The 50114-nt window shown below is 75.4% G+C and carries 46 protein-coding genes and 2 tRNA genes; 29 read left to right on the top strand and 19 right to left on the bottom strand.

All coding sequences use genetic code 11. From position 1 onward, the window contains the following. Positions 1 to 476: IMP dehydrogenase (locus tag ACRYR8_RS10345; RefSeq protein WP_432484396.1), on the bottom strand; the 476-nt coding region annotated here is incomplete at its 3' end. A gap of 108 nt (positions 477 to 584) precedes the next feature. On the opposite strand from ACRYR8_RS10345, the gene ACRYR8_RS10340 reads away from it, so the two are divergent. From ACRYR8_RS10340 to ACRYR8_RS10325, 4 genes are all read left to right on the top strand, one after another. Further along, positions 585 to 1358, top strand: a complete 774-nt coding sequence (locus ACRYR8_RS10340) for a response regulator transcription factor (protein WP_432484078.1) — start codon at positions 585 to 587, stop codon at positions 1356 to 1358. After that, on the top strand, positions 1355 to 2533 hold the full coding sequence (locus ACRYR8_RS10335; RefSeq protein ID WP_432484080.1) for a sensor histidine kinase: 1179 nt from the start codon (positions 1355 to 1357) through the stop codon (positions 2531 to 2533). Before ACRYR8_RS10340 ends, ACRYR8_RS10335 begins: the two co-directional genes overlap by 4 nt. Positions 2534 to 2689: 156 nt before the next feature. Continuing rightward, positions 2690 to 6568, top strand: coding sequence for a multifunctional oxoglutarate decarboxylase/oxoglutarate dehydrogenase thiamine pyrophosphate-binding subunit/dihydrolipoyllysine-residue succinyltransferase subunit (locus ACRYR8_RS10330; protein ID WP_432484082.1), 3879 nt, complete (start codon positions 2690 to 2692; stop codon positions 6566 to 6568). A 178-nt stretch (positions 6569 to 6746) separates the two neighbouring features. Beyond that, complete coding sequence (locus ACRYR8_RS10325; protein ID WP_432484084.1) at positions 6747 to 7349, top strand: GDSL-type esterase/lipase family protein; 603 nt, start codon at positions 6747 to 6749, stop codon at positions 7347 to 7349. A gap of 42 nt (positions 7350 to 7391) precedes the next feature. On the opposite strand, the gene ACRYR8_RS10320 is transcribed toward ACRYR8_RS10325, so the two are convergent. Beyond that, entirely contained in the window at positions 7392 to 8156 is a 765-nt protein-coding gene (locus ACRYR8_RS10320) for an AAA family ATPase (RefSeq protein WP_432484086.1), read from the bottom strand. 182 nt (positions 8157 to 8338) lie between these two features. Here ACRYR8_RS10320 and ACRYR8_RS10315 point away from each other — a divergent pair, with 182 nt between their 5' ends. The 3 genes from ACRYR8_RS10315 to ACRYR8_RS10305 are packed head-to-tail and all read left to right on the top strand — an operon-like array spanning position 8339 to position 11006. Next, on the top strand, positions 8339 to 9256 hold the full coding sequence (locus ACRYR8_RS10315) for an ABC transporter substrate-binding protein (RefSeq protein ID WP_432484088.1): 918 nt from the start codon (positions 8339 to 8341) through the stop codon (positions 9254 to 9256). Further along, positions 9253 to 10221, top strand: a complete 969-nt coding sequence (locus tag ACRYR8_RS10310) for an amino acid ABC transporter permease (protein WP_432484090.1) — start codon at positions 9253 to 9255, stop codon at positions 10219 to 10221. The genes ACRYR8_RS10315 and ACRYR8_RS10310 overlap by 4 nt, the downstream gene beginning before the upstream one ends. Then, positions 10218 to 11006, top strand: coding sequence for an amino acid ABC transporter ATP-binding protein (locus ACRYR8_RS10305; protein ID WP_432484092.1), 789 nt, complete (start codon positions 10218 to 10220; stop codon positions 11004 to 11006). Before ACRYR8_RS10310 ends, ACRYR8_RS10305 begins: the two co-directional genes overlap by 4 nt. A 19-nt stretch (positions 11007 to 11025) precedes the next feature. Here ACRYR8_RS10305 and ACRYR8_RS10300 read toward each other — a convergent pair whose 3' ends face one another. From ACRYR8_RS10300 to ACRYR8_RS10290, 3 genes are read right to left on the bottom strand one after another with little or no spacing between them, the layout of a single operon-like run. Then, positions 11026 to 11784, bottom strand: coding sequence for a GAF and ANTAR domain-containing protein (locus ACRYR8_RS10300; RefSeq protein WP_432484094.1), 759 nt, complete (start codon positions 11782 to 11784; stop codon positions 11026 to 11028). A gap of 59 nt (positions 11785 to 11843) precedes the next feature. After that, on the bottom strand, positions 11844 to 12842 hold the full coding sequence (locus ACRYR8_RS10295) for a PDR/VanB family oxidoreductase (protein WP_432484096.1): 999 nt from the start codon (positions 12840 to 12842) through the stop codon (positions 11844 to 11846). After that, positions 12835 to 13629: an MOSC domain-containing protein gene (locus ACRYR8_RS10290; protein ID WP_432484098.1), complete on the bottom strand. Its 795-nt coding sequence runs from the start codon at positions 13627 to 13629 to the stop codon at positions 12835 to 12837. Before ACRYR8_RS10290 ends, ACRYR8_RS10295 begins: the two co-directional genes overlap by 8 nt. A 106-nt stretch (positions 13630 to 13735) precedes the next feature. Here ACRYR8_RS10290 and ACRYR8_RS10285 point away from each other — a divergent pair, with 106 nt between their 5' ends. Both ACRYR8_RS10285 and ACRYR8_RS10280 read left to right on the top strand, forming a co-directional pair. After that, a complete protein-coding gene (locus ACRYR8_RS10285) occupies positions 13736 to 14239 on the top strand; it encodes a DinB family protein (RefSeq protein ID WP_432484100.1) in 504 nt (167 codons plus the stop codon). 79 nt (positions 14240 to 14318) lie between these two features. Next, a complete protein-coding gene (locus ACRYR8_RS10280) occupies positions 14319 to 16418 on the top strand; it encodes a methyl-accepting chemotaxis protein (RefSeq protein WP_432484102.1) in 2100 nt (699 codons plus the stop codon). 34 nt (positions 16419 to 16452) lie between these two features. Here ACRYR8_RS10280 and ACRYR8_RS10275 read toward each other — a convergent pair whose 3' ends face one another. From ACRYR8_RS10275 to ACRYR8_RS10265, 3 genes are all read right to left on the bottom strand, one after another. After that, entirely contained in the window at positions 16453 to 17358 is a 906-nt protein-coding gene (locus ACRYR8_RS10275) for a YihY/virulence factor BrkB family protein (protein ID WP_432484104.1), read from the bottom strand. Continuing rightward, positions 17355 to 18413: a GlxA family transcriptional regulator gene (locus ACRYR8_RS10270; protein ID WP_432484106.1), complete on the bottom strand. Its 1059-nt coding sequence runs from the start codon at positions 18411 to 18413 to the stop codon at positions 17355 to 17357. Before ACRYR8_RS10270 ends, ACRYR8_RS10275 begins: the two co-directional genes overlap by 4 nt. A 209-nt stretch (positions 18414 to 18622) precedes the next feature. Next, positions 18623 to 19720, bottom strand: a complete 1098-nt coding sequence (locus tag ACRYR8_RS10265) for a type IV pilus twitching motility protein PilT (protein WP_432484398.1) — start codon at positions 19718 to 19720, stop codon at positions 18623 to 18625. 133 nt (positions 19721 to 19853) lie between these two features. On the opposite strand from ACRYR8_RS10265, the gene ACRYR8_RS10260 reads away from it, so the two are divergent. Further along, entirely contained in the window at positions 19854 to 19928 is a 75-nt protein-coding gene (locus tag ACRYR8_RS10260; RefSeq protein WP_099052597.1) for a 50S ribosomal protein bL37, read from the top strand. 78 nt (positions 19929 to 20006) lie between these two features. On the opposite strand, the gene rsrA is transcribed toward ACRYR8_RS10260, so the two are convergent. The 3 genes from rsrA to ACRYR8_RS10245 all read right to left on the bottom strand — a co-directional run bounded on the left by rsrA (position 20007) and on the right by ACRYR8_RS10245 (position 21956). Beyond that, the gene (gene rsrA, locus ACRYR8_RS10255) at positions 20007 to 20297 is read right to left on the bottom strand and encodes a mycothiol system anti-sigma-R factor (RefSeq protein WP_432484108.1); all 291 of its coding nucleotides are present in this window, start codon (positions 20295 to 20297) and stop codon (positions 20007 to 20009) included. Beyond that, entirely contained in the window at positions 20294 to 21073 is a 780-nt protein-coding gene (locus ACRYR8_RS10250) for a sigma-70 family RNA polymerase sigma factor (RefSeq protein WP_432484110.1), read from the bottom strand. The genes rsrA and ACRYR8_RS10250 overlap by 4 nt, the downstream gene beginning before the upstream one ends. 73 nt (positions 21074 to 21146) lie before the next feature. Continuing rightward, positions 21147 to 21956, bottom strand: coding sequence for an SOS response-associated peptidase (locus ACRYR8_RS10245; RefSeq protein ID WP_432484112.1), 810 nt, complete (start codon positions 21954 to 21956; stop codon positions 21147 to 21149). Positions 21957 to 22085: 129 nt separating this feature from the next. Between ACRYR8_RS10245 and ACRYR8_RS10240 the strand changes: the two genes are divergently transcribed. The 3 genes from ACRYR8_RS10240 to rsgA all read left to right on the top strand — a co-directional run bounded on the left by ACRYR8_RS10240 (position 22086) and on the right by rsgA (position 25128). Further along, a complete protein-coding gene (locus ACRYR8_RS10240; RefSeq protein ID WP_432484114.1) occupies positions 22086 to 22598 on the top strand; it encodes a DoxX family membrane protein in 513 nt (170 codons plus the stop codon). Positions 22599 to 22683: 85 nt separating this feature from the next. Further along, the gene (aroA, locus tag ACRYR8_RS10235; protein WP_432484116.1) at positions 22684 to 24033 is read left to right on the top strand and encodes a 3-phosphoshikimate 1-carboxyvinyltransferase; all 1350 of its coding nucleotides are present in this window, start codon (positions 22684 to 22686) and stop codon (positions 24031 to 24033) included. 15 nt (positions 24034 to 24048) lie between these two features. Next, entirely contained in the window at positions 24049 to 25128 is a 1080-nt protein-coding gene (rsgA, locus tag ACRYR8_RS10230; RefSeq protein ID WP_432484118.1) for a ribosome small subunit-dependent GTPase A, read from the top strand. Between the two features lie 51 nt (positions 25129 to 25179). Here rsgA and ACRYR8_RS10225 read toward each other — a convergent pair whose 3' ends face one another. Beyond that, positions 25180 to 25836: a vitamin K epoxide reductase family protein gene (locus tag ACRYR8_RS10225; protein ID WP_432484120.1), complete on the bottom strand. Its 657-nt coding sequence runs from the start codon at positions 25834 to 25836 to the stop codon at positions 25180 to 25182. 132 nt (positions 25837 to 25968) lie between these two features. Here ACRYR8_RS10225 and hisN point away from each other — a divergent pair, with 132 nt between their 5' ends. The 4 genes from hisN (at position 25969) to ACRYR8_RS10205 (ending at position 29777) form a co-directional block, all read left to right on the top strand. After that, positions 25969 to 26823 (top strand): histidinol-phosphatase, encoded by an 855-nt coding sequence (gene hisN, locus ACRYR8_RS10220; protein WP_432484122.1) that lies wholly within the window; start codon positions 25969 to 25971, stop codon positions 26821 to 26823. Beyond that, positions 26820 to 27599 (top strand): CPBP family intramembrane glutamic endopeptidase, encoded by a 780-nt coding sequence (locus ACRYR8_RS10215; RefSeq protein WP_432484124.1) that lies wholly within the window; start codon positions 26820 to 26822, stop codon positions 27597 to 27599. Before hisN ends, ACRYR8_RS10215 begins: the two co-directional genes overlap by 4 nt. A 177-nt stretch (positions 27600 to 27776) precedes the next feature. Further along, a complete protein-coding gene (locus ACRYR8_RS10210; protein WP_432484126.1) occupies positions 27777 to 28946 on the top strand; it encodes a mechanosensitive ion channel family protein in 1170 nt (389 codons plus the stop codon). Positions 28947 to 29090: 144 nt separating this feature from the next. After that, positions 29091 to 29777, top strand: a complete 687-nt coding sequence (locus tag ACRYR8_RS10205; protein ID WP_432484128.1) for a SemiSWEET family transporter — start codon at positions 29091 to 29093, stop codon at positions 29775 to 29777. Here ACRYR8_RS10205 and ACRYR8_RS10200 read toward each other — a convergent pair. Beyond that, entirely contained in the window at positions 29717 to 30127 is a 411-nt protein-coding gene (locus ACRYR8_RS10200) for a MarR family winged helix-turn-helix transcriptional regulator (RefSeq protein ID WP_432484130.1), read from the bottom strand. The two genes, ACRYR8_RS10205 and ACRYR8_RS10200, sit on opposite strands and share 61 nt — an antisense overlap. 56 nt (positions 30128 to 30183) lie before the next feature. Here ACRYR8_RS10200 and ACRYR8_RS10195 point away from each other — a divergent pair, with 56 nt between their 5' ends. The 7 genes from ACRYR8_RS10195 to ACRYR8_RS10165 all read left to right on the top strand — a co-directional run bounded on the left by ACRYR8_RS10195 (position 30184) and on the right by ACRYR8_RS10165 (position 37777). Further along, entirely contained in the window at positions 30184 to 31311 is a 1128-nt protein-coding gene (locus ACRYR8_RS10195; protein ID WP_432484132.1) for an ABC transporter substrate-binding protein, read from the top strand. A 161-nt stretch (positions 31312 to 31472) separates the two neighbouring features. Beyond that, positions 31473 to 33152, top strand: a complete 1680-nt coding sequence (locus ACRYR8_RS10190) for a purine-cytosine permease family protein (RefSeq protein ID WP_432484134.1) — start codon at positions 31473 to 31475, stop codon at positions 33150 to 33152. A gap of 28 nt (positions 33153 to 33180) precedes the next feature. Next, the gene (locus ACRYR8_RS10185; protein WP_432484136.1) at positions 33181 to 33873 is read left to right on the top strand and encodes an urease subunit gamma; all 693 of its coding nucleotides are present in this window, start codon (positions 33181 to 33183) and stop codon (positions 33871 to 33873) included. Continuing rightward, a complete protein-coding gene (locus ACRYR8_RS10180; RefSeq protein ID WP_432484138.1) occupies positions 33866 to 35569 on the top strand; it encodes an urease subunit alpha in 1704 nt (567 codons plus the stop codon). Before ACRYR8_RS10185 ends, ACRYR8_RS10180 begins: the two co-directional genes overlap by 8 nt. After that, positions 35569 to 36237, top strand: coding sequence for an urease accessory protein UreF (locus ACRYR8_RS10175; protein WP_432484140.1), 669 nt, complete (start codon positions 35569 to 35571; stop codon positions 36235 to 36237). Before ACRYR8_RS10180 ends, ACRYR8_RS10175 begins: the two co-directional genes overlap by 1 nt. Before the next feature lie 44 nt (positions 36238 to 36281). Then, positions 36282 to 37028 carry an urease accessory protein UreG gene (ureG, locus tag ACRYR8_RS10170; protein WP_432484142.1) on the top strand — a complete coding sequence of 249 codons (747 nt, stop codon included), beginning with the start codon at positions 36282 to 36284 and terminating at the stop codon, positions 37026 to 37028. Further along, complete coding sequence (locus ACRYR8_RS10165) at positions 37025 to 37777, top strand: urease accessory protein UreD (protein ID WP_432484144.1); 753 nt, start codon at positions 37025 to 37027, stop codon at positions 37775 to 37777. Before ureG ends, ACRYR8_RS10165 begins: the two co-directional genes overlap by 4 nt. Before the next feature lie 16 nt (positions 37778 to 37793). Here ACRYR8_RS10165 and ACRYR8_RS10160 read toward each other — a convergent pair whose 3' ends face one another. Both ACRYR8_RS10160 and ACRYR8_RS10155 read right to left on the bottom strand, forming a co-directional pair. After that, positions 37794 to 39038 (bottom strand): family 1 glycosylhydrolase, encoded by a 1245-nt coding sequence (locus ACRYR8_RS10160; protein WP_432484146.1) that lies wholly within the window; start codon positions 39036 to 39038, stop codon positions 37794 to 37796. A gap of 39 nt (positions 39039 to 39077) precedes the next feature. Then, positions 39078 to 40400, bottom strand: a complete 1323-nt coding sequence (locus ACRYR8_RS10155; RefSeq protein ID WP_432484148.1) for an MFS transporter — start codon at positions 40398 to 40400, stop codon at positions 39078 to 39080. A gap of 136 nt (positions 40401 to 40536) precedes the next feature. Between ACRYR8_RS10155 and ACRYR8_RS10150 the strand changes: the two genes are divergently transcribed. The 3 genes from ACRYR8_RS10150 (at position 40537) to ACRYR8_RS10140 (ending at position 44349) form a co-directional block, all read left to right on the top strand. Beyond that, positions 40537 to 41127: a TetR/AcrR family transcriptional regulator gene (locus tag ACRYR8_RS10150; protein ID WP_432484150.1), complete on the top strand. Its 591-nt coding sequence runs from the start codon at positions 40537 to 40539 to the stop codon at positions 41125 to 41127. A gap of 54 nt (positions 41128 to 41181) precedes the next feature. Continuing rightward, positions 41182 to 43857 carry an alpha-L-rhamnosidase gene (locus tag ACRYR8_RS10145; protein ID WP_432484152.1) on the top strand — a complete coding sequence of 892 codons (2676 nt, stop codon included), beginning with the start codon at positions 41182 to 41184 and terminating at the stop codon, positions 43855 to 43857. Between the two features lie 90 nt (positions 43858 to 43947). Beyond that, a complete protein-coding gene (locus ACRYR8_RS10140) occupies positions 43948 to 44349 on the top strand; it encodes an HNH endonuclease (protein WP_432484154.1) in 402 nt (133 codons plus the stop codon). A 28-nt stretch (positions 44350 to 44377) separates the two neighbouring features. On the opposite strand, the gene ACRYR8_RS10135 is transcribed toward ACRYR8_RS10140, so the two are convergent. After that, positions 44378 to 45835, bottom strand: coding sequence for a glucose-6-phosphate dehydrogenase (locus tag ACRYR8_RS10135; RefSeq protein WP_432484156.1), 1458 nt, complete (start codon positions 45833 to 45835; stop codon positions 44378 to 44380). Between the two features lie 240 nt (positions 45836 to 46075). Here ACRYR8_RS10135 and ACRYR8_RS10130 point away from each other — a divergent pair, with 240 nt between their 5' ends. Beyond that, positions 46076 to 48040: an anthranilate synthase family protein gene (locus ACRYR8_RS10130; protein ID WP_432484158.1), complete on the top strand. Its 1965-nt coding sequence runs from the start codon at positions 46076 to 46078 to the stop codon at positions 48038 to 48040. A 119-nt stretch (positions 48041 to 48159) separates the two neighbouring features. Continuing rightward, positions 48160 to 48345 (top strand): hypothetical protein, encoded by a 186-nt coding sequence (locus ACRYR8_RS10125; RefSeq protein ID WP_432484160.1) that lies wholly within the window; start codon positions 48160 to 48162, stop codon positions 48343 to 48345. Between the two features lie 72 nt (positions 48346 to 48417). Here ACRYR8_RS10125 and ACRYR8_RS10120 read toward each other — a convergent pair whose 3' ends face one another. The 3 genes from ACRYR8_RS10120 to ACRYR8_RS10110 form a co-directional block, all read right to left on the bottom strand. Continuing rightward, positions 48418 to 49533: a glycosyltransferase family 2 protein gene (locus ACRYR8_RS10120; protein ID WP_432484162.1), complete on the bottom strand. Its 1116-nt coding sequence runs from the start codon at positions 49531 to 49533 to the stop codon at positions 48418 to 48420. A gap of 300 nt (positions 49534 to 49833) precedes the next feature. Beyond that, positions 49834 to 49907 (bottom strand) — tRNA-Met (locus ACRYR8_RS10115). Between the two features lie 125 nt (positions 49908 to 50032). After that, positions 50033 to 50106 (bottom strand) — tRNA-Met (locus ACRYR8_RS10110). Positions 50107 to 50114: the final 8 nt, after the last annotated feature.

Raw genomic sequence — 50114 nt, 5'->3', positions numbered from 1 at the left:
CCCCGCCCCCCCCCCCCCCCCCCCCCCCCCCCCCCCCCCCCCCCCCCCCCCCCCCCCCCCCCCCCCCCCCCCCCCCCCCCCCCCCCCCCCCCCCCCCCCCCCCCCCCCGCGGCGCCGTGGGCGCGCTTGGGCAGCAGGTTCAGGGCGTCGTGCACCGTGTCGGTGGTGTGCAGCACGACGGGCGTCTCGAAGACGGGGTGGCGCTGCTTGACCCAGGCCACGACCTCGGCGACGACGTCGAGGGGCACGTCCTGCGGCAGCACGGCCACCCCGCCGCGACGGGCGACGGTCTCGGCCATGCGCCGGCCGGAGACGGCGGTCATGTTCGCCACGACGAGCGGCACGGTGGTGCCGGTGCCGTCGGCGGTGGCGAGGTCCACGTCCAGGCGGGAGACGACCGAGGACCGTTCCGGCGCCAGGAAGACGTCGTTGTAGGTCAGGTCGTGGGCGGGCCGCTGCCCGTCGAGGAAACGCACCCCTCCAGGGTAGGTGCGCGGCGGGGCCGGTCGGATCGGGTGGAGGGCTCGTGCACGTGGGGCCCGCGCCCGGCCGCACCGGCGCGCCACGGCCTACCCTCGGGGTCCATGAGCACGGGCACCTCCCCCGCCGGCGGCGCCGCGGGCGCACCCACCCCCTCCCGCACGGCCGTGGTCGTCGAGGACGAGCCGACCATCGCCGACGCCGTGGCGCGGCGCCTGCGCGCCGAGGGCTACGACGTCCAGACGGCCGGTGACGGCCCCGGCGGCGTGGAGCTGTGCGAGCGGGTGGACCCCGACGTCGTGGTCCTGGACGTCATGCTCCCGGGCTTCGACGGCCTGGAGGTGTGCCGGCGGGTGCAGGCGTCGCGGCCGGTGCCGGTCCTCATGCTCACCGCGCGCGACGACGAGACCGACAAGCTCGTCGGCCTGGGCGTGGGCGCGGACGACTACATGACCAAGCCGTTCTCCATGCGCGAGCTCGTGGCCCGCGTCAACGCCCTGGTGCGCCGGGTGGAGCGGGCCCGGCAGCTGGTGGGCACCCCCGCGGCGGCCGGCACGCTGACCTTCCCCGTCGACGGCGGTGAGCTGGTGGTCGACCGCGACCAGCGCCGGGTGCGCCGCTCGGGCGCCGAGGTGCACCTGACGCCCACGGAGTTCGACCTGCTGGTGTGCCTGGCGGCGTCGCCGCGCACCGTCCTGACGCGCGAGAAGCTGCTGGAGGAGGTGTGGGACTGGGCCGACGCGTCCGGCACCCGCACCGTCGACAGCCACGTCAAGGCGCTGCGGCGCAAGCTGGGGGCGGACCTGGTGCGCACGGTGCACGGCGTGGGCTACGCCTTCGAGCCCGCCGGGCCCGCTCCCGCGGAGGGCGCGCCGTGAGCGGCGGCGAGCGCGGTGCGGGCCCGCCGCCGCACGCGGGCACGGGGCTCACGGGGCCGATCCCGCTGACCGGAGCGGCCCGCGACGCGCGCGTGCGGGCCCGGGAGGGCGTGCGCGGCGACGCCGGGCCGGCCCGCCCGTCCCGGCGCAGCTGGCCGGACGTGCGCCCGCTGGACCCGGTGCACTCGCTGAAGACGAAGCTGGCGCTGCTGGTCGCGGCGTCGGTGACGGTGGCCTCCCTGCTGGTGTGGGCGGGGCTGCGGCTGGACCAGCTGCGCATCGGGCCCCGCTACACGCTGCCGCTGGCGATCGTCATCACGCTGGTCTTCACGCAGCTGCTGGCGCGAGGCATGACCTCGCCGCTGCGGGAGATGACCGCGGCCGCGCGCGCCATGGCCACCGGGGACTACTCCCGGCGGGTGCGTTCCACGAGCAGCGACGAGGTGGGCGAGCTGGCCGACGCCTTCAACCGGATGGCGCAGGACCTGGAGGCCGTGGACCGCGAGCGCCGCGAGCTGGTCGCGAACGTGAGCCACGAGCTGCGCACCCCCGTCTCGGCGCTGCACGCGGTGATGGAGAACCTCGTGGACGGGGTCACCGAGCCGGACCGCGAGACCCTCGGCACGGCGCTGGCGCAGACGGAGCGGCTGGGCCGGCTGGTGGAGCAGCTGCTCGACCTGTCCCGGCTGGACGCGGGCGCCGTGTCGCTGGACCGCGAGGAGCTGGCGCTGGAGCCGTTCCTGCAGCAGGCGACGCGGGCGATGTCGATGACGGGCCGGGACGTGCGGTACGTCGTGGACGTGGACCCGCCGGGGCTGAGCGTGGAGGTGGACTCCGCACGCCTGCACCAGGTGGTGGCGAACCTGCTGGACAACGCCTCGCGGCACTCCCCGGCGGGCGGCACGGTGGTGGTCTCGGCGCACGCCGCCGGGCCGGTGGTGCGCATCAGCGTGCAGGACGAGGGCCCGGGCATCGCCGACGCCGATCGCGAGCGGGTGTTCGAGCGCTTCCAGCGCGGCAGCGCCCGCACCGACGGCGGCACGGGGCTGGGCCTGGCCATCGCGCGCTGGGCGGTGCAGCTGCACGGCGGCACGATCCGGGTGGGGCCGACTCCTCCGGACGGCGGGTGCCGCATCGACGTGAACCTGCCGCGCGAGGTGGCACCGGGTCGCTGACCCCGCGCACGGGTGGCCGGTCCCTGCACGGACCGTCACCAATGTCACGCTCCGTGCTTACGCGGCAGCGTGGAGTCGTTCCGCGACGGCCGGAAGCGCGAGATAGGGTGGTGGGGCGCCCGCGTAGCCCGACCCGAGGAAGAAGGCGACAACGCCGTGCCTCAGCAGCCCTCGCCCCACGAGGACAAGCTCGCCACGTTCGGTCCGAACGAGTGGCTCGTCGACGAGCTGTACGAGCAGTACCTGCAGGACAAGCACTCCGTCGACGAGGCCTGGTGGGACTTCTTCGCCGACTACAACCCGGCGGAGAACCCCGCCGGGTCCACCACGGCGGCACCGCCGGCGAACGGCGCCGGATCCGCGCACGGCGCCGGCGGCGGCACCACCGAGGGCGCCGGCACCAGCAACGGCACCGGCAGCAGCGCCGCGCACGGTCCGGGCGACGGCTCCCGGAACGGCTCGCCCGACGCTCACCGCCGGCCCGCCGCGGCGAGCGCCCCGGCGGACGCGTCGACGGGCGGCACCACCGGCGCAGCACCCGCACCCGCGAAGACCGCTCCCCCCGCACCGCGGCCCGCTCCCGCCGGGACGGCTCCGGCGAGGACCACCCCCGTGAAGGCGGCACCGGCCGCCCCGGCGCGGTCGGCGTTCCCCGGGAGCGACACGGTGGAGAAGCTGCGCGGCCCCGCCGCGCGCGTGGTGACGAACATGGAGGAGTCGCTCGAGGTCCCCACGGCCACGAGCGTGCGGGCGGTCCCGGCGAAGCTGCTGGTCGACAACCGCATCGTCATCAACAACCACCTCAAGCGGGCCCGCGGCGGCAAGGTCTCCTTCACGCACCTCATCGGGTACGCGCTCGTCGAGGCCCTGGGGCAGATGCCCTCGATGAACGCGGCGTACGCGCTGGACGAGAAGGGCAAGCCCGCCGTCCTGCACCCCGCGCACGTCAACCTCGGCATCGCGATCGACCTGCCGAAGCCGGACGGCTCGCGCCAGTTGATGGTGCCGGCGGTCAAGGAGTGCGAGACCAAGGACTTCGCGGAGTTCTGGGCCGCCTACGAGGACGTGGTGCGCCGTGCCCGCGCGGGCAAGCTCACCGCGGACGACTTCTCCGGCACCACGATCAGCCTGACCAACCCCGGCACGATCGGCACGGTCCACTCGGTGCCCCGGCTGGTCAAGGGCCAGGGCGCGATCATCGGCGTCGGCGCGATGGAGTACCCGGCCGAGTACCAGGGCGCCAGCGAGGAGACCCTGACCCGCCTGGCCGTCAGCAAGGTCATCACGCTGACCTCCACCTACGACCACCGGATCATCCAGGGCGCGGGCTCCGGCGAGTTCCTGCGGATCGTGCACGCCAAGCTGCTCGGCGAGGACGGCTTCTACGACCGCGTCTTCCGGGCGCTGCACATCCCGTACCAGCCGATCCGCTGGACCGCGGACATCTCGGTCTCGCACGACGACCAGATCAACAAGACCGCCCGGGTGGTCGAGCTGATCCACGCCTACCGGGTGCGCGGCCACCTCATGGCCGACACCGACCCGCTGGAGTACCGCCAGCGCGTCCACCCGGACCTGGAGATCGAGTCGCACGGCCTGACGCTGTGGGACCTGGACCGCGAGTTCCCCACGGGCGGCTTCGGCGGCAAGGCGCACATGAAGCTGCGCGACGTGCTCGGCGTGCTGCGCGACTCCTACTGCCGCACCGTCGGCATCGAGTACATGCACATCCAGGACCCCGAGCAGCGCCGCTGGATCCAGGACCGCGTGGAGCGCCCGTACGCCAAGCCGAGCGTGCGCGAGCAGCTGCGGATCCTGCGCCGCCTGAACGCCGCGGAGGCGTTCGAGACGTTCCTGCAGACCAAGTACGTCGGGCAGAAGCGCTTCTCCCTGGAGGGCGGGGAGTCCGTGATCCCGCTGCTGGACGCGCTGCTGTCGCGCGCGGCCACCGCCGGGCTGGACGAGGTGTGCCTGGGCATGGCGCACCGCGGTCGGCTGAACGTCCTGACGAACATCGCCGGCAAGAGCTACAGCCAGGTGTTCCGCGAGTTCGAGGGCGTGCAGGACCCCCGCACCGTCCAGGGCTCCGGGGACGTGAAGTACCACCTGGGCACCGAGGGCACCTTCACCGGCGAGGACGGCGAGCAGACGAAGGTCTACGTCGCGGCGAACCCCTCGCACCTGGAGGCCGTGGACCCGGTGCTGGAGGGCGTGGCGCGCGCCAAGCAGGACCGCCTGAACAAGGCGGGCGCCTCCTTCCCGGTGCTGCCGGTCCTGCTGCACGGCGACGCCGCGTTCGCCGGCCAGGGCGTGGTGGCCGAGACGCTGAACCTGTCGCAGCTGCGCGGGTACCGCACCGGCGGCACCGTGCACGTGGTCATCAACAACCAGGTCGGGTTCACCACCGCCCCGGCGTCGGCCCGCTCGTCGGTGTACGCCACCGACGTCGGCCGCATGATCCAGGCACCGATCTTCCACGTGAACGGGGACGACCCCGAGGCGTGCGTGCGGGTGGCGCAGCTGGCGTTCGAGTTCCGGCAGGAGTTCGACAAGGACGTCGTCATCGACATGGTCTGCTACCGCCGGCGCGGCCACAACGAGGGCGACGACCCGTCGATGACGCAGCCGCTGATGTACAACCTCATCGAGAAGAAGCGCAGCGTCCGCAAGAGCTACACCGAGCAGCTCATCGGCCGCGGCGACATCACGGTGGAGGACGCCGAGGAGGCGCTGCGCGACTACTCCGCGCAGCTGGAGCGCGCCTTCGCCGAGACGAGGAACGGCGGGGCCGCCGCGGGCGACGGCGACAGCCGCGGCGGTCTGGAACGCCCGAGCGCGCAGGAGGCCGACGACCAGGCCCCGCACACCACCCGGCCCACCGCCGTGGACGCCTCGGTGCTCGAGCACATCGGGGAGGTCCAGGCGAACCCGCCGGAGGGCTTCACCGTCCACCCCAAGCTGCGCCAGCTGCTGGACAAGCGCCTGCAGATGGTGCGCGAGGGCGGCATCGACTGGGGCTGGGGCGAGCTGCTGGCGTTCGGCTCGCTCCTGATGGAGGGCACCCCGGTGCGCCTGGCCGGGCAGGACTCCCGGCGCGGCACGTTCGTCTCGCGCCACGCGGTGCTCACCGACCGGGTGACCGGTGACGAGTGGACGCCCCTGCTGTACCTGGGCCGCGAGGGCGCCGAGCAGGCGAAGTTCTGGATCTACGACTCGCTGCTGAGCGAGTACGCGGCCATGGGCTTCGAGTACGGCTACTCCGTGGAGCGTCCCGACGCGCTGGTGCTGTGGGAGGCGCAGTTCGGCGACTTCTTCAACGGCGCGCAGACCGTCATCGACGAGTTCATCGCGGCCGGCGAGCAGAAGTGGGGCCAGCGCTCCTCGGTGGTGCTGCTGCTGCCGCACGGCTACGAGGGCCAGGGCCCGGACCACTCCTCCGGCCGCATCGAGCGGTTCCTGCAGCTGTGCGCCGAGGACAACATGACGGTCGCCGTGCCCTCGACGCCCGCCAGCTACTTCCACCTGCTGCGCCGCCAGGCGTACGCCCGCCCGCGCCGCCCGCTGATCGTCTTCACCCCGAAGTCGATGCTGCGGCTGAAGGCGGCGCAGTCGGCGGTGGAGGACTTCACCTCCGGCACCTTCCGCGAGGTGATCGGCGACGAGAGCGGCCTGGACCCGCAGGCGGTCGACCGCGTGCTGCTGTGCAGCGGCAAGGTGTACTGGGACCTGCTCGCCGAGCGCACCAAGCGCGGCGACGAGCGCACCGCGATCGTGCGGGTGGAGCAGCTGGCTCCCCTGCCGGTGGACGCGCTGCTGGAGGTCGCGGGCGCCCACCCCGACGCCGAGCTCGTGTGGGTCCAGGAGGAGCCGGCGAACCAGGGCGGCTGGCAGCACGTGGCGATGAACCTGTACAGCCACGTCGGCCCCCGCCTGCGCCGCGTCTCGCGCCCGGCGTCGGCCTCGCCGGCGGCCGGGTCGGCCAAGCGTCACCAGGCCGAGCAGCAGCAGCTCGTGGCGGACGCCTTCGACCGCTGAGCCGCAGCACGACGACGCCCCCGCCGCACCGCTCGGGCGGCGGGGGCGTCGTCGTCGGCCGGACCGGGGCCCGGGAGGTGGACCGCGTGGCGGTGCCGGCGCCACGGGAGCACTACCCTGGCTCGCGCACTCCCCCGACCGACGACAGGAGCACCACACCCGTGCGCGAGGACCAGCTGTGAACGGCCGCTACGACGTGCGGGTGTGCCTGGTGGGCGACGAGTTCGTGACCGGCGTGGGCGATCCGCGGGCGCTGGGCTGGGTGGGCCGCGTGTCGGCCCGCACGCCCCGCGACGACCGCGACATCACCCTGTACCCGCTGGGCGTGCCGGGCGAGACCACCACCGACCTCAACGCGCGCTGGCGCGACGAGACGACCCGCCGCTTCACCGGCGGTGACGAGCACCGCCTCGTCGTGGGGCTCGGCCACGCCGACCTGGACGCCGGCACCACGCTGGCGCGCAGCCGCCTGAACCTGGCCAACATCCTCGACGAGTGCGAGGCGCGGGGGCTGCCGACCCTCGTGGTGGGCCCCACCCCCGTCGCCGACGAGGACCGCAACGACCGCATCGGCGACCTCGCCGACGCGTTCGCCGACGTGTGCGCGCGCCGGCGGGTCGTCTACGTCGACACGTTCTCCCCGCTGGCCGCCCACGAGGACTGGTACGCCGACCTGGCCGCCAGTGACGGTGTGCACCCCGGCCAGGCCGGGTACGGGCTGCTGGCGTGGCTGGTGCTGCACAGCGGCTGGTACGACTGGCTGGGTGTCCCGCAGCCCTGAGGCGCCCGGCCGGGCGGTGCGGGCCGCGCTCCGGCCCCCGCGTCAGAGCACGCCCCGCCAGTAGCGCTCGGGGGCGTCGAGGAAGAAGCGCCACTCGCGCACCACCTCCAGCTCCTCCCACGCCACCGGCGCCAGGCCGTGCCCGTCGAGCTGGAGCACGTGGGCACCCGGCAGCGCGGTCAGCAGCGGCGAGTGGGTGGCGCACAGCACCTGTCGCCCCTCGGCGGCCGCGCCGGCCAGCGCGGCACCCAGCAGCAGCTGGTTCTCGAACGACAGCGCCGACTCGGGCTCGTCGAGCAGCAGGACCGGCGCCTCGCGCACCCACCGGCTGCGCAGGAGCACCTCGGTGAACCCCTCCCCGTGGCTGAGGCGGTGCAGCGGGTGGGGCGGCGGTGGCCCCTCGCCCGGGTGCGCGGCCTCCTCGAGGTAGGTGTAGAAGCGGTGCGCGGTCTCGGCGCGCAGGAAGAACGCCGGTCCGCGCCGCCCGGGCGAGCGCACCGCGCGCAGCCGGTCGGCGAGCCCGGAGCGGTCGGCGCCGCGGCCGCGGTCCGCGCCGGCCAGGTGGGCGGCCGAACCGCCCTCGGGGTGCACGCCCAGCACCTCCGCGACCGCCTCGACGACGGTGGACTTGCCCGTGCCGTTGGCGCCGACGAGGAACGTCACCCCGGCGGGCAGCTCCAGCCCCTCGCGCAGCAGCTGCGCCACGGCCGGCACCGAATCTGGCCAGGCGCCGGGGTCGACCGGGGCGCCCGGGACGCGCTCGACGCGGCGCACGGGCCGGGCGGGGGGCGGTTCCTGGGTCGGCACGCGGACCACCCTGCCGCAGCCCACCGACACCCGCCGGGCACGCTGCGCGAGCGCGCGGGTGGACCGTGCTGCACCCGTGTGACATCCGCGTAACGAACCCCTCGCGAGAGGGCCGCCGTGCGTCGGCGGTCCCCGCGGTGGTCCACACTGTCCTGGCTCACCACGACTCCGGAGGTACGTCCGTGCTCCTCAGCACTCCCCGCAGGTCGATCCTCGGTGCCGCAGGCACCGTCGCGCTCGGCGCCCTGGCGCTGGCCGGGTGCGGGTCCGACTCGCTGTCCGGGGGCTCGTCCGCGTCCTCGGCGCCGGCCGCGGCCCCCGAGGTCGCCGCCGACCCGGCGCTGACCGCGATGCTGCCGCAGTCCGTGCAGGACTCGGGCGTGCTGCGCGTGGGCACCAACGCCGAGTACGCGCCCAACGAGTTCCTGCGCGGCGGGGAGGTCGTCGGCATGGACATCGACCTGATGGACGCCGTGGCCGCCAAGCTGGGGGTCGAGGCCGAGTACCAGAACGCCGGGTTCGACACCCTCATCACCGGCGTGCAGGGCAACCGCTACGACGCGGCGATCTCCTCGTTCACCGTCAACGCCGAGCGGCTGCAGCAGGTGAACATGGTCCAGTACTTCAACGCCGGCACCCAGTGGGCGGTGCGCGAGGGCAACCCCGACGGGATCGACCCGGAGTCCCCCTGCGGCGCGACCGTCGCCGTCCAGAACGGCACCGTGCAGGCCGACGTGGACCTGCCCGCCCGCCAGCAGGCGTGCGCCGACGCGGGCCGACCCGCCCTCGACGTGGTCCCCTTCGACTCCCAGCAGGACGCCACCGCGGCGCTCGCGCAGGGTCGGGTGCAGGCCGTGCTGGCCGACTCCCCCGTCCTGGGGTACGCCGTGCAGCAGACCGAGGGCATCGAGCTGGTCGGCGACGTGTACGACGCCGCCCCCTACGGCGTCGTCGTGCCGAAGGAGCAGACGCAGACCGCCGAGGCGATCTCGCAGGCGTTCCAGGCCCTCGCCGAGGAGGGCGCCTACGACGCCGCGATCGAGGCGTGGGGCGCGCAGGACGGCGCCGTGGACGAGTTCCCGGTGAACCCGGCGCAGTGAGCGAGCACGGCTCCGTCGAGGACGCCCGTCCCGGGCGGATCGACGCGGTGGAGGTGCGCCACCCGTGGCGGTGGGTGGCGCTGGCGGTCATCGCGGTGCTCGTCGCGATGCTCGCGCACCTGCTGGTGACCAGCCCGGCGTTCGACTGGGCGTTCACCCTGGAGGTGATGAACCAGACGGCGGTCATCCGCGGGCTGCTGCTGGGCACCCTGCTCATGACGGTGCTGGCCATGGTCGTCGCCGTCGTCGTCGGTGTCCTCCTGGCGATCGCCCGGCTGTCGGACAACCCGCTCCTGTCGGGCGCTGCGTGGGTGTACACGTGGTTCTTCCGCTCGATCCCCCGCTACGTGCTGCTGTTCCTCACCGGAACCCTCGGGGCCCTGTTCGCGGACGGGCTCTCGCTCGGCGTGCCGTTCGACTTCCTGCTCACCGACGCCCTCGGCACGCCGGAGCTGCGGTTCTTCTCCGTGGACCAGGCGACGGTTTACGCATGGCTCGGCGGGTACGCCGGCGGCGTGCTGGCGCTGGGGTTGTCCGAGGCCGCGTACATGGCGGAGATCGCGCGCGCCGGCCTGCTCAGCGTCGACCGGGGCCAGCACGAGGCCGCCGCCGCGCTGGGCATGACCCGGCGGCAGGTGATGCGCCGGGTCGTCCTGCCGCAGGCGATGCGCGTCATCGTGCCGCCGACGGGCAACGAGGTCATCGCGATGGTGAAGGACACCTCGCTGCTCAGCGCGCTGCCGGTGACCGTGGAGCTCTTCTACCAGGTCACGCTGATCAGCGGCCGCACGTACCAGGTGCTGCCCGCGCTGGCTTCGGCGGTGATCTACTACCTCGTCCTGACCAGCGTGCTGATGGTCGGGCAGCACTTCCTGGAACGGCGCTTCGGGCGCGGGTTCGGCGGGGGGCCGGCCGCGCGCCCCGCAGCGGCCGGCGTCGCCGTCGGACCGGGGGCGCAGAAGTGAGCGCCCCCGGCGCCCCGGCGCCCCTCGTGCAGGCGGTGAACGTCCACAAGTCGTTCGGGCACGTGGAGGTGCTGCGCGGCGTGGACCTCGATGTGCACGCCGGCGAGGTCGTGTGCCTGCTGGGCCCCTCCGGGTCGGGCAAGACGACCTTCCTGCGGTGCATCAACGCCCTGGAACGCATCGACGGCGGGCGCATCCGGGTCGACGGCGAGCTCATCGGCCTGGAGGAGCGCGGCGGGCGTCTGCACCGCCTGACCGACGAGCGCACCGCCCGCCAGCGGCGCGACATCGGCATGGTGTTCCAGCGCTTCAACCTCTTCCCGCACATGACGGCGCTGGAGAACGTCGTCGAGGCGCCCGTGCACGTGCGCGGCGTCGGCAGGGCCGAGGCCCGGGAGCAGGCGCTGGCCCTGCTGGAGCGCGTCGGACTGGGCGACCGGGTGGGCAACTACCCCGCGCAGCTGTCCGGTGGGCAGCAGCAGCGGGTGGCGATCGCCCGGGCGCTGGCGATGCAGCCCAAGCTCATGCTCTTCGACGAGCCGACCTCCGCGCTGGACCCCGAGCTCGTCGGGGAGGTGCTGGCGGTGATGCGCGAGCTGGCCGCGGAGGGCACCACGATGATCGTGGTGACCCACGAGGTGGCGTTCGCCCGCGAGGTCGCCGACCAGGTGGTGTTCATGGACGGCGGCATCGTCGTCGAGCACGGCTCGCCCGCGGACGTCATCGGCGCCCCGCGCCACGAGCGCACCCGCACGTTCCTGGCGCGGGTGCGCGAGGAGGGCTGAGCCGCCGGGGGGGCCGGCCTCAGTGCGAGGCCGGCCGCCTGGTGGTCGCCGGCTCCGGCAGCGTCCCCGTCCGCAGCACGTCGTCGGCGACGTCGCGCAGCTTCCGGTTGGCGTGCTGCGACACCCTGCGCAGCTCGCCCAGCGCCTGGTCGCGGGTCAGCTTGCCCAGCGCCATGAGGATGCCGACGGCGGCGCCGATGTCGCGGTTGGAGGCGACGGCCTCCTGCAGGTTCGACGCGCGCTCGCGGTGGCCGTGGGCGGCGGTGCTCGCCGCGGCCAGCGCGGCGACGACGTCGATCCGGGCACGCCGGGCGGCGTCGAAGCCGCGCGGGTGGTCGGCGTACAGGTTCACGCCGGCGGCCCACTCCAGCTCGTCCTCGGCGACCAGCGGCACGGACAGCACGCTGGCGGCCCCGGCCTCGCTCATCCCCACCGCGGCCCGCGGCCACCGGGCGTCGCGCCGCAGGTCCGGGACGTCGACGACGTGCCCGGAGGCGATCGCCTCCAGGCAGGGCCCCTCACCCGCGCCGTACTGCACCTCGTCGGCCCGCAGGGCGAGGGGGTGGGAACTCACGGTCGTCGACGCCCGCGAGCCGCGGCGCACGGTCACGCTGACCCCCGCCAGGCCGGGCGCGGCCGTCAGGCACGCGGCGACGACCGCCTCGTGCGCCTGCTCCGAGGTCTGCGCGCGGCGGACGTCCGCGAGCAGCTGCTGGGCGATGACCGCGAGGGCGACCACTGGTTCTTCGGGGGTCGTCGGGTCGGTCACCGACGTCACGCCTGGCCTCCACCGGCTGTGGTTACGAGGCTCTCGCTTGAACCGTGTGGTCCACCACCCTAGTGGACCGCCGCCCCGCCGCCGAACGCGGGCCGCGGCGGCCCCGCGGCGTCCACGGGGCCCGCGGGCCCCACGACGAGCTCCTCCGACACCGCCCGCGACACGCACGGCATGACGAACGCGGAGCGCTCCTGCTCGGTCAGGACGAGGTCGCGGTGCTCGGCCTCGCCGGACAGCAGCCGCAGCCGGCAGGTCCCGCAGGTCCCCGAGGCGCACGAGGCGTCCACCGCGATCCCGGCGCCGGCCAGCGCCGCCAGCAGCGTCGCGTCCGCGCCCACCGGGACGCGCGCGCCCGTGGGCGCCCACACCGCGGTGAAGGGGGTGCGGCGCCCGCCCAGGGCGTCCACACCGGCGAAGTCCTCCACGTGCACGCGGCTGGGCCGCCAGTGCACCGTCAGGGCCAGGACCTCCTGGACGAGCTCGGTGGGCCCGCAGCAGTACACGCGGGCGTCGTCGTCCGGCTCGGCCAGGTACGGCCACAGGTCCAGCCGGCCGTGCAGGGAGCTGTGGTGCAGCACCGCGCCGTCGGTGGCGAACTCGTCGAGGAACGCGGTCTCCCCCGGGCTGCGCGTCAGGTACAGGACGGTGACCTGCGCACCGCCGCGGGCGCGCAGCTCGCCCACCATCGAGCGGACCGGGGTGATGCCGATGCCGCCGGCGATGAACAGGTACCGCCGCGCGCGGCGCAGCGGAAAGGCGTTGGCGGGCTCGGAGACGGCCAGCTCGTCACCGACGGCGACGTCGTCGTGCATGCTCACCGACCCGCCGCGGCCCGCCACGTCGCGGCGCACGCACAGCACGTACCGCTGCGGGGCGCGCGACCCGGGCTCGACGAGGCTGTAGCTGCGGCGGTGCCCCGCCGGGGTGCTCACGGCGACGTGCGCGCCGCTGCGGTACCCGGGCAGCGGGCCGCCGGCCGGGTCCACCAGCACGAAGCGGCGCACCGAGGGCGTCAGGTCCTCCGTCTCGGCGACCCGCAGCCGCAGGTCCTCACCCACGCACCCCACCGCCCACGGCGAGCGTCCCGCCGGAGAGGACCCGCACGTAGAGGCCCATGACCTCGCGACCGTGGTGGCGCGAGAGCAGTTGCGGCACCGGCAGGTCGCGCCGGCCGGTGCCGGGCTCGACCTCGGTGGCGGCGCACCGGACCGTGGGCTTCTCCCCGCGCACCCGCACGCCGCCGAGGGTGAACTTGCGGCCGACGAGGTCCAGCTCGCTCCAGGCGGGCAGGCCGTCGACGTGCACGTTGGCCCGGAAGCGCAGCGGGTCCACGGCGGCACCGACGCGACCGGCGAACTCGCGCACCGAGGCGAGGTTGAGCACCGAGACGAGCTCCATCGCCTCGTCGCCGCCCGGGGCGGTGTCGGTGAAGCGCCGGCCCTCCTCGTGCGCCCACACCGGCAGCACCCCGGCCGGCAGGTCCAGGACCCGCGCGAACAGCTCCAGCACCCGCCGCACGCCCTCGCCGGTGCGCAGGTCGGCCCGCAGCACCTCGTGCTCGCGCACGGCGACCGTGAACACGCCCGTGGCGGTGTCCAGGTGGGTGCGCAGCCCCGCCAGCCGGGCCTCGTCGACCAGGACGAAGAACTGGCGCTTGGAGATGCCGCGGCGCACCCCCGGCGCGTACTCCCCGCCCGGGCGGGCCAGGGCCAGGACGCGGTCGAAGGGCAGGGCCCGGCCCGCGCTCAGCTCCACCTCGTGCAGCGGCTGCGGGCTCAGGCCCTTGACCGGGTACACGTGCAGCGCCTCCACCCGGGCACCGGTGCTGTCCACCGCCGTCGTCACGGCGCCACCGTAGCGAGCGCCGGCGGCGGGCCCGGGGGGTGGCGACCGCGGCCGGTGCGGCCCGGACCCGGCTGCGCGGAGCGCGGTGAGCACTACCCTGCTCACCGTGACGAGCGTCGTGGGCACAGCCGGTGAGAAGCGCATCCTGGTGGCCGCCCTGGAGGAGCAGCGCCGGGCGGTCCTGTGGAAGCTGGAGGACCTGGACGACGAGCGCCTGCGGCAGCCCCTCGTGCCCTCGGGGACCTCGCTGCTGGGCATCGCCAAGCACCTGGCCTCGGTGGAGAACGGCTGGTTCGGGCGCACGTTCGGTCGGGCGAACGAGGAGGTGCCCGACGAGTCCCTGGCAGAGGACCCGCACGCGGAGTGGCGCATCCACCCCTGGGAGACCACCGAGGGCGTCCTCGCCTACTACGCGCGGGCCCGCGCCGCCTCCGACGCGGTGGTCGCCGACCTCAAGCTCACCGACCGGGGCACCGACCGGCACGGCGCGGCGGTCTCGCTGCGCTGGGTCCTGGTGCACATGGTGCAGGAGACCGCCCGGCACGCCGGGCACGCCGACGTGCTGCGCGAGCTGCTCGACGGCCGCACCGGCGAGCGCCCGGCGTCCTGAGGCACCCCGGCACCGTGGCCCGGGCGAACTTCTCCCCCCGGGGGACGAAGATCCCGGCCGCGGGTGCCGATGGGGGGCCGTGGCCTCCTCGCTGCGCTCCCAGCTCCTGGTCCCCGGCGTCGGGGCCGTCGCCGTCACCGCCGGCCTGCTCAGCGCGCTGAGCGCCTGGCAGGTGGGCGAGCTGGCCGACGCGACCTCGGGCGACGTGCAGGCGATGTCCGAGCAGTCCCTGCGCGACGCCGGTGGGCAGGTGCTGACCACCGTGGCGACCCAGGCCGTCGCGGTGCAGTCGCAGCTGGACGGCGACCTGCGCATCACCGACGAGCGGCTGCTGTCCATGGGCGCGCCCCGCCTGGAGGGCAGTGCCACGTGGACGGCGACGAACCAGGTCACCAAGGAGGTCACCCGGGTGACGCTCCCGCAGCTGCGCTTCGGCGACACGTGGCTGGGGCAGGAGTCCGACCCGGCCGCCGCCGTCCCGGGCGTGGACGCCGTCGCCCGCCTGACCGGTGCGGCCGTCACCGTCTTCCAGCGCGTCGGCCAGACCGGCGACATGCTGCGGGTGGCGACCACCGTCGTCGGGGCGAACGGCGAGCGCGCCATCGGCACGTACATCCCCGCGGTGAAGGAGGACGGCAGCGCCACACCCGTCGTGGCGGCGCTGCTGGCCGGCGAGACCTACCACGGCACCGCGACGGTCGTGGACCAGCAGTACGTCACCGTCTACGAGCCACTGCTCGTCGACGGCGAGGTCGCCGGCGCCGTCTTCGTGGGCCTGCCGCAGGCCGACGTCACCGACGACCTGCGCGCACGGCTGGCCGAGGCGACCGTGGGGCGCACCGGGCAGTACGCCGTCTTCTCCAGCGCCGCCGCCTCCCGCGGCACGGCCGTGGTCGCCCCTGAGGGCACCGCCGACGGCGACGCGGTGCTCGACGCGCGCGACGCGAACGGCGACGCCTACGTGGAGCGCCTGCTGGAGCTGGCCGCGGACCTGCCCGACGGCGGCTTCACCACCATCACCGTCGAACTGCCCTCCGGCCCGCAGACGGTCGGCGTGTCCCGCTACGCCCCCTACGACTGGGTGGTCACCAGCTGGCTGCCGGACGCGGACACCGCCGCCGTCACCGACCGCATCGAGGGTGAGCGCACCGCCCTGGTGCGCGACAACGTGCTGGCCGGGCTGGCGATCGCCGCCGTCCTGGGCGTGCTGATCGCCGTGCTCGCCCGGGGCCTGGTGCGCCGCATCGAGCGCCTGACGGGCGTCCTGCGCCGCGTCGCCGCGCGCGACCTGTCGGTGGCCGCGGCCGCCGACGGGCGAGGCGACGAGCTCGCCGAGATGGGCAGCGCCCTGGACGACGCGGTGAACGGCATGCGCGAGGCGGTCACGGCGATGAGCCGCGGCGCCGGCCGCCTGACGGGCACCGCCGCCTCGCTGGAGAGCGCCAGCGCGCAGCTGGCCGAGACCGCCGACAGCACGGCCACCGACATCACGCAGGTCGCCGGGGACGCCGGCGGCGTCTCCGAGGGCGTGCGCGACGTCGCCGAGGCCGTCGAGCAGCTGCGCGCGGCCGCCGACGAGGTCTCCTCCACGACCAGCGGCGTCACGGTCGTGGCGGGCGAGGCCGTGCAGCTGGCCCGCACCGCCACCGGGACCGTGGAGCGGCTGGGCGGCTCGTCCCAGCAGATCGCCGAGGTGCTGCGCACCATCACCGCGATCGCGGGGCAGACGAACCTGCTCGCGCTGAACGCCACCATCGAGGCCGCGCGCGCCGGGGAGGCGGGCGCCGGGTTCGCCGTCGTGGCCGAGGAGGTCAAGGAGCTGGCGCGCCAGACCGCGCAGGCCACCGAGGAGATCGCCCCGACCCTGACGGCCGTGCAGGCCGAGGCGGCGGCGGTGCGCGCCGACATCGACTCCATCTCGCGCACGATCGCGCACATCGACGCCCAGCAGGCCACGATCGCCTCGGCGGTGGCCCAGCAGCTGGCGACGACCACCTCGATCGGGGTGACGCTGCAGTGCGCGGCCACCAGTTCCGGCGGCATCGCCGGGGCGCTGTCGGCCGCGGCGGGCTCGGTGACCGGCACCACCGAGCAGGTCGGGTCGGTGCGCTCGGCGGTCTCGGAGCTGGGTCAGGTCGCCGCCGACCTGGACGCCGTGACCCGCCAGTTCACCCTCTGACGGCCCGGCGAGGGCGTGGCGCGGGGCCGGTCCGTCAGACGCGGGGGTGGGAGGCGGCCCGCGCCCCCGTCGACGCGCCCGGCCCCGGCGGCTCGAAGCGGCGCTGCAGCTCCAGGGTGACGGCGTAGCCGTAGACCGTCAGCGCCGTCAGCACCCACAGCCACAGGCAGACCGCCACAGCCCCGCCCACCTGCGTGTAACCGCCGAACGGCGAGCCGAGGTCGACGGGGATGGCCAGGAACAACACGAAGCCCTGCAGGAACCCGGAGACGAACGCCCCGGTGGCGTAGGCGCCCCACAGGCTGGCCCGCCAGCCGGTGCGCACCGGGCCCAGCACCCGGTAGACGTACAGCAGCACCGGCGAGACCACGAGCCAGTCGACGTTGAGGGCGACGTACACGGCCAGCGCGGTGCCCCACGCCCCGGAACCGAACCAGCGCGCCAGGAAGGGGGCGACCTCCAGCACCGCCAGGAACCCCACGGGCGCCAGCAGCAGCAGCGGCGCAGCGCGCAGCCGCACGCCCCAGGCGCCGGCGCGCCCGCGCACCGGCCGCGGCGGCGGGGCGGGGTGCCGGGCGCTGACGCGGGCGAAACCCCGTCGCAGCCCCTCGCCGTACACGGTGGCCGGGACGAGCGCGAAGACCACCGCGCCCCAGCCGACGTCCACGGCGGTGCGCACCAGGTCACCCACCACGCGGCCGGCGCCCTGCGCGGAGGGCAGCGCCTGCCCGACGGCGTCGCCGAGCTCGACCACGCGCTCGGGACCGAGCACGAGGGCCAGCAGCCGCACCGCGACGACCAGGGAGGGCACCAGGGCGATCGCGGCGTAGAACGTCACGCCGGCGGAGACCAGGAACAGGTCGTGCCCCAGCAGGCGCCCGCGGACGTCGGCGAACAGCGAGCGCAGCCACGCGGCGCGGCCCACCGCGGCGCGGCTCACGCGCCGGCCGGGACGGCCTGCGCGGGCACGACCCCGGCAGGTGGGTGCGTCGCGGGCGGGTGCGCCGGGGGCAGCGTGATGGGGGTGGCCCGGGGGGCGCGGGCGCCGCGGTAGGAGCGGCGGTAGGCGGTCGGCGTGGTGCCCACCAGGCGCACGAAGTGCTGGCGCAGCATCGCCGCGGAGGAGAACCCGCAGCGGCGGGCGACCTCGTCGACGCCCTCATCGCCGTCCTCCAGCAGCAGCCGGGCCGCACCGATGCGCTGCTCCAGCAGCCAGCGGTGCGGGGTGACGCCGGTCTCGGCGCGGAAGCGGCGGGCGAAGGTGCGCGGCGACATGGCCGCCGAGCGCGCCCAGCGGGCGACGTCGACCTCCTCGTCCAGGTGGGCGGCCGCCCAGGCCAGGGCCCGCTGCAGGGACTCGTCGGCGCAGGGCCGCACGGGCGCCTCGACGTACTGGGCCTGGCCGCCGTCGCGGTGCGGGGGCACGACCATGCGCCGGGCGATGGCGGTGGCCACGGCGCTGCCGTGGTGCTCGCGCACCAGGTGCAGGCACAGGTCGATGCCGGCCGCGGTGCCTGCGCTGGTGGCGATGGGCCCGTCCTGGACGTAGAGGACGTCGGGGACGACCTGCACGGCGGGGAACTCCCGGGCCAGCCGGGCGGCGTAGCGGTGGTGGGTCGTGGCGCGCCGGCCGTCGAGGTAGCCGCCGCGGGCCAGGGTGAAGGCGCCGCTGCACAGGCTGGCGACGGTGGCTCCCCGGGCGAGGGCGGCGTCCAGGTGGGGGGCCAGGACCGCGACGTCCGGCCCGTGCAGCGACTGCGAGGGGCCGATGACGACCAGGTCGGCGGCGTCGACCGGGTCGAGCCCGTGGTCGGGGGTCAGGGTGAAGCCCTGGGCGGAGCGCACGGGCGCCCCGCCGGGCGAGCAGACGGTGAAGTCGAAGGCGGGCACGCCGTCCTCGGTGCGGTCGATGCCGAAGACCTCGCAGCCGATGGCGAACTCGAAGGTCGAGAAGCCCTCGCCGACGACCACGGCGACCGAGCGCAGGGGGTGCACGGGGGCAGTCTGCCAGCGCCGGCCGGAGTTGGCAGGATGGCGACGAACATCGGCAGGACTGCCACTCGGCGCCGCGGGCGCACCGCGGCACGCTCAGCGCATGGACTTCTCCGACTGGTTCTGGCTCACCGTCCTCGTCGTCCCCCCGGCACTGGGCCCGCTGGCCTGGTCGCGGCACGCCGGCACCCGCGCCCCGCTCGAGTGGAGCCTCAGGCCAGCAGCCCGAGACGCCGCAGCTCCACCCCGAGGTCGTGCGGGCTCGTGGCAGCCTGCTGGGCGTCCTCCAGCGTGACCACGCCGTCGCGCACCAGCGCCACGAGGTGCTGGTCGAAGGTCTGCATCTGGTAGTACGCGCCCTCGCGGATGAGGTCCGTGATGTGGTGGGTCTTGTCCGGGTCCGCGATGGCGTCGGCGATGCGCCCGGTGTTCACGCAGACCTCCATCACGACGCACCGGCCCCGGCCGTCGGCGCGCGGCACCAGCCGCTGGCACACGATGCCGCGCAGCGAACCCGCGAGCGCCAGGCGCACCTGCTTCTGCTCGTGCGGGGGGAAGAAGTCGATGATCCGCGAGATCGTCTCCGCCGCGTCGATCGTGTGCAGCGTCGACATCACGAAGTGCCCGGTCCCCGCCGCCGAGAGGGCCGCCTTGACCGTCTCGGTGTCGCGCATCTCACCGACGAGGATGACGTCGGGGTCCTGGCGCATCGCCGCGCGCAGGGCGGTGGCGAAGTCCGCGGTGTCCAGGCGCACCTCGCGCTGGCTGACGATCGAGCGGTTGTCGTCGTGGAGGATCTCGATGGGGTCCTCGATGGTGACGATGTGGCTCTCCCGCACGGTGTTGACGTGGTCGATCATCCCGGCCAGCGTCGTCGTCTTGCCCGAGCCGGTGGGGCCGGTGACCAGCAGCAGGCCGCGGTGCTCCAGCGCCAGCTGCTCCAGCACCGGCGGCACGCCCAGCCCCGACAGCGGCACCGCCCTGGCCGCCACGCGGCGCAGCACGAGACCCACGGCACCGCGCTGGCGGAAGGCGTTGACGCGGAAGCGACCACCCCCGCCCGGCGGGCTGTGCGCGAAGTCGGCCTCGCTGGTGCGGGCGAACTCCTCGACCAGGTCGGGGCGCAGGATCTGCCGCAGCATCTCCTCGGTGTCCTCCGCCGTCAGGGTCGGCGCCTGCAGCTGACGCAGCCGCCCGTCGATGCGCACGCGCGGCGGGGACCCGGCCTTGCAGTGCAGGTCCGAGCCCCGCAGCTCCACCAGCGCCCGCAGGTACGGGGCGATGAGGGGCTCGGGCGCCTCCGGGGCCACCCGTCCCGCGGGCACCGCCGGGGTCTGCGCGATCGTCACCCAGCCCGCATCGGGCACCCCGGGCCCGACCTTGAGCACCCCTCACCCCGTGGGACCATGGGCACCGGAGATCTCGACGAGGGAGGAGCAGCTCATGAGCAAGCGAGGCCGCAAGCGCCGCTCGCGCAAGGGCAACGCCGCGAACCACGGCAAGCGCCCCAACGCCTGAACGGGCGCCGCGGAGCGCGAGAGAGGCCCCGGACCGGCAGGTCCGGGGCCTCTCGCCGTCCTGCGGCGGGTGCGGGGCTCAGCGCACCGAGGCGCTGACCTCGGTGATCTGCACGAGGATGCGCGTGCGCAGCTGGGTGGGCGCCGCCTCGCAGGGGCAGCCCTCGCGGATGGCCCGCTTGAGCTGCTCGTCCTCGGCGAGCTGCGCCACGCAGCTGACGCACTCGAGCAGGTGGGCCTTCAGCCGCTCGCAGTCGAGCTCGGCCATCTCCCCGTCGAGGTACTCGAACGCACGCTCGAGGACCTCGCGGCACTCCTGCTTCAGCTGACCCTCGGCGGTGGCGCCCTCGCGCTCTCGGGAACCGCTCACGACGCCGCCTCCTTCTCCCGCCCGGTGGCACCCGACACGCCCCGGCCCACCGCGTAGTCGCGCAGCAGCTCGCGCAGCTGGCGCCGGCCGCGGTGCAGTCGCGACATCACGGTCCCGATGGGGGTGCCCATGATCTCGGCGATCTCCTTGTAGGCGAAGCCCTCCACGTCGGCGAGGTACACCGCCATGCGGAAGTCCTCCGGCACCTGCTGCAGGGCGCGCTTGACGTCGGAGTCGGGGAGGTGGTCCAGCGCCTCGGTCTCCGCCGAGCGCAGACCCGAGGAGGTGTGCGACTCCGCCCGCGCCAGCTGCCAGTCCTCGATCTCGTCGGAGTGGGACTGCTGCGGCTCGCGCTGCTTCTTGCGGTACGTGTTGATGTACGTGTTCGTCAGGATCCGGTACAGCCAGGCCTTGAGGTTCGTGCCAGGCGCGTACTGGTGGAACGCCCCGTAGGCCTTGGCGAAGGCGTCCTGGACGAGGTCCTCGGCGTCGGAGGGGTTGCGCGTCATGCGCAGCGCCGCGGAGTACAGCTGGTCGAGGAAGGGCAGGGCGTCGCGCTCGAAGCGCGCCGCCCGCTCGTCGGCCGTCTCCTCCGAGGGTGCCCTCGAGGTCTGTTCGGTCATCGGTCCCGAGCCTAGGCCCTCACCGCGCCGCGCGCTCAGGGCGCCCGTCGTCCGGCCGGGGCGACTGTCGTCGCGCCGGCCCGGCGGTCCCGCGGCGGGGCGGGACGCGGTGCGGGACGCGGTGCGGGCACCGGTCTTGTCAGCCACCAGCATGACCGCCACAACGCCGCCGCCGGGAGCGCCATTCCGCCGGGCGCTCCCGCGCTCCCCCGCCGCGGGAGCGGGCTCACGCGCCGACGACCTCCCCCGTGCGCAGGTCCACGACGCCGCGCAGGTGCGCGGCGGGCACCTCCGCCAGCAGGTGCGGGCCGTCCTGGCGCACGTCGCCCACCGCCCGCGGCACGGGGTGCGCGCGCAGGCTCGTGGCGAACTGGTCGCGAGGGACCGCGCCGAGCAGCGCGCCCACGTCCTCGGCGTCGTCGAGGGTGGGGTCGAGCCAGGCGTCGCGCAGGTCGGGCGGCACGACCAGCGGCATCCGCGCGCGCAGCCGGTCCAGGCCGGGCTCGGCCGCCGTGGTGACGACCGCGAAGCTGACCAGCCAGCGGGCGGGGTCGCCCGGCGCCCCGGCCGGGTCCCGCCAGAACTCGTACACGCCCGCCAGCGACAGCACCGAGCCGTCGGCGGCGGAGACGGCGAACGGCTGCTTGAGGGGCTCACCCGCGTCGTCGCGGGCGACGGGGCTGACCTGCCACTCGTACCAGGCGTCGACCGGCACCAGGCAGCGGCGGGCCAGCGCCGCCTGCGCGAAGGACGGCTTCTCCAGCAGCGTCTCGGCGCGGGCGTTCAGCGCCCGCGGCCCGCCGGAGGCGTCCTTCGACCACGACGGCACCAGGCCCCAGCGCAGGGCGCGCAGGGAGCGGCTGGGCGGGGCGTCCGGCTCCCCCTTGCGGAAGCGCTCGAGGACCACGGGGGGCGCGGTGGTGGGCGCGACGTTGGCCGAGCGCAGGGGACCGCCGGGCCCCAGGGCCACCTCCTCGACCTCGAACCCCTCGACCAGCTCGTCGACGTCTCGCTGCAGGGCGTACCGACCGCACACGGGGAGCACCCTGGCACGCGCCGCCGACACGGTGCACCGGCGCGGACCACGCGCCGACCACGCGCGGACCCGGCAGGTGCGCCCGGCGCGCGGGTGCGGTAGGCAACTCCCATGACTCTGGTGCGACGTGTGGCCCGACCGATGCTCGCCGCGGTCTTCATCAAGACCGGCATCGACCAGGTGCGCCGGGCGCCCGACCTGGCGCCTGCCGCCGAGCCCGTGACCGAGCGGCTCGCGGGGCCGCTGCAGCTGCCGCAGGACCCGGTGCTGCTGGTGCGTCTGAACGGCGCCGCGATGGCCGGTGCCGGCGTGCTCTTCGGCCTGGGCCGGGCGCCCCGGCTCGCGGCGGCCGTGCTGGCGGCCACCGCGGCCCCCACCGCGTACGTCGCCCACCCCTTCTGGACCGAGAAGGACCGCGCCGTGCGCTCGGAGGTCCTGGGCGACTTCCTCAAGGACGTCGGCCTGCTCGGCGCCGCGCTGCTGGCCGCCGTGGACACCGCCGGCAAGCCGGGCGTGCTGTGGCGGGCGGGCCGTGCCGGGCGGGACGCCAAGCGGCTGGCCGGCGTGGCGGCCCGCGAGGCCGCCCACGCCGCCGAGGCGGGCCGCAAGGACCTGCAGCTGGCGGCCGCCAAGGTCGGTTGACCCGCCGCGCCCCCGCGGGCCGGCTCCCCCGGCGGTCCCGGCCCGCGGGTCGAGGACCGTCGGGGGTTGCTGCGAGGATGCCCGCGTGAGCCCGACGACCGCCGACGCCGTCCCCCCGTCACGACCGGACCGGCCCGCGCCGGAGCTGTGGCCCGCTCCTCGCGCCACCGGCCCGCTGGACGCCGTGGTCCCCGTGCCCGGCTCGAAGTCGCTGACGAACCGCTACCTCGTGGTGGCCGCCCTCGCCGAGCGCCCCTCGCTGCTGCGCGCGCCCCTCGTCTCACGCGACACGCTGCTCATGGCCGACGGCCTGCGCGCCCTGGGCGCCGACGTGGTCGTCGGCGGGCTGGGGGTGGAAGGCGTGGACGAGGGCGACTGGCTCGTGCACCCCGGGCCCGTGACCGGCGGCGGGCGCGTCGACTGCGGCCTGGCCGGCACCGTCATGCGCTTCCTGCCCCCCGTCGCGGCGCTGGCCGAGCAGCCGGTGGCGTTCGACGGCGACCCCCGCGCGCGCGAGCGCCCCATGGGTGCCGTGCTCGACGGCCTGCGCCAGCTCGGCGCGGTGGTGGAGGACGGCGGCCGCGGGCTGCTGCCCTTCACGGTGCGGGGCCCGGCCGGGGGCCTGCGCGGCGGGCCGGTGCGCATCGACGCCTCCGGTTCCAGCCAGTTCGTCTCGGCCCTGCTGCTGGTGGGAGCGCGCTGCCGCGACGGGCTGGAGGTCGTCCACGACGGCCCGGAGCTGCCCAGCGCCCCCCACGTGCGGATGACCGTGGAGGTGCTGCGCGACGCGGGCGTCGTGGTGGACGACGCCACCCCGGGGCGCTGGGCGGTGGAGCCCGGCGAGGTCAACGCCCTGGACGTGCACGTCGAGCCGGACCTGTCGAACGCCGGCCCGTTCCTGGCCGCGGCGGCCGTCGCCGGTGGGCGGGTGCGGGTGCCGGGCTGGCCGCAGGCCACCACCCAGGCCGGGGACCTGCTGCGCGACGTGCTCGACCAGATGGGCGCGGACGTGACCCTCGACCGCGAGGGCCTGGTGGTGCAGGGCACCGGCGAGCTGTACGGGCTGGACCTCGACCTGCGCGAGGCCGGGGAGCTGGCCCCGGTCATCACCGCGCTGGCGGCGCTGGCCTCCACCCCGACGCGGCTGCGCGGCATCGCGCACCTGCGCGGGCACGAGACCGACCGCCTCGCCGCGCTGGTCACCGAGGTGAACTCCCTCGGCGGCGACGCCGAGGAGACCGCCGACGGGCTGCTGGTGCGCCCGCGGCCGCTGCACGGCGGGGTGTTCCGCACCTACGCCGACCACCGGATGGCCACCGCCGGCGCCGTGCTCGGACTGGCCGTCGAGGGGGTGCTCGTGGAGGACGTGGCGACGACGGGCAAGACGCTGCCGGACTTCCCCGGCATGTGGACGGCCATGGTCGCGGGGGCCTGAGCAGGTGGGTGCAGCGTGAGCGAGCGCCGTCGCCGCTACGACGAGGACGACGTCCGGGTGCGGCCGAACCCGCGCGGCTCGCGCCCGCGCACCAAGGAGCGCCCCGCGCACGCCGACGCGGTGCCCGCGCTCGTGGTGGCGGTGGACCGGGGCCGGTCCACCTGCCTGGCCGAGCCGGGCACGCCGGCCGAGCGGACGGTCACGGCGATGCGGGCGCGCGAGCTGGGCCGCACCGGCGTCGTCGTGGGCGACCGGGTGGGCCTGGTGGGCGACACCTCCGGGCGCACCGACACCCTGGCGCGCATCGTGCGCATCGAGGAGCGCCGCACGGTGCTGCGCCGCACCGCCGACGACACCGACCCGGTGGAGCGCGTGGTGGTGGCCAATGCGGACCAGCTCGTGGTGGTGACGGCCGTGGCCGACCCCGAGCCGCGCGCTCGCATGGTGGACCGCTGCCTGGTGGCGGCGTACGTGGCGGGGATGCGCCCGCTGCTGTGCCTGACCAAGGGGGACCTGCGCCCGGCGCAGGAGGTCCTGTCGACGTGGGCCCCGCTGGGCCTGGACGCCGTGGTGACCTCCCGGGGGCCCGGTGGGGCGCTGGTGGGCCTGGAGGGGGTGCTCGAGCGGCTGCGCGGGCGCACCAGCGTGCTCGTGGGGCACTCCGGGGTGGGCAAGTCCACGCTGGTCAACGCCCTGGTGCCCGACGCCGGGCGCGCCACGGGCCACGTCAACGCCGTCACCGGCCGCGGCCGGCACACCTCCACGTCGATGGCCGCGCTCCGGCTGCCGGACGGCGACGGCTGGGTCGTGGACACCCCGGGGGTGCGCTCCTTCGGCCTGGCGCACGTGGACCCCGAGGCGGTCCTGAGCGCGTTCCCCGACCTGGCGGCGGGCGAGGAGGCGTGCCCGCGCGGCTGCACGCACGACGAGCCGGACTGCGCGCTGGACGGGTGGGTCGAGCAGGGGCGCGCCGGGACGGCCGGGCCGGCGCGGCTGGCGTCGTTCCGGCGACTGCTGTCCGCGCGCCGCGGCGAGGAGCGTGACGACGAGCGCCCTCGTGAGCGGGACCGCGACCACGCGCACGACAGGGACTGACACGGGCGGGACCGGGCGACGCGGCTCGCGCTGCCCGGGGCGGGGACCCGCTCAGAGCAGCGTGACCCAGTAGTCCCAGAAGGACACGCCCACCAGGGCGGCGACCGCGGCCAGGGTCACCACGACCAGCAGCACCCGGAAGTCGACGACCGCTCGCGCCACGGGCCGCAGCGGCGCGGGCACGGGCAGCAGCCCGCGGTCCAGGCCGTCGGCCAGCGACACCCAGAAGGTCGTGATCACCACGACCCACACCACCGTGCAGTACGGGCACAGGGCGTGGATGGTGAACAGCGCCTGCTCGACGAGCCAGCCGACGAGGACGAGCCCCAGCCCCAGCCCCAGCAGCAAGCCGCGCTCCACCCACCGCGGCAGCTCGGTGCCCGACAGCAGCAGCACGCCGAGCGTGGTGGTCACCGCGAAGGCGCCGATGCCGATCAGGGGGTTGGGGAAGCCGAAAACCTCCGCCTGGGCGCTCTCCATGACCGTCTGGCAGGAGATGAAGGGGTTGACGCTGCAGCTGGGCCGGTAACCGGGCTCGGTCGCCAGCCGGAAGCGCTCGACGGTCAGGACCATCGAGGCCAGGAGGCCGATCGCTCCGCCGAGGGCGAGCAGCAGGCCCCGGGCGCGCCGGGAGACCGGCAGGTGGGACAGGTGCTCCCCGTCGTGCTCGTCCTCGTGCCGCCGCGCCGCCGCGGTGGTGCCGGCCATCGCTCCTCCGTGCTGGTCCGCTGCGCACCCGGCGGGTGCCGGGCGTCCTCACAGCATCCTCGGCGCACCTGGGAGCTCGCTGGACGGGCCGGAGGTCCCGTCCCGGGCCGGGGACGGCGGTAGGTTCGCCGGGTGCCCACCCCCTCCTCCCCCGCGTCCTCCTCCGCACCGGCGCCCGCCGCCCGGCTCCGCTACGACGACGACCTGCGCCTGGCGCACGTCGTGGCCGACCAGGTGGACGGCGTGACGATGGACCGCTTCCGGGCGCTGGACCTGGCGGTGGACACCAAGCCGGACCTGACGCCGGTCACCGACGCCGACCGCACCGCCGAGGAGCTGATCCGCTCCTCGCTCAAGCGCACCCGCCCGCGCGACGCGGTGCTGGGCGAGGAGTTCGGCCTGGTGGGGCACGGGCCCCGGCAGTGGGTGGTGGACCCGATCGACGGCACGAAGAACTTCGTGCGGGGGGTGCCGGTGTGGGCGACCCTCATCGCCCTGCTGGACGACGGCGAGCCCGTGGTGGGGCTGGTCTCCGCGCCGGCGCTGCAGCGGCGCTGGTGGGCGTCGAAGGGCTCGGGCGCGTGGACGGGGCGCAGCCTGTCGACGGCGACGCGCATCTCCGTCAGCGGCGTCACCGACCTCGCCGACGCCTCCTTCGCGTACTCCTCGCTCACCGGCTGGGAGGGGACCGGCAGCCTGGAGGGGTTCCTGCAGCTGTCGCGCACGGTGTGGCGCACCCGCGGCTACGGCGACTTCTGGTCGTACATGCTGCTCGCGGAGGGCGCGGTGGACATCGCCGCCGAGCCGGAGCTGGCGCTGCACGACATGGCCGCGCTGGTGCCGATCGTGACCGAGGCCGGGGGGCGCTTCACCTCCCGCGCGGGCGTGGACGGCCCGCACGGCGGGAACGCGGTGGTCACCAACGGCCACCTGCACGCCGCGGCCCTGGAGCACCTGGGTCTGCCCGAGCAGCCGCCCGCGCCGTGAGCGCACCGGCGGTGGTCACCGACCCGCGCGAGCGCCGGCTGATCGCGTGGGAGGTCGTCGCCGTCTTCGCCGTCTCGCTCGGCATGAGCGGCGTGCGGGCGCTGGTGCGGTTCGTCGGGCTGGTGACGGCGCCGGAGGCGCTGAACGCGCAGACGTCCACGGTGCTGGGCAGCTACGCGCCGGACCGTCCGTGGCTGGACCTGGCGCTGCAGCTCGTGGCGATCGCCTCCGGCCTGGCGCCGGTGCTGCTGGTGGCGTACCTCCTGGCGCGGGGCGGGGAATCGCTGCGCACGCTGGGGGTGGACGGGCGCAGGCCGGGCCGCGACCTGCTGGGCGGGCTGGGCCTGGCGGCCCTGATCGGCGGCTGCGGGCTGGTGCTGTACGTGGGCGCGCGCGCGGCGGGCCTGAACACGAACGTGGCGGCCTCGACGCTGCCGGACGTGTGGTGGGCCGTGCCGGTCTCGGTGCTGGCGGCCGCGGAGAACGGCCTCCTCGAGGAGGTGCTCGTCGCCGGCTACCTGCTGCACCGGCTGTCGCAGCTGGGGGTGCGGTGGCTGCCGGCGCTGGTGGTCAGCGCCGTGCTGCGCGGTTCGTACCACCTGTACCAGGGGCTGGGCGGGTTCGTCGGCAACGTGGCGATGGGCCTGGTCTTCGGCTGGGTGTACCAGCGCTGGGGCCGGGCGATGCCTCTGGTGGTCGCACACACCCTGATCGACGTGGTCGCCTTCATCGGGTACGCGCTGCTGGTGGGGAAGGTGAGCTGGCTGCCCGGGTGAGCAGCCGCACACCTTCCGCAGCCGGGGCTGCACCGGACGGGTGAAGGGTTGTGAGGGCTCCGTGCGGATGGGCGCGCAGCGCGCTCCCGCGCTGCCGCCGTCGGCGGGCTGACCTAGCGTGGAGGGGGTCCGACGGACGCCGACGTCCCCGTCACCGATCCCCGGGAGCCGCCCGCAGTGCCTTCGTCCCTCGCCTCCGCCCTGCCCTCGATCAGCCACTCGGTGTGGCTGACCCTCGCCGTGGCCGCCGCCTCCGCCGTCGTCGCCGTCCTGATCGGCGAGCTGGCGGCCTTCGCGGTGCGACGGCTGGGCCGTCGCCGCCCCATCCTCGTCACGCTCGGGCGCCGGGTGCGCAGACCGCTGGCCGGGCTGCTGGCGGTCGTCGCGGTGCTCGTGTCGCTGGACATCTACACCGGCGCCGCGGACTGGCGGCCACCGACGTTCTTCGTGCTGAAGCTGATGACGGTGGCGTTCGTGGCGTGGCTGGCGGTGGTCGCGGCGAACGCCGTGCAGGACGTGGTGCTGCGCCGCTACCGCATCGACGTGGAGGACAACCGGCGCGCGCGCCAGCGGCGCACGCAGGTGACGCTGCTCAAGCGGGTCGTGGTCGCGCTCATCGTCGTGCTCGCCGCCGCGTCGATGCTGCTGACGATCCCGGGGGCGCGGGCCGCGGGTGCGAGCGTGCTGGCCTCGGCCGGTCTGCTGTCGGTGGTGGCCGGCCTGGCGGCGCAGACGGCCTTGGCGAACGTGTTCGCGGGCCTGCAGATCGCCTTCACCGACGGCATCCGCGTCGACGACGTCGTGGTCATCGACGGTGAGTGGGGCAACATCGAGGACATCACGCTGACGTACGTGGTGGTGCGGGTGTGGGACCAGCGTCGGCTGATCCTGCCGTCCACCTACTTCACGACCACGCCCTTCGAGAACTGGACGCGCAACTCCGCCGACGTCATCGGCACCGTCGAGTTCGACGTCGACTGGCGCGTGCCGGTGGAGGCCGTGCGCGCGCACGCGGAGCGGTTCGTGCACGCGCACCCGCTGTGGAACGCCAAGGCCTTCGGCCTGCAGGTGCTCGACGCGAAGAACTCGTTCGTGACGTTCCGGGTGCTGGTGAGCGCGAACTCCGGCGGGCAGCTGTTCGACCTGCGGTGCGCGGTGCGCGAGGAGCTCGTGGGCCTGCTGCAGCGCGAGCACCCGCAGGCGCTGCCGAGGGTGCGGGTGGAGACCGGCGGCGGCACCGCGCTGCCCCGGCAGGCTCCCCGCGAGGGTGCGCAGGACGGGTCGCAGGGGTTCACCCGCGACCGGCCGGACGGCGTCACGGCCGACCGGGGCGCCTCGCGGCGCTGAACGGTTCGCGGAGCGTCCGCGAACCGCTGCGCGGCTGACTACCAGACGGACGCGACAGCTCGATGAAAGTGTGATGCGAAGCACAGCGCCACAAGGGGGAGGTGCGGTCAAGTCGAGGCGGGTGCCTGGACGAAGAACAGGCACGTGCCCCTCGACGCCCTCATCTCCTCGCTCGGTCTGCTCGCCGCCGCCGTCGGCATCGCCACCGGCGTCCCCCAGCTCCTGCGCCTGCTGCGCTCCCCCGACGCCAGCGGCCTGTCCTTCTCCTCCTCGGTGCTCGGGGTGCTCGGGGCCGGCACCTGGCTGACCTACGGCCTGCTGCTGATGGACCCCGCCCAGCTGGTGGCCAACGTGCCCGGCCTGGCGTGCGCCGCCGCCACCGTCGTGCTCGCCGCCCGCCGCCTGGGCGTGCCGCTGAGGCGCGCCAACGCCGCCGTCGCCGCCTGGGTGCCCGTCGTCGCCGTCGCGCACGTGGCGGGGGGCGCCACGCTCGTCGGCGCGGTCGCCACCGCCGTCTCCCTGGTCCGGATGGTGCCGCAGGTGCGCACCGCCTTCGGCAGCGGCTCGCTGGCGGGGCTGGCCCCCGGCACGTACGTGCTCACGCAGCTGTCGGCGACGCTGTGGACCGTGTACGGCGCGACCACCGGCCAGCCGTCGGTCGTCGTGTGCTCGGTGGTCTCCGTCCTGCTGGCCGGCGTGGTGCTCTCTCGCCGCCTGCCCCCGCGCCACGTGGTGCGGGCCCTGCACGCCGGCCGCTTCGGGCTGCCGGGTCAGCTGCTGGTGCGCCCGCTGGTGGCGCTGGCGCGCCCGGCGGTGGCGCTGGCCGTCTGAGCGGCGACCTCCAGCTCGGCGGCCACGGCCTCGGCGAGGGGGCGCGCCCCCTCGCGCAGGGCGGCACCCGCCGCGGTCGGGTGCAGCACCACCCTGCGGCGGTCGGCGGGGTCGGCCGCCCGGTACACCGCGCCGGTCTCCACGAGGGCGTCGACGGCGCGGGTCGCGGTGGCCGGGGCCATCACGAGCGCGTCGGCGACGTCCGACATCGAGGCGCCGGGGGCCGCCACCACGTGCTCCAGCACCCGCCAGCGGTCCACCGTCAGGCCGTGCCCCCGCAGGGCGCCGGCGAGGCGGTCCTGCGCCAGGGCGGCCAGCCGCAGGGTGCTCAGCACGTCCGATGCGCTCACGCGGGGCTCCGTCCACCGGGGACCCGCGCCGGGGCGGGTGTGGGATCGTGCCCAGCATGGCAGAGCGCCCCCACCCCGCGCCGGGCGCGTACCGCGTGGCGCTGCTGCTGCCGCGACGGGGGCCCTCGGGGATGTTCGGGCCGGCCTGCCGCGCGGCGGCCGAGCTCGCCGCCGCCGAGGTCGACCGGGACGGCGGCGTCGGCGGGCGGCCCGTGGAGCTGGTGGACGTGGACGCGGGCGCGGAGCCGGCGGCCGTCGCCGGCGAGGTGGCCGCCCTGCTGGCCGCCGGTGCCGTCGACGCCGTCAGCGGCTGGCACCTGTCCACGGTCCGGCGCGCCGTGGCCCCCGTCGTGGCGGGCCGGGTGCCGTACGTGTACGCCACCGCCTACGAGGGCGGTGAGCGCCACGACGGCGTCCTGTGCAGCGGCGAGCTGCCCGGTGAGCAGGTGGTCGCCGCGCTGGAGTGGCTGCGCGGCGCGGCGGGCCTACGCCACTGGTTCGTGGTCGGGGACGACTACGTCTGGCCCCGCGCCACGGCCCGCCGCGTCGCACGGGCGCTGTCCGCCGCCGGGACCGGGCTGCGCGGCAGCCGGTTCGTGCCCCTCGGGTGCCGGGACGAGGGGACGTGGCGCTCCGCCGTGGCCGACTGCGCGCGCAGCGGCGCGGACGGGGTGCTGATGCTGCTGGTCGGCACCGACGGGGTCCGCTTCAACCGGGCGTTCGCGGCCGCGGGCCTGGACGCGGCGATGGCGCGGTTCAGCCCGTTCATGGACGAGACGATGCTGCTGGCCAGCGGCCCGGACGCCACCCGGGGCCTGTTCGCCTCGGCGGGCTGGTTCGCCGGGCTGCCCGGCGCCTCGGCGGCGGAGTTCTCCCGGGGCTTCGCCACCGCCTTCGACCTGCTGGCGGGCACCGGCCCGGCGGGCCCGACGCCCGCGCCGGGGACGATGGCGGAGGCGACGTACTCGGCGCTGCGCCTGCTGGCGGGCCTGGGTGGCGGGGACCGCCCGCAGGTGTCGGACGTGCGGCGCGCCCTGGCCGGGGCGGCCTGGGACTCCCCGCACGGGACGGTGCGGCTCAGCCGCGGGGTCGTCGGCCACCCGGTGCACGTGGCGCTCGCCGACGGGGTGGGTTTCGACGTGCTGGCCAGGGTGAGCGGCGCCGGGGACGTCCCGCGCGCCTGAGCGCGGGCCCGGCCGGGCGCCCTCCGGGCAGGTGTGTTTCCGGCGTGTTTCACGATCGTAAAAAGCTCTCTCCGACCCCCCGCGGGGTTTGCCGCGCCCGCCGGCGGGCCCCTAGCGTCGCAGTCCTTCCACATGGAAGCTTCCCCGTCGAGAGGCCCGCGATGAGCCAGCACGCCCCGGGCGCCACCCCGCCCACCGGCACGAGCACCGGCACCGGCACCGTTCCCCGCCGGAGCGCGGCGGCGTCGGAGACGCTGGAGGACTACACCCTCCGCTTCGCGCCGCGCAGCTACCGCCGCTGGACGCCGGGCGTCGTCGCGACGTCGGCCCTCGGCGGGATCGCCTACCTCGCCGACTTCTCCATCGGCGCGAACATCGGCATCGCCCACGGCACGGTCAACGCGCTGCTCGGCATCGCGCTGGCCGCCGTGGTCATCTTCGTCAGCGGTTTCCCGCTGGCCTACTACGCCGCCCGCTACAACATCGACCTGGACCTCATCACCCGCGGGTCGGGTTTCGGGTACTACGGCTCGGTGCTGACGAACGTCATCTTCGCCACGTTCACGTTCATCTTCTTCGCCCTCGAGGGCTCCATCATGGCCCAGGGGCTGTACCTGGGCCTGGGCGTGCCGCTGTGGGCCGGGTACGCGGTCTCCACGATCATCGTCATCCCGCTGGTCGTCTACGGCATGAAGGTGCTCTCGGCCCTGCAGGTGTGGACGACGCCGCTGTGGCTGGTGCTCATGGTGATCCCGTTCGCCTACCTGGTCATCGCCAACCCCGATTCCGTGGGCGGGTTCTTCGCCTACACCGGCGCCGACGGCAGCGGCTCGCAGGTCAGCGCGGCCTCGGTGCTGCTCGCGGCCGGCGTCTGCCTGTCCCTCATGGCGCAGATCGCCGAGCAGATCGACTACCTGCGGTTCATGCCACCGCGCACCGCGGAGAACAGCCGGCGCTGGTGGACGGCCGTGGTGATGGCCGGGCCCGGCTGGGTCGTCTTCGGCGCGATCAAGCAGGCCGTCGGGCTGTTCATCGCCGTGTACCTCATCGCCACGCTGGACCCGCAGGCCTCGGCCACCGCCAACGAGCCCGTGCACCAGTTCCTCGGCGTGTACGAGGAGATGATGCCCGGCTGGCTGGCCATGACCCTGGCCGTCGTCCTCGTCGTCATCAGCCAGATCAAGATCAACGTGACGAACGCCTACTCGGGTTCGCTGGCGTGGACGAACTCCTTCACCCGCGTCACGAAGCGCTACCCCGGCCGCATGGTGTTCGTCGTCGTGAACCTCGTCATCGCGCTGACGCTGATGGAGGCGAACATGTTCGACTTCCTCAACACCATCCTCGGGTTCTACGCCAACTGCGCGATGGCGTGGGTCATCACGGTCGCCACCGACATCGTCGTCAACAAGCACCTGCTGGGCATCTCCCCGAAGGTGCCGGAGTTCCGCCGCGGCATGCTGTACGCCGTGAACCCCGTCGGGTTCGCCTCGGTGCTGCTGTCCGCGGGCCTGTCGATCGCCGTGTTCTTCGGCGCCTTCGGCCCCGGCATCCAGCCCTACTCCCCCGTCGTCGCGATCGCGCTGGCCGTCGTCTGCCCGCCCGTCCTGGCGATCGCCACCCGGGGCCGGTACTACCTGCGCCGCGACGACGACGGCCTGGCGCTGCCGATGTTCGACGCCGACGGCAACCCCTCCGGCGAGGTGCTCACGTGCCACGTGTGCCGGCAGGACTACGAGCGCCCCGACCTCACCGCGTGCGCCACGCACGACGACGTCGTGTGCTCGCTGTGCCTGAGCACCGACAAGGTCGCCGACCACGTGCTGCCCGCCCGCTCGTGACGGAGCGGCTCGTGGGAGGGTTCCGGGCGTGCACCTGAGCCCGGCGGACACCGAGAAGCTGCTGATGGCGGTCGCGGGCATGGTCGCCCGCGACCGCCTGTCGCGCGGCGTGAAGCTGAACCACCCCGAGGCCGTGGCGCTGCTGAGCTGCTGGGTCGTCGAGCGTGCCCGGGAGGGTGCGCTGGTGACCGAGCTCATGGAGTCGGGCCGCCGCGTGCTGACCCGCGCCCAGGTGATGCCCGGCGTCGCGGAGATGCTGCACGACGTGCAGGTCGAGGCGACGTTCCCCGACGGCCGCAAGCTCGTCACCCTGCACGACCCGATCGGCGCCGGGGACGAGGGCACCCCCGCGGACGACACCCCCACCGGCACCTCCCCCGCCGGGGCCGTCCCCGGCGAGGTGCGGGTGCGCCCGGGCACGATCGCGCTGAACGCCGACCGCGGCGACGGCGAGCGGCTGGAGCTGGTGGTGGAGAACACCGGCGACCGCCCCGTGCAGATCGGCTCGCACCTGCACCTGCCCGACGCCAACCCCGGGCTGCGGTTCGACCGCGCCGCCGCCCGCGGCTTCCGCCTCGACGTCCCCTCGGGCACGTCGGTGCGCTTCGAGCCGGGCGTCTCGCGCACCGTGGGCGCCGTCGCGCTGCGCGGCGCGCGGCGCGTGCCGGGCCTGCACGCCGACCGTTCGGACCTCGGAGAAGGCGGTTCCCTCGATGGCTGAGATGGACCGCGCCGCGTACGCGGCGCTGTACGGGCCGACCACCGGCGACCAGGTCCGCCTGGGCGACACCGACCTGTGGATCGAGGTGGAGGCCGACCTGACCGCCGGCGGCGAGGAGGCCGTGTTCGGCGGCGGGAAGTCGATCCGCGAGTCCATGGCCCAGGGCACCACGACCCGTGCGCAGGGCGCGCCGGACACGGTCGTCACCAACGCCGTCGTCCTCGACCACACCGGCGTCTTCCGCGCCGACGTCGGGATCCGGGACGGGCGCATCTGCGGCATCGGCCGCGCCGGGAACCCGGACGTCGCCGACGGCGTGCACCCCGCGCTGCGGATCGGTCCGTCCACCGACGTGGTCTCCGGCGAGGGAAGGATCCTCACCGCCGGCGGCATCGACACGCACGTCCACCTCATCTCCCCCTCGCAGGTGCACGAGGCGCTGGCTGCGGGCCTGACGACCATCGCCGGCGGGGGCACCGGCCCCAGCGAGGGTTCCAAGGCCACCACCGTCACCCCCGGCGCGTGGCACCTGGCCCACGCGCACCGCGCCCTGGACGCCCTGCCCGTCAACGTGCTGCTGCTGGGCAAGGGGAACACCGTCAGCGCGGCGGGCCTGGCCGAGCAGGCCCTGGCCGGCGCCGGCGGGTACAAGGTCCACGAGGACTGGGGCTCCACGCCCGCCGCGATCGACGCCGCGCTGCGCGCCGCGGAGGAGTTCGGGCTGCAGGTCGCCCTGCACTCGGACTCCCTCAACGAGGCCGGGTACGTCGACTCCACGATCGCCGCGATCGGGGGCCGCTCGATCCACGCCTTCCACACCGAGGGCGCCGGCGGCGGGCACGCCCCCGACGTCATCACCGTCGCCGGGCTGCCGAACGTGATCCCCGGCTCGACGAACCCGACGCTGCCGCACACGGTGAACACCGTCCCCGAGCACCTCGACATGCTCCTGGTGTGCCACCACCTGAACCCGCGGGTGCCCGAGGACCTCGCGTTCGCCGAGTCCCGCATCCGGGCCACGACGATCGCGGCCGAGGACGTGCTGCACGACCTGGGCGCGCTGTCCATCACGAGTTCCGACGCGCAGGCGATGGGCCGCATCGGCGAGGTGATCACCCGCACCTGGCAGGTCGCGCACGTCATGAAGGACCGCCGCGGGCGGCTGGGCGAGAACTCCCCCGCGGACAACGAGCGCGCCCGCCGCTACGTCGCCAAGTACACGATCAACCCCGCGATCGCGCACGGCATCGACCACCTCGTCGGTTCCGTGGAGGTCGGCAAGACGGCCGACCTCGTGCTGTGGGACCCGGCGTTCTTCGGGGTGCGGCCCTCGGTGGTCCTCAAGGGCGGTGCGCTCGTGGTGGGGGCCCTGGGCGACCCGAACGCCTCCATCCCCACCCCGCAGCCGGTGCTGCTGCGCCCGGCGCTGATGCACCCGAACGGCGCGGACGTCTCCGTCAGCTTCGTGGCCCCCGCCGCCCTCGACGACGGCCTGGCCGGCCGCCTCGGCCTGCGCCGACGGCTGGAACCCGTGCGCGACACCCGCGCGGTCGGCAAGGCGCAGATGGTCCACAACGACGCCCTGCCGGACATCCGGGTGGACCCCGAGACGTTCGCCATCACCGTCGACGGGGAGCTGATCCTGCCCGCCCCGGCCGCGGAACTGCCGCTGGCGCAGCGCTACCAGCTGTTCTGATGCCGAAGCCCTCCCCCGACCTCGTGCTGGCGCTGCTGGCCGACGCCCGCCTGCCCGTGGGCGGGCACACCCAGTCCGCCGGCCTGGAACCCGCGGTGGTGCACAGCGGCCTGACCGCCGCGGACGTGCCCGCGTTCCTGAGCGGGCGGCTGGCGACGGTCGTCGCCGTCGAGGCCGGCACGGCGGTCGTCGCGCGCCATCGCGCCCTCACCGGCGGTGCGCTCGGCGACGTCGAGGAGGCGTGGGCGGCGCGCACCCCCAGCGCCCCGCTGCGCCAGGCCTCCCGCACGCTCGGCCGCGGCTACCTGCGCCTGGCGCAGCGGCTGTGGCCCGGCCGGGGACCGCTGCCGGAGCTGGGCCGCACGCCCCCGCGCCCGCTCGTCCTGGGTGTGGTGGCCGCCCTGGCCGGGCTGGACGCCGGCCGTCTGGTGCGCCTGTGCGGGCACGAGGACGCCGCGGCGCTCGGGGCCGCGGCCCTCAAGCTCGACCCGCTGGACCCGGCGGACACCGTCGCGTGGACGCTGGCGGCCCACCCCGGGATCGAGGAGCTCGCGAGACGGCTGGCACCGCTGACCGAACCCGAGGAGATCCCCGCCGGCAGCGCCCCGCTGGTGGAAGAACTGTCCCTGCTGCACGCCCGCACCACCCAGCGCCTGTTCCAGGCGTGAACCCCGCCGCTCGAACCCCGACCCAGCACCACCGGAGGAACCCCGTGCCCCACCCCGCCCCCACCCGCTCGCTGCGCCTCGGCGTGGCCGGCCCCGTCGGCACCGGCAAGAGCTCCCTCATCGCGCTGCTGTGCCGGGAACTGTCCACGTCGCTGCGCATCGGTGTGATTACCAACGACATCTACACCGACGAGGACGCCCGCTTCCTGCGCTCCGCCGGCGTCATCGACCCGGAGCGGGTGCGCGCGGTGGAGACCGGCGCCTGCCCGCACACCGCCATCCGCGACGACGTCACCGCGAACCTGCTGGCGGTGGAGGACCTGGAGGCCGACTTCGACCCGCTGGACCTGGTGCTCGTGGAGTCCGGCGGCGACAACCTCACCGCCACGTTCTCCCCGGCCCTCGTCGACGCGCAGGTCTTCGTCCTCGACGTGGCCGGCGGGGGTGACGTCGCCCGCAAGGGCGGCCCCGGCATCGCCCGCGCCGACCTGCTGGTGCTGAACAAGACCGACCTCGCCCCGCACGTCGGCGTGGACGTGCCGCGCATGCTGTCCGACGCGCTCGCCGCCCGCGGGCACCGCGACGACCGCCCGGTGGTGGCGCTCTCGCGCACCGACCGCGCCTCGATCGAGCAGCTCACCGCGTGGCTGCGGGGCGTCCTGGCGGAGTTCCGCGCCGGGCGGCACGAACCCCGCGACCCCGGCCCGATGGCGCCGCACTCGCACGCCGACGGCACCGCGCACACCCACCCGCACGAGCACGACGGCGCGCACGAGCACCTGCCGGCGTGACGCGCGTCCACCTGCACCCCGGTGGGCGCCTCGACCTGGCCACCGGGGCCCTCGCCCCCCGTCTGCTCTCGCGCTCCCGGGGCGGAGCGCGGGTGGCGCTGGTGGGGGCCCGGGCGCTGCTGCTCGCCGGTGACGACGTCACCCTCGACGTCGTCGTCGGCGTCGGCTGCGCGCTGGAACTGGTGGAGGTCGCCGGCACGGTCGCCTTCGACCAGCGCGGCGGCCCGGCCGCGTCCTGGTGCGTGCGGGTGCGGCTCGGTGAGGGCGCACGCCTGACCTGGCACGGCGAACCGTTCGTCGTCGCGGACGGCGCCACCGCCGAGCGGCGCACCGACGTGGACCTGGCCCGGGGCGCGGTGGCGCTGCTGCGCGAGACCCTCGTGCTGGGCCGCACGGGCGAGCGCGGCGGGGCCCTGCTGGCCCGCACCCGGGCGCACCTGGACGGTCGCCCCCTGCTGGTGGAGGACCTCGACCTGCGCGACGCGGCGCTGCGCGCCTCCCCTGCCGTCCTCGGCACCGCGCGGTGCCTGGACACCGTCACGCTCCTGGGCGCCCGCCCGGCCGGTGAGGAACCGGACGCGCTGCACCTGCAGGGCCCGGGAGCCCTGGCGCGCTCGCTCACGGCCGACGCCCACGCCAGCGGCCTGGGCACCACCTGGCGCGGCTGGCTGGCGCAGCTCGCACCCGGACGCGGCGGGGACGAGGACCGCCACCCGGACCGCGCCGGGTCGGCCACGAGACCCGGGTGAGCGCCCGGGTCTCGCCTCAGCCGACCGGAACGGGACGGTGGGCCCGGACCGCGTCGGCGTACGCGGCGGCGCTGGGCTTCGGGGTGCGCTCGAACGTCTCCCGGTCGACCGCCACCAGGCCCAGCTTGGGGCCGTAGCCGAAGATCCACTCGAAGTTGTCCAGCAGGGTCCAGTGGCAGTACCCCAGCACCGGGGTGCCGGCGCGCAGTTCCTCGCCGAGGTGCTCGAGCGCTGCGGGGACGAAGGCGGCGCGCTGGGCGTCGTCGTCGGTCTGCAGGCCGTGCTCGGTGACGAGCACGGGAACGCCGGAGACCCGGTGCGCGTAGCGGACCGCCCCGGCGAGGGAGGCGGGTTCGATGACGGTGCCCATGCCGTTGCGGGGACCGTCGGGCAGCACCTCGCCCTCGGGTCCGTGCACCACGCGCTCGTAGTTCTGCACGCCGATGAAGTCGTCCTCGCGCGCCACGTGCAGCCAGTGGTCGTACACGGCGGCGCGCCTGGCGTCGCGGTGCGCCTGGCCGCCGGGGAGCGCGACCTCGTCGGCGATGGCGATCGAGACGCCGACGGGCAGGTCCGGGCGCAGGGCCTTGACGGCCGCGCGCGCCGTCCGGTGGGCGCGGGTCGTCGCCTCCTGGAACGCGTCCTGCGCGTCGGAGGGGATGACGTTGGCGGCGAAGTACCGCTCCGTGCCCGCGGCACGGGCGGCGGCGGCGAGCATGTCGCGCTTGAGCTGCTCGGCCTGCGGGGGCAGCTTGCCGCCGGCCTGCAGCAACTGCTCCAGGTTCGGCTCGTTCAGGGTGACGGCGGAGGTGATCCGGTCGCCCAGGCGGGCCGTGACGCGCTCGCACTGCGCAGCGAACCGGTCCGCGGCGTCGTCGGCCAGCCAGGAGCCCGCGGCGGAGAACCAGTGCGGGGCCGTGAAGTGGTTGAAGGTGACCACGGGTGCCAGGCCGCGTTCGAGGCAGCCGTCGACCAGGCGCTCGTAGTGGTCCAGCGCGGAGCCGTCCACCTCGCCGCGCACCGGTTCCACCCGCGCCCACTCCACCGAGAAGCGGTAGGCGTTCAAGCCCATCCCGGCGACCAGGTCGAGGTCCTGCGGCCACATCTGCAGGGTGCGGCAGGCCGGGCCGCTGGGCTCGGCGAAGAGCGTGGGGACGGTGTTCTCCAGGAACCAGGTGTCGCTGTGGACGTTGTCGCCCTCGCCCTGGTGCCCGGCGGTGGCCACGCCCCACAGGAAGTCGTCGGGGAACGGGTGGGTCATGTCGTGCTCTCCTCGGTGGGGTTTCTGGTGGTGAGCCGGTCAGCGGGCGCCGCGGATGAACATGATCAGCGCACCGCCGACGACTGCGCACAGGGCGCCGGCCGAGAACAGGGCGGCGTAGTTGCCACCGCCACCGATCGCGAGCAGCGCGGGGGCCGCGGCGGCGACGAGGGTGACCGGCAGGTTGTCGGCCACCTTGATCAGGGCCAGGTCCTTGGCCGGGTTCTGCGGGTCGGGCAGCACCCGGGTGGCCAGGGCCAGTTCCACGGCGAAGTAGACGCCCTGGCCGAGGGCGATGACGGCGCAGGCGACGAGGTACGACGGCAGGCTCGTGGCGCGGGTGGCCACGACGAGGCCGGCGGCCAGGACGAGAGCGGCCACGAGGATGAACGGACGGCGGACGTTCAGGCGGTCGCTGAGCTTGCCGACGGCCGGGGCGACGAGCAGGGAGAGTCCGCAGTTCACCACGACCGTCAGCAGGATCGCCCTGCCGAGCTGCGCCGGCTCGAGGTGCAGGTGCTGCAGCAGGTAGAGCGCCTGGAAGCCGTTGAGGGCGGCCACGCCGCAGAAGACGAGCAGGCGGCTGCTGAAGACGAGCGCGAAGTCGGGGAAGCGCAGCGGGTTGACCCAGAAGATCCCGATGACCTCACGCAGGTGCAGCGGCGTGCGGGGTCGGGTCGACGGCTGCTCGCGCAGGACGGCGGCCAGCAGGAGCATCGCGACGACGGCCAACGCGGTCGGGACCGCGACGATGGGGGCCAGGTCCCCGCCGAACGGCTGCGCCACGGCCATGCCAAGCAGGGCGCCCATCGGGGTGGCCAGGCTGAGGAACGCGGCGGCCGGCCCCCGCCGATCGGCCGGCAGCCGGTCGGCGAGCAGTGCCGTCGTCGTCACGCCGGCCGCGATGAACCCGAGCGTGATGAGCAGGTGCGCCGCCACGAACAGCGGCACGTTCGGTGCGGTGACCAGCAGCGTGCCGCCCAGGGCGAAGGACGCCGCTCCGGAGACGAGGTAGGGCCGACGGCGGCCGAAGCGTGAGCGCGAGCGGTCGCTGAGCGTCCCGATCGTCGGCAGGGCGAAGAGGGTGAGGATCCCGGCGATGCCGCTGGACAGGGAGATGATCGTCGCCGCTCCGGCGGCGTCGAGCGCGGTGGCCTTCAGGGTCAGCGTCAGCAGGGCTGCGGACATCTGGGCCGCGCCCGCGCCGACCGCGGCGAGCACCAGGAGCGGGACGAACCCGCGCGGCAGCGGGGCGGTGGGGGCGGTGCCCCCCGAGGGCGGCGTGAGCAGGGGCGACGTGCTGAGCGGTGCCGCGTCGAAGGCGTGCGGCGCCGCGGTGGCGGAGTCGGAGGACGGGTCCATGGGCTTCCTCGCCTGATGGGGCCGCCTCGCGGCGGCCGGTGTCGACGTTGACCTCCCCGGAGCGGGGATGGGAGGACGGTAAAGCCAAAACCTGAAAGGGTCAATGTTTTGGACTGTGGGCTGCTAGCGTGCGGGCATGGCCGGACCCCGCGGCGAGTACCGCAAGAGCGCGGAGCGCCGTCAGCAGATCCTCGACGCCGCCTTCTCGGTCTTCGCCCGCAGCGGCTACACCGGCACGTCCGTCAACGAGATCGCCCGCGCGGTCGGGATGACCCAGACGGGTGTCCTGCACCACTTCTCCGGCGGCAAGATGGCGCTGCTGCGGGCGGTGCTCGAGCAGCGCGACGTGCGGGCCGAGCACCTGCTGGCCGGTCGCTGCGGCCGCGACTTCCTGGCCGGGCTCGTCGAGATCTCCCGGATCCAGGCCGGCCAGCGCGGTGTCGTGCAGCTCTACACCGTCCTGTCCGCGGAGGCGACCGACCCCGACCACCCCGCCCGCGAGTACTTCACCAAGCGGTTCGAGCGCATCGCCGACGCGGTCACCACCGCCTTCGCCGAGGAGGACGCCGCAGGCGGCCTCCTCGACGACGTCGACCCCCGCCGCGCCGCGCTGAGTTCGATCGCCATGACGGAGGGCCTGGAGCTGTTGTGGCTCAACGGGCTGGACGTCGACATGGCTGAGGACATCCGCCGCCACATCAGCGGCTTCCTCCGCACCCCCCTCTGAGGTTCCCGCGCCGGCGTCGTCGCCGGCGGGACCCGCACCGGCACCAGGAGCACCGTGAGCACCAGCGCCCAACCCGTCACCGCCCAACCCGTCACCGCCCGACCCGTCACCGTCCGGCCCGTCACCGTCGAGCACCACCGCGAGCCCCTCGGCATCGGGCAGGAGAGCCCGCGCCTGTCCTGGGTCGTCGACACCGACGTGCCCGGCTGGGTGCAGCGCGCCCACGAGATCGAGGTGAGCGACCCCGACCACCCGGGCGAGCCGCTGCGCACCGGCCGCGTCGACGGGTGCGAGCAGGTGCTCGTGCCCTGGCCCGCCGCACCGCTGGGCAGCCGCGAGCGCCGCTCGGTGCGCGTGCGCGTGTGGGGCCAGGAGGGCGGGCCCACGGCGTGGAGCGCGCCCACCGTGCTGGAGACCGGGCTGCTGGACGCGGGCCTCTGGAGCTCGCGGATGGTCGCCCCGGCGCTGCCGCCGACGGGCGAGGGCGGCGAGCCCGCGGTCCTGCTGCGCGGCGAGGCCGACGTCCGCGGCGGCGTGGTGCGCGCCCGCCTGCGCGCCACCGCCCACGGCGTGATGACGCTGCACCTGAACGGCGCGCCGGTGGGGGAGGACGTGCTGCACCCGGGGTGGACGAGCTACGCCACCCGCCTGCGGTACAGCACCTGGGACGTCACGGACCTCGTGCGTGAAGGCCGCAACGCCCTCGGCGCGCACCTGGCCGACGGCTGGTGGCGCGGCCACCTCGGTTTCGCCGGCCTGCGCGACGTCTACGGCGCGACGACGGCGGCCCTGGTCCAGCTCGAGGTCGAGCACGCCGACGGCACCCGCACGGTCGTGGGGACCGACGCCTCGTGGCGCTCCACGCTCGGGCCCGTCACGCGCGCCGACCTCTACATGGGCGAGACCTTCGACGCGCGGCGGCGTCTGGAGGGCTGGAGCACGCCCGGTTTCGACGACGCCGGCTGGGACGCCGTGACGGTCGAGCCCTTCGACACCTCCACGCTCGTCGCCCCCGACGGCCCGCCCGTGCGCCGGCAGGGGGTGGTCCGGGCCGTGGCGATCACCACCTCGCCCTCGGGCCGCACGATCGTCGACTTCGGCCAGAACCTCGTGGGTCGCCTGCGCCTGCACGTCCCGGCCGGCGAACCCGGCCGGGTCGTCACCCTGCGCCACGCCGAGGTGCTCGAGCACGGGGAGCTCGGCGTGCGCCCGCTGCGGGCCGCGCGGGCGACCGACGAGGTCGTCCTGGACGGCCGGGAGTTCACCTGGGAACCGGAGTTCACCCTCCACGGTTTCCGGTACGCCGAGGTCGACGGCTGGCCGGGCGGGCTCACGGCGGACTCCCTCGAAGCCGTCGTCGTGCACACCGACCTGCGCCGTCTCGGGGAGTTCGAGTGCTCCGACCCGCTGTTGACGCGCCTGCACGAGAACGTCCTGTGGAGCATGCGCGGGAACTTCGTCGACGTCCCCACCGACTGCCCGCAGCGCGACGAGCGACTCGGCTGGACCGGCGACCTGCAGGTGTTCGCGCCGACGGCGGCCTACCTGTACGACACCGCCGGCATGCTCACCGGCTGGCTCGCCGACCTCGCGGCCGACCAGCACCCCGACGGGAACGTCCCGGTCTACGTGCCGTGGGCCGACGTCGACCCGGACCTGCCGCCGCTGGGCGCGGAAGCCGGCTGGGGCGACGCCGCGACCGTGGTGCCCTGGACGGTGTACGAGCGCTCGGGGGACGCGGGCGTCCTGCGCCGGCAGTGGGGTTCCATGACCGCCTGGGTCGACGCGCTCTCCTCCCGCGCCGGTCACGCGCTGGACTTCGCCAGCGGCGGTTTCTCCTTCGGGGACTGGCTCGACGCCGCCGCACCCGACGACCAGCCGTGGGCGGCCCGTCTTCCGTGGCAGGCCGTCGCGACGGCATACCTCGCCCGGTCCGCCCAGATCGTGCGGGACGCCGCGGGAGTGCTGGGTGAGACCGCCGCGCAGCAGCGCTACGGCGACCTCGCCGACCGCGTCGCCGCGCGCTACCGCACCGAGTACGTCACCCCCAGCGGCCGGGCGGCCTTCCCCTCCCAGACCGCCTACGCGCTGGGCCTGGCCTTCGGCCTCCTGCGCCCGGACCAGCGCGAGCGAGCGGGCGAACTGCTGGCCGAGCAGGTCGCCGCCGACGGGTACCACGTCGGTTCCGGTTTCCTCGGCACGCCCCTGGTCTGCGACGCCCTCGCCGACACCGGCAACGGCGCCACCGCGTGGCGCCTGCTGCTGCAGACGCAGTGCCCGTCGTGGCTGTATCCGGTGACGATGGGCGCCACCACGATCTGGGAGCGCTGGAACTCCATGCTCCCGGACGGCTCGATCAACCCCGGCACCATGACGTCGTTCAACCACTACGCGCTCGGCGCCGTGGCGGACTTCCTGCACCGGCGCGTCGGCGGCCTGGCACCCGCGGCGCCGGGCTACCGCCGGCTGCGCGTCGCGCCGCTGCCGCACCCGGCGCTGACCCGGGCGCGGACCGCGCACGAGACCCCGTACGGGCGGGCCGCCGCGTCGTGGACGCTCGACGGCGGGGAGTTCACCCTGGAGGTCACGGTGCCTCCGTCGACGGAGGCGGACGTGCACCTGCCGGACGGGTCCGACCCGGTCACCGTCGCCGCGGGCGTCCACCGCTTCACCTGCACGGTGACGGAGGGTGTCGCCGCCGAGGCCCCCGCAGCCTTCGCCGGGGCGTAGGCGCCGCGCTCCACCGGGCCCCGGGTCGCGCGGGGGCGCCGGCCCCGGGCCCGCCGGGCCGGGGCGGCGGGCGCGTGCGAGGCTCGGGCGGTGGACGGGCACGCACGCAGCGGCCACCAGCCCACGCGCACCGACCGCCTGGAGCAGGCGGTGGCCCGCGACAGCCCGGCGTGCATCTGGTGCGGGCGGGAGCTGACCGGCCTGGTGCGGGCGACCACCGACCACCTGGTGCCGCGGGTCAAGGGCGGGCCGTCGTGGCTGGAGAACGAGGCCGCGGCGTGCCGGCGCTGCAACGGCGAACGCGGGCACGCCTCCCCCGTGGACTGGCTGCTGGAGTGCCGTGGGCGCGGCTGGCCGGCCGATCCGGCGTGGCTGCGCCGGCGGCTGGAGGAGCTGGACGCGGCCATCGCCGCCCGCGGCGGCCAGCGCCGCGCCCGCCCCTACGTGCAGGCGCAGCTGCGCCGGGTGCGCCGCCTGGCCGACGCGGCGTGAGCGACGCACCCGGTGGCAGCAGGTGCGCTCAGCGCAGGAACCACTCCCCCGGCTCGGCGAGGCGGTCCACGTCGGCCGGGCCCCACGTGCCCTCGGCGTACGGCAGCACCGCGGGGCGGTCGTCGGAGAACCGCTCGATCGCCCGCCACGCCGCGCGCAGGCCCTCGACGCCGGTGAACAGCGAGCGGTCGCCGGTCAGGACGTGGTCGATGAGGTGCGCGTACGGCAGCGCCGGCGCGGTCCCCTCGAACCCGTCCAGCGGCAGGCTCGCGGTGCCCTGGACCGTGCCGCCGGCCACGCCGGGCCGGCGCACCGCGACCCGCACGTCCAGGGAGCCGCCCTCCAGCAGGGAGAAGCTCACGGCCGTCGGCTCGCCGCCCGGCGCCCCACCCGCGTAGGGGCCCTCGGCCGGCGGCCTGAGCACCAGGGTGATGCGCTGCTCGTCGGCGGCCATCTTCTTGCCGCTGCGCAGCAGGAACGGCACGCCCTCCCAGCGCTCGTCGTCGACCCACAGCCGCGCCGCGGCCAGGGTGTCGGTCGTGGAACCGTCGGCGACGCCCTCGATGCCCGTGTACCCCTCGAACTGCCCGAGCACCACCTCGGCCGGGTCCAGCTCGCGGAAGCGCTGCAGCGCAGCGTCCCTGGCGGCCTGCACGGTCTCCGGGCGCAGGTCCGCGGGCGGTTCCATCGCCACCGTCGCGGCGAGCTGGAACAGGTGGGTGACGATCATGTCGAGGAAGGCGCCGGTGGCGTCGTAGAAGTCGGCGCGCTGGGCGACGTCGAGGGTCTCGGCGATGTCGATCTGCACCTGGGCGACGTGCTCGCGGTTCCAGATCCCCGCCAGCCAGGGGTTCGCCAGCCGGGCGTGGATGAGGTCCTGGGCCGCCTCGAACGCCAGGAAGTGGTCGATGCGGAAGACCTGCTCCTCGGCGAAGACGCGCTGCACCTCCGCGTCCAGCTCCTCGAAGCTCGCCAGCGACGTGCCGTACGGCTTCTCGTAGACGACGCGGGCGCCGTCGGCCAGGCCGTGCGCGCCGAACGCCTTCGTGACGTCCAGGAAGGCGCCCGGCGGGATCGCCAGGTAGTGCACGAGCTGCACGTCGCCCTCGGCACCGTCCCCGCCCGCGCCGAGCTGCTCGCGGGCCTCGGCCAGCACGTCGAGCAGGGTGCCGGGGTCGTCGGCGCTGAAGCCGCCGCCGGCGAAGAGCAGGTGCTCGGCGAAGTCGTCCCAGGGGCCCTCGGAGGGCTGCGGGCCGAACTCCTCCAGGGCCTCCCTGACGTACTGCCGGAACTCGTCGTGGGTCATCTCGCCGCGGCTGCTGCCCACGATCCGCCACTGCTCGGGCAGCCGCCCGAGGGCGGCGAGCTGGAAGAACGCGGGCATCACCAGCCGGCGCGACAGGTCGCCGGTCGCGCCGAACATGACGAACACCGTGGGCTTGTCGTCCCGCTGCGCGTGCTGGGGGGACTGCGCTGTCTCGGTCACGGGTCAGACGCTATTGCCTGCGGCGGCCCGGCGCCGGGTAGGGTGCGGCTCGTGACCACCACGACGCCCTCCGCGCGCCCGGGCTCCCGCCCGCGCGTGCTGAGCGGTGCGTGGTGGTGGGTGTCGGCGGTCGCCTGACGCTCCCACGTCCCGGTGGCCGCCTCGTCGAGGAGGCCCACCACCCGGGGCGGCCCCCTCGACGGCGCCGGTCACGCCAGCCCCACCGAGGAGGAACCCCCCGTGCCGCACCCCGACCCCGCCGGGCTCGTCGCCGGCCTGCTGCGCGGCGACGCGCCGTTCGCGCTGCTGCGCCGCCTGGACCCCCGCACCGGCGAGCCCGGCCCCGTCGAGGTGCTGCGCGGGCCCGTCACGACCGTCGAGCACCTCGCGGACGTCCCGCTGCCCGGGGGCGCGCCGGGCTCGGCGACGGCGGACGCCCTGGCGCTGGTGCCGTTCCGGCAGCTGCGCGAGCGCGGCTTCGAGGTGCACGACGACGGCACCCCCCTGCAGGTGCTGCACGTGGAGCACGCCGAGGAGCTGGCGCTGGAGGAGGCCCTGCGGGTGCTGCCCGACGAGGAGGTCCCGCTGCGCGACGTGGCACCGGACCTGTCCGACGAGGACTACGCCGACGTGGTGCGCCGCATCATCGACGGGGAGATCGCGCAGGGCTCGGGCGCGAACTTCGTCATCCGCCGCGACGTGGACGGCGTCGTCGACGGTTTCACCGCCGCCACCGCGCTGAGCCTGTTCCGCCGGCTGCTGGTGGCCGAGCAGGGCGCGTACTGGACGTTCGTGGTGCACGTGCCCGGTGAGGGCGGCACCTCCCGCACGCTCGTGGGCGCCAGCCCCGAGGTGCACGTGCGGATGGCCCGCGGCGAGGTCGTCATGAACCCCATCTCCGGCACCTACCGCTACCCGGCCCCCGGCCCGGACGCCGACGGCCTGGTGGAGTTCCTCGCCGACCCCAAGGAGGTCGAGGAGCTGTTCATGGTGGTCGACGAGGAGCTGAAGATGATGTGCTCCGTCGGCGACCTGGGCGGCACGGTCCACGGCCCGTACCTGCGGGAGATGGCGAACCTGGCGCACACCGAGTTCGAGCTGCGCGGGCGCTCCACGCTGGACGCGCGGGAGGTGCTGCGGCAGACGATGTTCGCCGCCACCGTGACCGGCAGCCCCCTGCAGAGCGCGTGCCGCGTCATCAAGCGGTTCGAGCCGTCGGGGCGCGCCTACTACGCCGGGGCGCTGGCGCTGCTGGGCCGCGACGCCGACGGTGCGCAGACCCTGGACTCCCCCATCCTCATCCGCACCGCCGACGTGCGCACCGACGGCTCCGGCACCGGCCGGGTGCGGGTGTCGGTGGGCGCCACGCTCGTGCGCGGTTCCACCCCCGAGGGCGAGGTCGCCGAGACGCACGCGAAGTCCGCGGGCGTGCTGCGCGCCCTGGGCGCCCTGCCGCCGCTGCCGCGCCGCGAGGACACCGGGGCGGGCGCCCCGGCCCGGCGGGTCCCGCTGATCGCCGACCCGCGGGTGGCGACCCTGCTGGCCGCCCGCCGCGACCGGCTGGCGCGGTTCTGGCTGGAACCGCAGCGGCAGCCTGAGGGCGCACCGCTGGGCGAGGCGCTCGTGGTGGACGCCGAGGACACCTTCACCGCGATGCTCGTGCACCTGCTGGCCTCGGCGGGCCTGCGCGCACGGGTGCTGCGCCACGACGACCCGGGGCTGGACGCCGCGCTCGCCGCCCACCGCGGTCTGGTCGTCCTGGGCCCCGGCCCCGGCGACCCGGAGGACGCCGGCGATCCGCGCATCGCCCGGCTGCAGGAGCTGGCCCGCGGCCTCAGCGCCTCGGCGCGCAGCGGCGGCAACCCGCTGCTGGGCGTGTGCCTGGGCCACCAGCTGCTCGCCGGCACGCTGGGCCTGCCGCTGCGCCGCAAGGACGCCCCCCACCAGGGCACCCAGCTGGAGGTCGACCTGTTCGGCCGGCGCGCCACCGTGGGGTTCTACAACTCCTTCACCGCGCGCGTGGACGCCGACGCCGCCCGGCGGCTGGCCGCGCAGGGCACGGAGGTCTCGACCGGCCCCGCCGACGAGGTGGTGGCCCTGCGCGGCGAGGGCTTCGCCGGCATCCAGTTCCACCCCGAGTCCGTGCTGACCCTGGAGGGACCGGACCTGCTGCGCTCCCTCGTGGAGCCGCTCGCCGGGCGCTGAGCGGGCACCGGGTGGGCGCGCCACCCGGCGCGCCTGCTTCCCAGCGCCCACCGGCCTCGGCACAGTGGGCGCCGGAGAGCCCGGGACGGACCCGGGCTCCCCGGCGGGACGGGAGCGACGTGGACGACTGCTGGCACACCTTCAGCCCCCACGACCGGCGGCGCGCCGCCGCGAGCGGCCCGGCCCGGCCCGATGCCCGGGTGCTGTCGCCGTGCCTGGACTGCGGGCGCGTCGTGGACCTGTTGACCCCGCCGCCCAGCCCGCAGGGCACGGCGCTGTTCGACCTGGCCGACCCGTCCCGCTGACCGGCTCCCGGTGCGGCCTGCGCCGGCCGCGGCAGGCGCAGGCCGCACGCACGGGCAGCACCGGGTGCCGCGTCAGTTCGACGAGGAGCTCTGCTCGCTCGCCCGTCGCATGCCGGCCTGGTGGTCCAGGCGGCGCAGCAGCTTGGCGGCGAGGTCCTCCACCGGCCAGCACCGCAGCGCCCCACCGGCGCGCACGGCGGCGCTCAGCGCCGTGGTCAGCACCGGCTCGGCCGGGCCGGCGCCCACCGCCGACAGCACCCGGCGCAGCGGCGACGGCAACCCGGCCAGCGGGTCAGCCGCTTCGACGAGGTCGGGGTAGCGCTCGGCGAGCACGACGCGCCCGGCCCCCTGGCGGCGCGCGTCGGCGCGGAACTGCGCCAGGGTGCGGCTGTGGGCGTGGCGCGAGGCCAGCGCCGGGTCGTACACCCCCGACAGCCCCGCACGCAGGCAGCGCAGGCCGAACTCCCGGTCGCCGTGCCGCAGCGCGGTGAAGGTGCCGTCGCCCTGCAGCCCCACGCGCAGCGCGTCGGCGCGGCGCAGGGACACGTTGCCCATCCACAGCCGGCGCAGCACCTCCTGACCGCCCTCGCGCTGCCAGGCCGCCACGCAGCCGAGGTACTCCGCGGCGTAGAAGCGGGTGGCGAACTGCCCCGGGGCCCGCGGCTCCGGGACGGTCGTGGGCATGTGCCCGACCACCACCAGGTGCTCACCCTCCTCGAAGCTGCGCGCGTGACGACGGGCGTGGCCGCTGACCAGGCCCGGCTCGGCGACGACGTCGTCGTCGACGAAGAGGACCACCTCACCGGTGGCTGCGCGCAGCCCGGCGTCGTTGGCGCCGGTGGCCCCCGCACCGCGCACCTCCACCAGCTGCACCCGGGCGTCGCGCGCGGCCAGGGCTCGCACGTCGTCAGCGGTGCCGTCGTCGCCTCCCCGGCCGGGGTGGTCCACGACCACGACGAGCTGCGAGGTCGCCGGGTCCGCGAGCAGGGGCCGCAGGCACTCCGTCAGCGCCTGGCGACGGCGGTGCGTGGGCACCACCACGGTGACGCTCGGCAGCACCGCGCCGGCGCCGCCCTCGTCGGGCTCACCGGCGCGGGCCTCGGGACGGGGCTCGTCGGCGTGGGGCTCGGGGTGGGGTTGGAGGTGGGGCTCGTCGGGGACTTCGGCGTGTGAGCTGTGGTGGTGCACCGTTCGGCAACCTCGTTCGCTGGGGTCGGGCTCGGGCTCGGCCACGTGGGGGACGACCTGTTCGCACCTCGATCGCCGGGCGTGACGCCTCGAGGAGCTCCGGCAGGTCCACGTCGGTCCCCGGGGGGTGGTCGCAGCGACTCTACGGGTCACGTGCGGTCGCGGCGCGACGGTGAGGCACCGCGTGGCGCGCCCGCCACCCCGACGGTTCTCGGGCGGTTCTCAGGCCGGGTTCAGCTTCGACCCGGCCCGGGAACGACGAAGGCCCGGACCGTGCGGTCCGGGCCTTCACCTTCTGCGTAGCGGGGACAGGATTTGAACCTGCGACCTCTGGGTTATGAGCCCAGCGAGCTACCGAGCTGCTCCACCCCGCGTCGGTGAAACCAGGTTACGTCATCGCCACCGGAGGACCAAATCGGGGTGACGAGCCGAGGAGAGGGACTCACGAGCGGAGACGACGAAGGCCCGGACCGTGCGGTCCGGGCCTTCACCTTCTGCGTAGCGGGGACAGGATTTGAACCTGCGACCTCTGGGTTATGAGCCCAGCGAGCTACCGAGCTGCTCCACCCCGCGTCGGTGAA

The sequence above is a fragment of the Kineococcus esterisolvens genome (genome assembly GCF_050871405.1).
GTDB lineage: Bacteria > Actinomycetota > Actinomycetes > Actinomycetales > Kineococcaceae > Kineococcus.
Note: the sequence above shows the minus strand (reverse complement) of the source record. Positions and strands in the feature narration are given on the sequence as shown.

Bases quoted from the DNA above. Each gene is read 5' to 3' on its own strand.
- ACRYR8_RS10340 (WP_432484078.1), top strand. From the start codon at position 585: ATGAGCACGGGCACCTCCCCCGCCGGCGGCGCCGCGGGCGCACCCACC.
- ACRYR8_RS10250 (WP_432484110.1), bottom strand. From the start codon at position 21,073: ATGCTGGTGGCTGACAAGACCGGTGCCCGCACCGCGTCCCGCACCGCG.
- ACRYR8_RS10225 (WP_432484120.1), bottom strand. From the start codon at position 25,836: ATGGCCGGCACCACCGCGGCGGCGCGGCGGCACGAGGACGAGCACGAC.
- ACRYR8_RS10195 (WP_432484132.1), top strand. From the start codon at position 30,184: ATGGCAGAGCGCCCCCACCCCGCGCCGGGCGCGTACCGCGTGGCGCTG.
- ACRYR8_RS10190 (WP_432484134.1), top strand. From the start codon at position 31,473: ATGAGCCAGCACGCCCCGGGCGCCACCCCGCCCACCGGCACGAGCACC.
- ACRYR8_RS10180 (WP_432484138.1), top strand. From the start codon at position 33,866: ATGGCTGAGATGGACCGCGCCGCGTACGCGGCGCTGTACGGGCCGACC.
- ACRYR8_RS10175 (WP_432484140.1), top strand. From the start codon at position 35,569: ATGCCGAAGCCCTCCCCCGACCTCGTGCTGGCGCTGCTGGCCGACGCC.
- ACRYR8_RS10160 (WP_432484146.1), bottom strand. From the start codon at position 39,038: ATGACCCACCCGTTCCCCGACGACTTCCTGTGGGGCGTGGCCACCGCC.
- ACRYR8_RS10155 (WP_432484148.1), bottom strand. From the start codon at position 40,400: ATGGACCCGTCCTCCGACTCCGCCACCGCGGCGCCGCACGCCTTCGAC.
- ACRYR8_RS10150 (WP_432484150.1), top strand. From the start codon at position 40,537: ATGGCCGGACCCCGCGGCGAGTACCGCAAGAGCGCGGAGCGCCGTCAG.